Raw genomic sequence first — 57671 nt, 5'->3', positions numbered from 1 at the left:
TTGAGCATAGGAAGTTAAATTAAAACTGAGTAGCAATATGAGAGTCCATTTTTTCATATGAGGTTAAGGGGCTGTTTAGTAACACTCTGACTCTTTGATTTCAGATATAATTCTTAAAAGTGATAATCTAAGATAACGGTTTTCCAAATGTCCTTTTTAGAATGTTCTAGATTCACTTTTAAGTTGCCAAAAACTCTCGAAACAACCAATTGAATTGTTTGCTAAGCACAATTTTCACTTCATTCACTGAAGTTACTCATTCACTGAATGAAGTGAAACTGCTTTGACTTAAATAAATGTGGTCGTCAGAAAGAAACAGGGAATACCCCATCTGTCAATTGAAATGGAAGATGGGGATTAAAAATCAATAAGTTTGTAAGGGCTACGCTACCAAGCCACAGAACCGTAATTATCCTTCTTTTCTGGTTGAGAAGAAATACTTTTGGTTTTATCTTGGCTAGAAGAACGAGAAGGGGATGAAGTATTGAGCTCTGGAATTTCTATTTCCTTACCTACGTTCACTTTTCCATTCAGTTCGGCACCTTTTTCTATTGAGATTTCTTTGGCGTAGATTTTACCAAAAATTTTGGCACTTTTAGTAACATGTAAAAAACCCTTACACATTACATCTCCATTCACAAAGCCTTCAACAGTAATATCAATACCTCTAAGGTTTCCACCAATTTCACCATTAATACCAATGATGATTTTTTCATCAGAGAGCAAATCTCCGGTAATATTACCATCTACGCGTATACTCTGACTAGACTTTAAGTTTCCAGTAATTATAGAACCTTGCTTAATTTGAGTGATATGCGTAGATGGAGTAATAGCAGCCATTTATAATGCTTTATTAATATTCAGAAGGAATTGAAGTTTCAGATATGGTATTGTTGTCGTCAAAAATTGAAACGACTGTTGTTGCATTTCCAATATCTAAACCTACTGCAGTGCTTTTTACACCACCGTTGAGCTGTGCAGAGTTGATGCAATAACCACGGCTCGCCAAAGATTGTGGTTCATGGGCGATTTCAAGGTCAAGTACATCACGGAATTCTTCCTTAAAACAATCTACAAGTGCGGTGTATATAGCGCCACCCCCAGCTAAATACATGATCTGACTTGCCATAAAGTCATTATCATTAAATGCTTTGCGCATGGCTGGTGATATTACATCCTCATAATATTGCTTCAGCACTCTATCGCGCATGCTTCTGATGTCAATTCTTTTTCTGTTCAAGAAAATCACTCCTTTTTGGAAAGCAGCATCAATTTGATGTTCCGTTTTCAATTCTAAGTAGTGTTCCTTGGCTAATTCTTTCTCAAGCAAGTTTACAGCGTAACGAAGGCCGTAAGTTGAAAGTGAAGTTCTTTGTACAATTCCGCCCTCAGTGCTCAAAAGTCCTTCGAGTGTTCCGTAACCCAAACTCATTACAAAGAAGTTGCCTTGTGCTTTTGTAATGCCTTTTCTCAAAGCAATCGTACAGCCAATAACTTCAGGTATTACCTGTGCACCCGCTACTTCAACTTGAACATTCTTTTTGATGCCACCCCCGTAGGTTGCCGCATCATATTCAACAGTATGTTGCCCATCAATAAGTTGGGTGGCCTTTTCTTTATTCAATTGAAAAGTTGAAAAAGGAAATCCTGTGGTGATTGTAATTGGATTGCCTAACTTTTGGTTGGCAATAAGTAGTGCCGCTTTCAATAGAATTTGGTAATCCAGTTCGTCTGGAGCACTGTTGATATTTTTATGTGGGGAAACTCCTTCAGTTAAGGCTAGGTTGCCTATCACATAACCTTCACCATTATGAAAAATTTTCAGTCCGTTGATCAGGTCAGGTGATACGTTTTTGAGGTCAGTATTATTTCCTTCAAAGACACTTGGGAAAGTATAGGTTTTGAACATAGTTAATGATTTGGTATGCAAATATTTTTGAGCGGTTTGAACGAAAGACAATAATACGATTTAATCGCTTTTTTTTGGCTGTATCATTGAAAAATCGCTGGAATTTCTGAAAAACTTTTTGATTTAAAAACTGAAAATCTGCTATTGGTTAATTACTATCGCAATTTTTGTGTTGTTTTCATTTACAGCCATTCGGGTGATTCCCGAAAGCCCCATAGAACTCAAGTCTGTAACCTCGTTCCAGTCTTTGTCATATTTCGGGTTGAAGGTCAGTATTTTAGAGCCCACACTGGTTACGTAAGTGCCTTCATTTGTGATGGTCCAATCACTTGAATTATCAGGTTTTTTTACGGTTACATCAAACCTTGCGGTTTTTGAGTTTAGTCGGTAAATGTTTTTATCACCATTCTCTTCCGTTCTTTCAAAGGCAAAGTCGGCTGAACCTGGTATAAGTTTTATAGTTCTGCCTATGTTGTCAGTAATCTTTTTTTCACCAGGTTGTCGGGCATCGGCCATTAATAAAGTTATGGGTGTACCTAAAATAAACATGGCTACATTAGAACCGCTCCATGCATGATAGCCAACAGGAGCGATGTCTTCAAATACAAGTTGCGGAGCTTTTTTTGTGTTTAAATGAAACAACCAAAGCCTTTGTGTACCATCTTCTTCCACCCTTACCGCTGCAAACGACTCGAAGCCCGGAACCATTGCGGCAGAGTATTCGCTTTCTTTAGAGTTGGTCAGGTTGGTTTTCTTTCCTTCAAGTAAGTCTAACATAATAATGTCTGTTTGACCATTCTCGTAGGCAGTGTAGAGCATATAATCTTCCCCATAAAAATAAGGTTGATTATCATAGCCTTTTCGGTTGGTTACATTCTTACCTTTTTCGATCGACACACTGCCTTTTTTTTCTTTTAGGTCGAAAACGAAGATTTCTGTGTCGGCAGGTGGTGTTTGTGCAAAGCTTGTGAAGATTAAAAAACTAAAAGCCATGCAAAACAGAAGTTGTTTTTTCATAAAGAGAGTACAAAGTGTTTATCGAAAATATTAAAGTTTAACGACAACGAAAAATTTAATTGAAGCTTTAAAGGTGGTTTTACATTAAAGGAATATACTATACGGTAATAGGTTTGTCTGTATGAACATGTATGCTCATTTGGAATGATGTCGCGTACATTAATTTAGAATCAATCTAGTTTGTTAAAACAATTGAAAGTCAGTGTTTTGTTGACTCCTAAATTTACCTTTCATAAAAACTTCTTTGGCGAAAGGCCTTCGTTACAGTTGAATTCCTTAAATTTTAAGCTGAAATCAACCGTACCTTATGCAAGTTATAGAATCCTCAAAAGTTTATGATGTTGTCATTGTCGGCTCAGGAGCCGGTGGGGGAATGGCAACTAAGATATTGTCAGAGGCGGGTTTTGATGTAGCAGTACTCGAAGCCGGTCCATTTTTTGACCCCGCACAAGACGAATATAGAACCCAATTGCGTTGGCCTTGGGAGTCTCCTAGGCGTGGTGCCAGCTCAGACCGAAGGTCTTTTGGTGATTATGATGCCGCCTATGGAGGCTGGAATTTGGCCGGAGAACCTTATACCGAAGCCCCAGGGACTCGCTTTGCTTGGTTCCGCTCCAGAATGTTGGGCGGAAGAACCAACCACTGGGGTAGAATTTCACTTCGTTTTGGGCCTTTAGATTTTAAGCGAAAAAGCGTTGATGGCCTTGGCGATAACTGGCCGATTGGCTATGATGATGTAAAACCTTATTACGATAAGGTGGATAAGCTTATTGGTGTTTTCGGTAGTAAAGAAAATATTCACAATGAACCAGATGGCTTCTTCTTGCCTCCGCCAAAACCAAGGCTTCACGAGCTATACTATATTAATGGAGCCAGAAAAGCAGGAATTCCTGTAATTCCTTCAAGACTTTCAATTCTTACTAAACGAATTAATAATCAGCGAGGAAGCTGCTTCTATTGTGGTCAGTGTAATCGTGCTTGCTCAGCCTATGCCGATTTTTCTTCTGGAACTTGTTTGATTTTTCCAGCCCAAAAAAATGGTGGGAAAATTGAATTGTTTACCAATTCTATGGTGCGCGAAGTAACCACAGACAAGGAAGGAAAAGCCACAGGGGTAAACTATGTTAATAAACTAGATAGAAAAGAATATCACCTAAAGGCCAAAGTAGTAGTAATGGCGGCTTCGGCTTGTTCTTCGGCTCGAATTTTATTGAATTCAAAAAGCAGTGTTCACCAAGATGGCTTAGGCAACAGCAGTGGCTTGGTAGGTAGATATCTGCACGATTCTACAGGAGCTAGTCGTTCCGTATTCCTTCCAAAACTGATGGATCGTAAGATTTATAATGAAGATGGAGTAGGTGGAATGCATGTTTACACGCCTTGGTGGTTAAATGATAAGAAATTAGATTTTCCTAGAGGCTACCATATTGAGGTTTGGGGTGGAATGGGAATGCCAAGTTATGGCTTTGGTTTCAACCCAAATAATTTGAATAAGATAATGGGAGGCGAAGTAGGAGGCTATGGCGAATCCCTCAGGGCTGATGTTAAGAAGTACTATGGTGCAGTATTGGGCGTGTCAGGTCGAGGAGAGAGTATTCCGCAACGCAATAATTATTGCGAGATTGATAATAATGTAGTTGATGAGTGGGGAATACCTGTGCTCAAGTTCAATTATCAATGGACAGAGCATGAAGTGAACCAAGCCAAACATATGCAAGATACTTTCGAGCAAATTTTGGATGCTACAGGTGGTATTCTATTAGGAGATAAACCTGGAAAAGACCGAAATTATGGATTAACCGCTCCTGGCGAAATTATTCACGAAGTAGGAACTACCAGAATGGGTAATGACAAAAAAGAGTCGGTAACCAATAAATACAATCAGCTTCATGATTGTCCGAATGTATTTGTTATGGATGCAGGCCCGTTTGTGTCGCAAGCCGATAAAAACCCAACTTGGACCATATTGGCCTTGGCTTGGAGAGCATCAGATTATTTAGTTGAACAAGTAAAACAAAGAAATATTTAAGTCATGGATAGACGCGAATCATTAAAATCTTTATTGGTCGGTTCTGTAGCAGGTGGCCTGCTCGTGACTGGTTGTGCGCCAGAAAGCACAGTTGAAACACCTGAAAAGCCGCAACTTCCAGGTTATGGAAGAAATGAAGCAGAAAAGGAGCACGATGCCAAAGTACTTTCAGAAACATTCTTCACCGAACATGAACTGGAAACCATTGCGGTATTGTGCGATATCATTCTTCCTGCAAATGCAGAATTTGGGTCGGCAAGTGATGCAGGTGTTCCTGAGTTTATTGAATTTATTGCCAAAGATATGCCGAATAACCAACTGCCTATTCGTGGTGGTTTGGCTTGGCTGGATTCTCATTCTAATAAATTATATGGAATGGAATTCAAAAAGCTGAATGATGAACAACACAAAACCATTTGCGATAGCATTGCTTACCCAGGCAAAACCGCTCCTGAATTAAAGCATGGTGAAAGGTTCTTTACCAACATGAGAAACCTTACTATGACGGGTTACTTTACTTCCGAAATGGGAGTGAAGGACTTGGGCTATAAAGGCAATATGCCAGGAGTTTGGGATGGTATTCCGGAAGATGTGTTGAAACAACAAGGCATGGCTTACGAAGAAGAATGGCTGGCCAAGTGTGTTGACCAAACCAAGCGTACAGATATTGCCACTTGGGATGATGACGGAAATTTACTGACATGATGAAAAGAACCATATTATTGATATTAGGAGTAGCATTTATCACTTTAGGCTGTGAAGAAAATGTAGCCAAGCAAGTAGATGCCAATGAGTTTGAGGCCTTAATGGCAGATGATGCTTCCGTACAGGTTATTGATGTAAGAACGCCAGATGAATACGCGCAAGGCTTTATTAAGAATTCTACCTTGATGAATTTTAATGACCCTAGTTTTAAATCTCAACTGGAAAGTTTGAATAAGAACAAAGCTGTTGCAGTATACTGCCATTCAGGAGCTCGAAGCAATCAAGCCTTTGAAATGATGAAGGAAATGGGTTTCAAGAAAATCTATGAACTTGAAGGGGGCATTGTCGCTTGGCAAGCTGGGGGTAAACAAATCCAGAGATAAATCAATCAGAAAGCCCGAAAGGGCTTTTTTCTTTTGCAGTCCGCTTTAGGTTTTCAATCACATATTTAAACTTTCAATAGTTTTCACAAACAAGTCAGGGCTTCAAATGGTATGTTTGTATAAAGCTTAATTTCAATTATGTTATTTGTACTTTCTCCTGCCAAAACCCTCGATTTCGAAACTCCATGTAATGCCGAAAAATCTTATCCTCGTTTTCAGAAAGAAACGTTGGAATTGATTGGTGTATTGAAAAAGAAAACGCCTGAAGAGATTCAAGAATTGATGGACATCAGTGAGAATTTAGCAGAACTGAATGTAGACCGCTATAATAAATTCAGGAAATCTAAAGACCCAAAAGTAGCGAAGCAAGCAGTGTATGCCTTTAAAGGTGATGTGTATGTAGGCTTAGAGGCCGAAGAACTTTCGAATGAAGATATTCTGTATGCTCAAGATCATTTACGCATTCTTTCTGGCCTTTATGGTTTACTTAGACCACTCGATTTGATTCAACCATATCGTTTAGAAATGGGTACTCGTTTGGCTTTTGATGATTATACCACATTGTATAATTATTGGGCAGACACCATTGCCAATCAGGTCAATCGTGATTTAAAAAAGCAAGGTGATAAAGTACTCATCAATTTGGCTTCTCAAGAATATTTCAAAGCCATCGACAGGCCCGCACTTAAAGCCAAGGTGATTAACGTTGAGTTTAAGGATTTCAAAAATGGGCAATACAAAATCATATCCTTCTTTGCCAAAAAGGCTAGGGGTTTAATGGCGCAGTACATTATTAAAAATAGAATCAACGAAGTAGAGCTATTAAAAGGCTTTGATTACGAAGGTTATTATTTTGATGAAGCTGGTTCTGATGAAAGTAACTTGCTGTTTAAAAGAGATTAGTTTTAAAAATTGTGAAAGACCCAAAAACCATAGCCTCACGAGATTTTTTGCCTGAACTTCAGTTTCAGACTTCGCGCAGCTCTGGGCCAGGTGGTCAAAATGTAAATAAGCTTGAAACCCGAGTAACCTTGCGCTTCAATATTGAAAGCTCCAATGTTTTTTCAGAAGAAGAAAAGGAGACTTTACTTAAGAAGTGGGCAAAGCAATTGACCAATGAAGGTGATTTACTGATCAGTACGGAAGCACATAGAACCCAGTTGCGGAACAAAGATGAAGTAATTGCTAAGTTTAGAAAGACGGTGGAGCAGGCTTTTACCAAACCTAAGCCGCGTAAGAAAACCAAGTCTTCTAAAGGCGCTATTGAAAAACGGCTAACAAGCAAAAAGAGTCATTCCGAAAAAAAAGAAATGCGTAAGCCCCCTAAGTATTAAAAAAGGCCTCGAATTATCGAGGCCTTTCAATTTTTATGGATTCAGAAGCAAATTATTCGCCACCTTTTCTATTTGGGTTTCTTGGGCTTGGCCACTCCATTGGCTGACCGTTTCTTGGGTTAACAGGCAACACACTTTTATCTCTTGGGAAGAATTTATCATCCTCAGAAGCCATGTATGTCATGATAGCCGTAAGAATAGCATTGTTTCTTACATCTTCGAATACGATTTTATCATAAGTATCCTTGTTGGTGTGCCAAGTGTAAGCGCCATAATCCCAGCTAGTAGAGCTTAAGCTAAAACCAGGAGCACCGGCAGCTACGAAAGATGCGTAGTCAGAACCACCTCCTCCAGGAGTACCAGGGAAGTTAGTGTCAATTTCTCTTCTAATAGCGCTAGGTACTGGAGCTAACCATCTGTTGATGAATTCATAAGCGTGAAGGAAACCTTGTCCGCTAATGTTTACTACTCTACCTGTACCGTTGTCTTGGTTGAAAAGAGCCTGTAAGCCTTTTATTACTTCTGGATGATCTTGAACAAAAGCAGAAGAACCATTTAATCCTTGCTCTTCACTACCCCAATGTCCTACAAGAATAGTTCTTTTTGGGTTTGGATAAACCTTTTTCAAGATTCTCATAGCTTCCATCATAACTAAAGTACCAGTACCGTTATCAGTAGCACCAGTTCCACCATCCCAAGAATCGAAGTGTGCAGAAAGCACAACATATTCATTAGGTAGCTCAGAACCTTTAATTTCAGCTATAGTATTAAAGGTTGGCATCATGCCAAGGTCTTTCGCAGTAGTTTTTACGGTAATTTTTGGAGCGTCACCATACTCAGCCATTCTGAAAAGTGTTCCGTAATCCTCTAACCCGATATCGATGGTAGGGATTTTTTTAGTAGAGGCACCAAAAATTTTGTTAGCACCGAAACCTCTTGACCAGTTAGAAATCAAAATACCAGCCGCACCAGCTTCTTCTAAAGCAGCAGGTAAGCTACGTGAGGTTAAACCTGTGTTTCTAACTCTTTGAGACCATGCTCTAGATAGTTCGGCCCTGTCTTTTTTCATGTTTTCAACAGAAAGTTCAGTACCGTTTTTCTCCCAGTTATAATCCGGACGACCAGTTGGCTGTGCCATGTCGATCATTACGAATTTTCCTTTAATGCCTTTTAACCAAGTTTTGAACTCAGCTTCATTAGCTACGTCAGGAATAACTACAACCTCACCTGTTACATCTTTACCATTAGTAGATGGGCTCCATGCCAACTGCATAGCCTCTAATGTTTTTACACGAGGAGAAATCATATCTACGTGAGTAATTCCACGTTCCCATCCTTTCCACTCGCCCCATTTCTCGTTTCGGGCATCAATTCCCCAGCTTTTGTATTTGGCCACAGCCCAATCGTTGGCAGAATTCATTTGTGGTGTACCCACCAAACGCGGTCCGTTTTTATCTAACAACTCGTAAGCAAGCTTTTCTAATTGAGAGTTGTCGTTAGCTTCTGCTACAATTTTGTCTACAACGGCTTTAGTGTCCTGAGCATAAGTATTGATACTCAGACAGAACGCCAAAATCATAAATAATTTAAGTGTTTTTTTCATCTTGATAAATTTGGATTGTGGTCGAAGATATCAATCTATGTTAAACTCAGACATACCGATGATGTAAAAGGTGTGCTCACACTTATTCCTGAGAACCAGCTTTTCTAGCAGTATTATTACGTTTTTAGAATTTTTTAAGAGATCAACTAGATCAGTTAAACCGCTTAAAACGAAAACTATCTGCTTCTAATTGTATTACAAAACCGAAATTTCATCCACCAAAAATATTTAGTTAATTCTGAAATTTTCATTCCAACGGAAATCAAAATATGTGAGTCAAAGGGGCATAAACAACATGTTACACATATTTAAACAAATGAAAATGATCAACAAAAAGACCAGCGTATTGAAAATGATTTCATTCGCTTTATTGCTTACAGTATTGTTCAGTGTTAACGCTTGCAAAGACGATGACGACCCAGCGCCAAGTGTAGCTAGCCCCACAGTTAATGCAGCCACTGAAATTGCAGCCACTACTTTTAAGGTGAGCTGGACGGAGGTTACGGGAGCCGATAAGTATTTACTGGATGTTTCTAAAGAAGCGCACTTTGGCACGAAAGTGACCGGTTTCGACAAAAAGGAAATCACCACAACAAGTGCTACAGTTACTGGTTTGACTGCTAAAACCAAATACTATTACCGAGTGTATGCTAAAAAAGGAACAGACACTTCAACCCCATCAACGGTTAAAAGTGCTACAACAATTGAGTAGGCAATTACATAAGGTTAACTATAAAAATGAAGAGACTGCCATTTACAGCAGTCTCTTCATTTTTATAAGTCTATTATTAGCTAGAGTTACATCGGAACCGTTACGGTAGAGTATTATTAGTTAACCTAACCGTTTTAATAACATTTCTGCTACTAACTCGGAAGAAGCTGGATTTTGGCCTGTAATCAAAAGCCCGTCTTCAACAGCATATGGTGCCCAATCATTACTTTTTGAATAGATGGCTCCATTTGCCGTTAGCATATCTTCTACTAAAAATGGAACTACATTGGTTAACGCTACCGCATCTTCTTCGGTATTAGAAAAACCAGTTGCTTTTCTTCCCTTAACCAAGGGCTGGCCTTCAGTATTTTTGGTGTGTTTAAAAATTGCAGGTGCATGGCAAACAGCACTTACAGGTTTGTTGCTGCTATAGAATGACTCTATCAAGGCAATGGACTCTTTATCTTCCGCCAAATCCCAAAGTGGACCATGTCCTCCAGAGTAAAATACTGCATCATAATCGGCTGAGCTTACTTTGCTTAATACCACAGTATTGGCAATTAATGACTGAGTATCCTCGTCCTTATTGTAGCGATCTGTGGCAGGCGTTTGAAAATCGGCCAATTCGCTTTTAGGATCGATAGGAGGTTGACCACCTTTTGGCGAGGCCAATGTAATGTCAACACCTTTGTCTTTTAAAAAGTAATAAGGGGCTGCAAATTCTTCAATCCAGAAACCGGTTTTTTCACCTGTGTTCCCTAATTCTGAATGACTGGTAAGTACAAAAAGTACTTTTTTCTGATTTGTATTTTCGTTTATCATCGTTTGTTTTTTAATTCTGAAATGGCATAAACCGATTTGATTTATGCGTTAATGCTTGACATCTAGTAAGCCATTTTTACGATGTTTTCTGCATCGGTAGGTGATAACGACTTATGTTCGCCTAGGCCCGTCATGCCTCGTTCTTCAAACCTGCGTGCAATCTCTTCTGCTGTACCTTCATGGTTATCTATGTAATCAGAAAGCTTAGTGTCAATGCCAATAGATTGATAGAATTCAGTGGTTTTACGTATTCCTGCTAAAGCTTTTGCTTCCAGATTACCTTCTGTGATATTCCATACACGTTCTGCATATTGCGCCAACTTCTTCTTTTTAGCTTCGAAATTGTAGGTATAGTGACTTTCTGCAATTATAGCCAAGGTACGTGCGTGATCGATTCCGTAAAGTGCGGTCAATTCATGTCCTATCATGTGAATAGCCCAGTCGGTTGGAACTCCCTTTTGAATCAATCCATTTAGCGCCATAGTACAGCTCCACATAAAGTTAGAGGCTGCTTTGTAATCAGAGGGATCTTTGAGAATTGCAGGAGCTACTTCAATCAGTGTTTGCATAATACTTTCCGCAAATCGATCTTGCAATAGAGCATTAATAGGGTAGGTCATGTATTGTTCTAATACATGCGTGAACGCATCTGCCAGTCCGTTTGCAATTTGTCTTTCGGGAATTGAAGCTACCACACATGGGTCTAAAATAGAGAACACTGGGAATAAGCCAGAACCTCCCATGGTGAGTTTTTCTTTGGTTTCAGCACGGGTAATTACCGCCCCAGAATTCATTTCTGAACCTGTAGCTGGCAAGGTGAGTACTGTTCCAAAAGGCATTCCTTTTACCGTTGGAATTCTCTTTGAAAGAATCTCCCAAGGCTCGTTTCCTTCATAAAGTGCAGCGGACGATAAGAATTTCACTCCATCAATAACAGAGCCACCACCTACGGCCAATAAGAATGTTATTTTTTTATTTTTAATAACATTCAGCGCATCTAGTAGAATGGAATATTCTGGGTTGGCAGGAATACCGCCAAACTCTTCGAACTCAAAACCAGAGAGAGCCTGAGTTACCTGCTGGTAGATTCCATTTTTCTTAATGCTTCCTCCGCCATAGAGCAAAAGTATTTTTGCGTCATTAGGAAGTTCTGTAGCTATTTTTTGTATTTGATCTTTTCCAAAAATGATTTTGGTTGGATTCTTAAATTCGAAATTATTCATGTCTTACGTTTTATCAATTAGGGTCCTCTACTGAGGATGATACGATGACAAAGGTAAAACGGAGGCTGCGCCAGAAAAATGATGTAAGATAAGAAACGCTAATGCATTGCAATTTCTTTACGAATTCTGCTTAGACTTTCAGAAGTGACTCCAAGGTATGAGGCGATGTGATAATTCTTAACTAATGATTCAATATTAGGGTAGTCGTGAACAAAGTCTGTATAGCGTTCAGTGGCCGACTTGGCTAAATCGCCAATAATTCTTTTTTGAAACGAACTGATAAAAGATTCTGTTTTCAACCTGAAAAAACGTTCTACGCTGGGGATTTGGTTGAAGATTTCTTCCATGTCTGTTCTGGAGAAACGGTATAATGTAGCGTTCTGAATACATTCGATACTCAAAATAGCAGCTGATTCTTTATAGAAGGCCGTATAGTCGCTAATCCACCAATCTTTTATGGCAAATTGAATGGTGTGCTCTTTTGCCGAATGGTCCACGAAAAAGGAACGTAAACAGCCATTGGCCACATAGTATTGGTAATGCACGGTTTGCCCAGGTTCTAAAAGTAATTCGCCTTTTTTAGCCTCTACGGAATGTATTCGATCTTGAATTAGTCGTTTCTCTGACTCTGTTAGAGTAAGTCCTTTAAATATGTCTTCAATGTGCATTTTTAAACCTGAATCAATAATTGCCTTAAAATAGGCACAATGAAGTTCAATGGCCTTGTTTTTTCTTAATAGTGATACTTAACGAAAAACTATTTTAAAGTTTTGAATTTCTCTTGTACTACCTCTTGTACTGGTCGGTTTTCAATTTTGCTTTTGAGCCACGAAAGAATGTCCAAATAAAGGAAAGGACGCCTTTCATAAAGGTTGTTGTTAAGTATCTCCAGTCTATCATAAAGTAGCTGAAACTCTTGTTTCAGTTGGTTAGGCTTAATTTTTCCTGTTTTTCTTAAGAAGTTGAAAATCTCTTTTTGAACAGCCTGTTGGTCGTTCATTTTTCCAATAAACTGGAAAGTAGACTTAATTTGATACTCCAAATGAAAATCTTGCCCATCCTCGAAATGAGCAATTAGGTTAAGGATTCTAGCAAAACAATGAATATCTTCTCTTAAGCTAATGTCCTTAAAGTAGATAATCTTATTCAGGTAGAAAATTGCTTTTCGGTTATTTCCTGAACCAAAATAAAGCGTGGCTATTTTATAATAAAAGAGCAATACACGCTCTGGGTCGATCTTATCTTCATATTCATTGAGTTTTTTCAAAAGCTTTGGCACCATGTGCGTTCCTTCCTCAAAATTACCTTCCATAAAGGCTTTGTTGATTTTTGAAACCCACATAAACTTAAAAATCAACACCTCGGTATTTAGGTCTTTTACTATGTCTTTGTTTTTCGAAAGTTCCTCTACTTCGTTCAACACTTTACAAAAAACAGAATAATACTGAAGCTGGAATAGGGCAGTGAGCAAATTGCTATAACTCTTGATAAACAATACGGGCTGTTTGGTGGCCATGTCTTGGTTTTGCTTGAACAAGTCAACCAAAGCCTTGGCATGTTTGTAGGAGTTAGGGAAGTTCTGAACAATGTTATTATACCAAATCTGGCACTGATGAAAATACATTTGCTCATAGAAACTGAGGTTTGACATATCCAGCTTAGGAAAATTGGCCTTAAAGTAGGTTGTTACTTCAATAAAGTCGTCCTCATTTTTAGCATAACCTTTTTGAAGGAAAAGGCTGTAAAGGTTGAGTGTCAAGTTGGACAATTGGTGTGTAGAAACGAGTAAGTCGGAAGTTTCATTCACCTCATTGGTCAACTGCTCTGCACGGGTTTCAATACTTCTAGTAATGTACTGCGACTCTATCATTTTTTCGAACTCTAATATTTCCAAAACCAAAGCATGATGCTTTGTGTCTTTGGCTTGATTTTTCGCTTTGTCGAGTAGTTTTAAGGCTTGTTTGTAAAAGCCTTTGTTGTATAAAAGTTTAGCATGATCTAGACTTTCGCGCAACTGCATGTCTACATGATGCCCAATATGAAATTGCTTTAAACTGGCTAGTATCTGCTTAAAAAGGTTGGCCTTTTGGTTAGACAGTTGTTCTTTTTTAATGCTCTTTACTTTGTCTAAGATTAGCTTGTCATCGTAGTGTTTAATGCTATCCATTACATCGAAAAGCTTGACAAACTTTACACCTTCTGAGTTGCCACTGCGGTTAACGAACATTCTAAAATGTCGCTTCTCTGATTTTGTTAGCGATTTTATTAGCTCAAATAATGAATCCTGCTTGGGGTTAGCCATTGTATTTTATTCTTTTCAATTAATTGATATACAGTAATATAGAAATACAGAGTTCGCTATAAAAATAGTAGAATCTCTAGCATCAGTTTTGGCCTCGCAGTAGGCGCCCACTAATTTCAATTAAGAATAAAAATGTGTTTAAAGAATAAAGTACAGAGCCCAAATAAACGATGGATAGACAGAAAATACAAATCTTTGATACGACATTACGCGATGGCGAGCAGGTGCCTGGCTGTAAGTTGAATACCAAGGAGAAATTGGAAGTAGCAGAAAGGCTAGAGCTTCTTGGTGTTGACGTAATTGAAGCTGGCTTCCCTATTTCAAGCCCAGGAGATTTCGAGTCAGTTGAGGCGATTTCAAAATTGGTAAAAAACGCCACCGTTTGTGCATTAAGTCGCGCGGTTGAAAAGGATATAATTACAGCTGCAGAGGCTGTTAAGTATGCCAAACGACCAAGAATTCATACTGGAATTGGAACCTCCGAATCACACATCAAATACAAGCTCAATACCACCAGAGAGAAAATTGTTGAACGCGCAGTAGCAGCAGTGTCTTTGGCTAAAAAGTATGTAGAAGATGTGGAGTTTTATGCAGAAGATGCAGGAAGAACCGACAATGAATTTTTAGCTTATATATGCGAGCAGGCCATAAAAGCTGGCGCAACAGTGTTGAACATTCCAGACACTACAGGCTATTGTTTGCCGAGTGAATATGGAGAGAAGATTGCCTACCTCAAGTTCAATGTAAGAGGTATCGAAAATGTAACCATTTCTACCCATTGTCATAATGACTTGGGCATGGCTACGGCCAACTCAATTGCAGGCGTAATTAATGGCGCAACTCAAATTGAATGTACCATTAACGGTATTGGCGAAAGGGCAGGAAATACTGCTTTAGAGGAAGTAGTGATGGTTTTACAACAACACCCTTACCTTAGAAAAACCACAGGAATTGATACCAAACAATTGACAGCCTTGTCGAAGTATGTGTCGGAAACTATGCGGGTTCCAGTACAGCCTAACAAGGCCATTGTAGGGGCAAATGCTTTTGCTCATTCTTCTGGAATTCACCAAGATGGTGTGATTAAGCGAAGAGATACCTATGAAATTATCGACCCAAAAGATGTTGGGGTAGATCACTCTTCCATCGTGCTTACTGCCCGTAGCGGAAGGGCTGCATTGGCTTACCGAATGAAAAATATTGGTTATGAACTTACCCGCGATGAACTGGATGTGGTTTACGCTAATTTCCTTCAGGTAGCCGACAGTAAAAAAGAGGTTTTTGATGAGGACTTACATCAATTGTCAGATCTGAAATATCAAATGGCAGTTTAATATGGGAAAGACACTTTTTGATAAAGTTTGGGACGCCCATGTGGTGAAACAAATTGATGGCGGAACGGATGTATTATACATCGATCGCCACTTGATCCATGAGGTAACCAGCCCTCAGGCATTTTCGGAACTGGAAACAAGGAATTTGCCACTTTTCCGTAAGGAGAAAATGGTGGCCACGCCCGACCATAACATTCCTACAAAAGACCAGCATTTGCCTATTAAAGATGCGCTCTCTAAACATCAGGTAGATCGCTTGTTAGAAAACTGCGCCAAGTTTGATGTTGAACTGTATGGCTTAGGGCATCCCTTTCAAGGTATTGTGCACGTAATCGGGCCAGAGCTGGGAATTACTCTACCAGGAAGAACTATGGTTTGTGGCGATTCGCACACTTCGACCCACGGAGCTTTTGGAGCCATTGCTTTTGGTATTGGCACCAGCCAAGTAGCCCAAGTAATGGCTTCGCAGTGCCTGTTGCAATCTAAGCCTAAAACCATGCGCATTACTGTGGATGGCGAATTGAATAAAGGCGTTTTGGCCAAGGACATCATTCTTCACATTATTGCTGAATTGACGGCCGCTGGAGGTACAGGTTACTTTATTGAGTATGGAGGCTCTGCTATTCGTTCGCTTTCTATGGAAGCCCGAATGACCATTTGCAATATGAGTATTGAAATGGGAGCGAGGGGCGGAATGATTGCGCCTGACCAAACTACTTTCAATTACATTGAAGGAAGAGAGTTTGCACCGAAAAGCGAAGCATTCGAACAAGCTGTGGCTTATTGGAAAACCCTTTATTCTGACGCTGATGCAATTTTTGACAAAGAATACCATTTTGACGCAGCCGACATTGAGCCAATGATTACCTATGGTACCAATCCAGGCATGGGCATTAAAATCAAGGGTAATATTCCTGAAAAACTAGTAGCTTCTAGCCAAGATAGCTACCGTAAATCTCTTGATTATATGGGCTTTCTTCCGGGCGAATCGTTACTGGGTAAAGAAATTAACCATGTGTTTATCGGCAGTTGTACCAATTCCAGAATTGAAGATTTGAGGATTGTAGCTGACTATGTGAAAGGCAAGAAAAAAGCAGCACACGTTCAGGCCATGATTGTTCCTGGCTCTAAACAAGTAGAAAAACAAGCCATTGCCGAAGGTTTGGATATTGTATTGAAAGAAGCAGGTTTTGAGCTTCGCGAACCGGGTTGTTCTGCCTGTTTGGGAATGAACGATGACAAGGTGCCTGCTGGGGCTTACTGTGTTTCTACTTCCAACCGAAACTTTGAAGGCCGACAAGGTCCTGGTTCTAGAACCTTATTGGCAAGTCCGTTGGTGGCTGCGGTTACGGCCGTGCAAGGTAAAATTGTTGACATCACTGAATTTTTGAATTGAGATGGAGAAAGTTGTAAAAGTACTTAGCAGGGCAGTTCCATTGCCTCATGAAGATATTGACACGGATCAAATCATACCCGCCCGTTTTCTAAAAGCCACATCCCGAGAAGGTTTTGGAGAGAACCTTTTCAGGGATTGGCGATATAATTCAGACAATAGTCCTAAAGCAAATTTTGTATTAAATGATACAGCTTATGAGGGAAGTATTCTTGTGGCGGGCAAAAATTTTGGTTGTGGGTCATCTCGTGAACATGCCGCTTGGGCGCTCTATGATTACGGTTTTAGAGTAGTCGTATCTAGCTTCTTTGCCGATATTTTCAAAGGCAATGCCTTGAATAATGGCTTATTACCTGTTCAAGTTTCTGAAGGTTTTCTGGAGGAGTTAATGGAAACAATAATATTGATTCCAGGTACTAAGGTAGAAGTAGACTTGGTAAATCAGTCCATTTCTTTCAATGGATTTATAGAATCGTTTGAAGTGAATCCTTACAAGAAAGAATGTCTGATTAACGGCTATGACGACATTGATTATTTAGTAAGTATTAAAAATGAAATAGAAGCCTTTGAAAAACAGGCGATAACAATATAATGGGAGTGAAGAAGAAAATAGGAGTGTTGCCAGGAGATGGCATAGGCCCAGAAGTGGTAGCGGAAGGAATCAAAGTGCTCGATGCAATTGCTTCCCGATTCAACCACCAATTTGATTATGAATACGCCTTGGTAGGCGCAGCGGCCATTGACGAAACGGGAAATCCATTACCCGATGAAACTTTGGCGGTTTGTAAACAATCAGATGCCTTTTTGTTTGGTGCCATTGGTCACCCAAAATATGACAATGATCCTTCGGCTAAAGTGAGGCCAGAGCAGGGTTTGCTTAAACTAAGAAAGGAACTTGGGCTTTTTGCCAATATTCGTCCTGTAACGGCTTATGATAGCCTTTTGCACATGTCACCACTTAAAGTTGATCGAATTACAGGGGTTGACTTTGTGGTGTACCGAGAACTGACTGGCGGGATTTACTTTGGTGAAAAAGGCAGAACGGAAGATGCTGCTTACGATCATTGCACATATTCCTATGCCGAAATTGAGCGTATTGCGCATTTGGCGTTTAAAGCTGCCCAAAACAGAAAGAAAAAACTGACTTTGATCGACAAGGCCAATGTATTGGAAACTTCCCGCTTATGGAGGGAAAGAGTAACTTCTATGGCCAAGGAATATCCAGATGTAACGCTCGATTGCATGTTTGTGGACAATGCCGCCATGCAAATGATCCAGAATCCAAAGCAGTTTGATGTGGTACTTACTGAAAATATGTTTGGCGACATTATTTCTGATGAAGCTTCGGTAATTGGTGGCTCCATGGGCTTATTGCCTTCTGCTTCGGTAGGAAATAAAACTGCGATGTTTGAGCCTATTCATGGTTCATATCCACAGGCAACAGGCCAGAATATCGCCAATCCAATTGCCACAATTTTATCCGTAGCCATGTTATTGGATCATTTAGATTTAATAGATGAAGCCATAGAAGTGAGACAAGCGGTAAATGCTTCGCTGCGCAATGGAATGGTCACACAAGATTTATCAAAAGGCCAAGGCTTTGGCACCGACAGGGTGGGCGACTTTATTGTCAATCATATTTTGGACGGTGAAGCCTCTGGCTCTCAAAATAACATTCAGATTGGTCTCAGCACGATTATCTGAGTTTGTTAGTGGTTTGTTAATTAGCGAAAGCCCCAATGCGAGAGTTTTGGGGCTTTAGTTTTATGAGCTAATTTGTTTATGCTTAAAAAAAGCACCCTTGTGTAAAGCCTAATTCCCAAGTCTTCTTATTTTTGCCGTTGTTAAAACCCCGAGCTGCTTTCGATATCAATTTTTAGGCTTTGGGTAGAATTAAGCATTTGAAATTATGGGAAGAGCATTTGAATTTCGTAAGGGTAGAAAAATGAAAAGATGGGGCATGATGTCTCGTGTGTTTCCGAAACTAGCCAAAGCCATTACTATGGCCGCTAAAGAAGGCGGTGGCGATCCCAATATGAACTCCGCTTTGCGTACGGCCATCCAAAATGCCAAGGCGCAAAATATGCCTAAAGACAACATCGACTCGGCCATTAAAAGGGCTACAAGCAAAGATGTTGAGGCCTATATCGAAATGAACTACGAAGGCAAAGGCCCACACGGTGTGTTGGTTTTTGTTGAATGTGCAACCGACAATCAAAACCGTACGGTGGCCAATGTGAAATCGTATTTCAATAAAGCAGGTGGGGCAGTAGTGCCTAATGGTTCTTTAGAATTCATGTTCAATAGAAAGTCGGTTTTTGAATTTTTGAAAACTGAAGACATGGATTTGGAAGAGCTGGAATTCGAATTTATTGATGCGGGTCTTGAAGAAATTGAGGAATACCCAACTGAAGAAGACGAAGATCAAATGATGGTAGCTATATATGGCGACTATACCAACTTTGGTCAGTTACAAAAGGCTTTGGAAGAAAAAGGGATAGAGATTAAAAGCGCCAGCTTAAAGCGTTTCCCAACTACTCCGGTAGAATTTACGGAAGAGCAAATGGAAGAAATCGAAAAGTTGATTGACAAAATTGACGAAGACGATGATGTACAAGCGGTGTATACTAATATAGCTGAGTAAAAAACATCTCTGATTTTATAACAAAAGCTCCAATTACTGAAAAGTGGTTGGAGTTTCTGGTTTGTATAACCTTGGTAAAAGTAGCGTTTTTACGAAATCATGATGTGGACCTTAGGTAAGTCAGTTTCACTGTAACTGTTGATGTAATATTCTATAGTAGTACCTGAGGGGTGTGTGTATTTAATGTTTTGGCCTGCAGTTATGTTTTTGCTGATTTTCTCTACACCATTTTGAAATATAGCAAAGTGGGCAGTTCCTGTTGCCGATTCGGAGAGCCTCATGTTGATACTTTTAAGCCCCTCAAATTTACCTGTGAAGAGCGATTTCTTTGTCGAAGTACTTTTAGCCAATCGTGCATAAAGTTCAAGTATTCTCATAAAAATTTACTTGGTTAGTTTACTACTTGTTAGGCTTTTCAGATGTACTTCTGTTTTTACCATTGTCGTAGTCAGACGCTAAACTTGAGTTGTCTAGTTTTAAAGTCAATTCAAATTTGGATAACCTTAATAGTAAAGCGTTACCCTAAAAGGGTGGTTCTCGTCAATACCTATAAAGAGGTATAGTGTTGAAGAATGTTTGTATCAAAAAGACTCTAACTACTGAAACCCACTGTCGCAGGTTTTCCAAACCTGTGACTCATTATGGGCTCTTGAGGACTCTGTCCGTATCATTTAAGCCTTCAACTCATTACCTACTTAGCGTAACTCAGCGCCCTCCGCGGTTAAATAACTTGTGAGATGGCTTCACGTTGGCGCTTTCCTTTCAATTGACATAGATAGGTTCGCCATGACGAAATATTTGGCTTTGGTGTTGTATTGAAGAATCGATTTAGGTCACTTTCAGAGGTTCTCACTGTCGCAGGTTTTCCAAACCTGTGACTCATTATGGGCTCTTGAGGACTCTGTCCGTATCATTTAAGCCTTTAGCTAATTACCTACTTAGCGTAACTCAGCGCCCTGCACGGTTAAATAACCTGTGAGATGGATTGGTTCGCCATGACGATGTAGTAGATGTTGGGAGTACAAATGTTTGTTTTTTGAGTAGCTATCGGTCACCGCCATTGCGTGGCACGAAGCAATCTCTTCTGAAATAGTGGCGAGCAAATGTTTAATAAACTCATCCTATTAACAGGACTTTGCGCCCCTCTGCGCTCTTTGCGGTTAGAGCTCCATTTTCATGGTTATTTTCACTTTGGCACGCTTTTGGGAAAGTACCTAGTACAACCAAATAAAACTCAAAATGAAAAAAGCATTACTCGGTCTAAGCCTACTCTTTCTAATATCCAGTTGCGATATTGTTTATGTAGAAGAAGCTCCCATTGATTCAAGAAACCTTTTTACTGGTCGGTATGAGGTAGAAGAATACAGCGAGACTTATGATGAATTAACACTATACGATATGCGTGTAGTAAAAAATAGTGATCCGTATAGCAGCGTGGTGTACTTAAGAAATTTCTATGGAGCAGATATTGAAATATATGCCAACGTTTATGGTGACGAATTAAGAATCCCTCGTCAAACAGTAAACGGCTACCTGATTAAAGGTGTTGGCCATATAGAATATAGCGATATTGTGCTTACCTATTCTGTAGAAGATTTAACAAGTAACAGCTACATCGATTTTTGTAATACTGTAGCCTATCGAAGATAAATTGTTGTTTTGAGATTGACCGGGGCCGGCTTTCCGTTTGGGAGCTGGCTCTTTTTTTTGCAAAATATTAAGATCGAGTTCATTTTACCAGTAGCTAGTCGTTTGTAATTCAAGGCTTTCAGTAAAATTAGTTGCATTAAACTTAAAAAAAGGGGCTTTGTTAGATTCTCAGTAGCCAACTACCAAATAACCCGTCAATTACACCGCTAATCCAAAATGATCTAGCTACCTTTGCGGCTCATTTAACAAAGAATTATTGAATAATTTTAGCAAACTAGGACTTTCTCAATCCATTATTGAAGTTCTTGATCAACTGGGGTTCGATACTCCAACCCCTGTACAAGAAAAGGCCATTCCAATGTTGTTGCAAAACGACCCAACAGATTTTATTGGATTGGCTCAAACGGGTACAGGTAAGACAGCTGCATTTGGACTCCCATTGATTGACTTAATCGATCTGGATGATCCTACAACTCAAGCCATTGTAATGGCTCCAACACGTGAACTAGGGCAACAAACAGCGCAACAACTGGTAAGTTTTGCGAAAAATAATAGAGCCCTTAATATTGAAGTGGTTTATGGTGGTGCGGCCATCATGGGCCAAATTAAGGCGCTAAAGAGACCAACGCAGATTATTGTAGCAACTCCAGGCCGTTTGATTGATTTGATCAAAAGGAAAGCGGTGAATTTAGAAAATGTAAAATATGTCGTGCTCGATGAAGCAGATGAAATGCTCAATATGGGCTTTAAAGAAGACATAGATGAAATTCTATCTTATACGCAGGAAAATAGAGTGACATGGCTTTTCTCGGCTACTATGCCGAAGGAGATCAGAAGGATTGTTAGTAAGTACATGGACAACCCATTAGAGGTTGCGGTAAACACTGAGCAGAAAAGTAATGTAGACATTACGCATAAGTATGTAATCACTAAAGCGGCCAATAAGATACCTTCGCTTAAACGTTTCTTAGACATTCAGCCCGACATGCGCGGTATTATGTTTTGTCGAACCAAACGCGAAACACAAGAGATTGCAGACGAACTAGGCCAAATGGGCTACGGGGTAGAGGCACTTCACGGTGATCTTTCCCAAGCACAAAGAGATGCCGTGATGAAACGTTTCAAAACACGTTCAATGCAATTGTTAATTGCCACTGATGTAGCAGCAAGAGGTATTGATGTAAACGATTTAACACACGTTTTACACCATTCTATTCCCGATCAATTGGAAAGCTATACGCACCGAAGTGGTAGAACAGGTAGAGCGGGTAATAAAGGAACTTCATTGGTGTTTATTAACCCAAGAGAAAGCCGTAAAATCACTGAGCTTGAAAGACGAATCAAAGTAAAATTTGAACGTATTGAAGTGCCTACTTTAGAAGAAATGAAGTCGAGCAGAATTAACAGCTGGGCAAATCTAATCATCAATACTAAAGTAGACGACCAAGCAGACAGTATTCTAAAAACCGTAAGTGAGCGCTTTAGCGATTTAAGTAAAGAAGATTTACTTAAACGTTTAATTACAACTCAACTGGATCACATTATGACTCCAGACGAGGATGTAAACTTGAACGAAACGCACGGTGGATCGCCTGCCAATCGCGATAAGAGCGGCTTTAATCGTTACTTCATTAATGTAGGCGAGATTGATGGTATGACCAATGCCGATATCATTCACTTCTTGTCAGATGTGTCTGGAGTAGATAGAAAATTCTTTGGCGATTTATCGCTACAGAAAAACTGCTCTTACTTTGATGTAGACAGTACTAAAGACAAAGGTTTTGGTGAAAGTTTTGAAGGTACTGAAATTCAAGGTAGAAGTATTCGTGTAAACAGAGACGAAGACGGAAGACCTCGCAAAAGACGTAGCGATTCTTTCAACAAAGGAGGTAGTTACGGTGGTGGTAGCAGTTATGGAGGCGGAGGCCGAAGTAAACGCCCAGATCGTGACAAGCGTCCTGATCGAGATAAAGGAAGACCAAAAAGAAGAAGAAGATTATAGGATCTTGAATTACATATCTAAAACCTGCCATTTTGTGGCGGGTTTTTTTATGCTTTGAAATTTGTTTTGCTACTTAATAGTAGGAGATGAGCCTGAAAATCAGAGTATTCTCAAAGCCAATTCACCGTTTAAACAAGCTAAACTTAATTAATTGACTATTTCTTTGCCAATTAATTAAAAAGACATGAAAGACCAACTAATTCCGTATCTTTGCCATTGTAAAAGTTAATAACCCACCTCGATTGTCTCTTTGTTCTCATCTAGATTAATTTAATTCGGTTTTTTTACTTCACATTTATGACCTTTTCGGCTTAAGGCCGTTACAAGATAAAAAATAGGATTTGGCCCTATAAAAACATGGATTTGAGTGCCACTTTAGTTTACGCTAACTCAGAGCCGCTTTAATAACAATGATTAATTAATAATGCAAGGAACAGTAAAATTCTTCAATGAAACCAAAGGTTTTGGATTCATTACTCCATCAGACTCAAGCAGCGATATTTTCGTACACGTTTCAGGTCTAGTTGACGAAATTCGTGAAAACGATAAAGTTGAATATGAAGTAGAAAGAGGCAAAAAAGGATTGAACGCAGTTAACGTAACTGTAATCGATTAATCTCTTTTATACCTAATTAAGAAAGACAAATTATATACTTAGAACGGTTTTGGTGTTATGCCAAACCACTGAAAAACCCAAGGGTAATTCAATCTCTAGTATGTGATTTGTTTTTTTATGCCCTTTTGTGGCTAATCACAACATGGTTTGAAGTCACGCCCAATCTCAAAATCTAATGTGAGGAGGTTCCCACCCTCAACTGAAACCCACTGCTTCATCTGCTAAAGTTGGAGTATATTTTGCGTAAATTGCCATCGGTTAAAAAGTACTTTACCTAAAGGCTTTATTCCAAGTGGGCTTAGCTCATCTACAACTACAATACTTATGAAATTCGAAGAATACCGCATTGCCGAAGGCATTAAAACCAGTATTGAAAAACTGGGCTATAAAAAACCAACCGATATTCAGTACAAATCTATTCCACCCATCTTAAAGGGGGAAGATGTATTGGCCATTGCCCAAACGGGTACGGGTAAAACTGCGGCTTTTGCCATTCCAATTCTACATATTCTTCAGGAAAGAAAGCTGGGAAGTCGGCCCGATGGCGTAAAATGCTTGGTAATGGCGCCTACCCACGAGCTGGCATTACAAATTGAGCAGACTTTTAAAACTTTGGGCAAGCACACCCGAGTGGTGACTTATTGTATTCACGGTGGGGTAGACCAAGAGCCACAGATCAAGCAATTGGAAAAAGGAGTGGATGTGTTGATTGCCACACCAGGCCGCATGTTCGATTTGGTGAGCCAAGGCGCACTGAGTTTAAAACGAGTAGAGATTTTGGTCTTAGATGAGGCCGATCATATGCTCGATTTGGGTTTTATCAAAGACATTCGTGATTTGATGAAGCACTTGCCGAAGAAGCGCCAAACGCTTTTCTTCTCGGCCACCATTAATGAAGAAATTAAGGACTTGGCCTATTCGCTTGTTACTCGGGCTATTCGTATTCAAATTTCCCCCAAAGACCCTGTTGCCAAGAATATTGAGCATGCAATTGCCTTTATTGAAATGGATGATAAGCGTTTCTTCTTAGAGCGATTTATCAAGCAACATGAGGACCAAAAGATTCTCGTTTTTGTGCGCACTAAAGTAAGGGCAGAAAGGGTGAAGAAAGCCATGGAGCGTGTGCAGTTGGAAACGGATACCATTCACAGTGATAGAGAACAGAAGGAAAGAAAATCAGTCATGCAACGCTTTAGGTCTGGCGACTTAAAAGTGCTGATAGCCACGGATGTAAGTGCTAGGGGAATTGACATTCCCAATGTGGAATATGTAATCAATTATGACATGCCAGAGTCGGCCGAGAATTATGTTCACCGCGTGGGAAGAACAGGGCGAGGCTCCCAAAAAGGGCAGGCGCTTTCTTTTTGTGCCGAAGAAGAAAAACCAGTGTTGGCCGAAATCGAAGAGAACTTGGGCAAGCCTATTCAGCGCATGGAAGTGACGAATGACGATTACCAATACACCTTGGATATATCGGATGCAAAGGCCAATAACTGGCAGCAGTTGATCAAGGAAGCCGACAAAGAAAAAGCAGAATTTGAAGCCAAGAGATCGAAACGAAGAAAAAAGAAACGCTAAAAATCATTAATTGAATTAGTACAAAAAATTGAAGAACGTTTAAGCTCATGCAGAACAATAATCAGATCAAATGTCCTAATTGTGGAACCAGTATCGATGTGCAAGATATTCTCGCTCATCAGTTAGAAGATGAGATCAAACAGAAGTATCAGGCGCAGTTGGCGCAAGAAAAGCAGAGGTATCAATCTGAAGTTGAAACACTGAACAAAGCGAAAGAGGAGTTTGAACAGAAGAAGAAGGAGGCCAATGAACTTTTCAAAGAGCGACTCGATAAGCAGCTACGCGAAGAACGTAAGGCCATGGAAGAGAAGTTGAAGCATCAACTTCAGGCTGAGCAATTGGATCAATTTGAAACACTTCAAAAAGAGCTTAACGAAAAATCAGAGCAGATTAAAGAGCTGAACCGCACCAAAGCAGAGATAGAAAAGCTAAAACGCGAGAAATCGGAATTGAAGGAAATTGCAGAAGCCGAAGCCCAGAAAAACCTCAATGCCACATTAATTGCCGAAAGGGAGAAAATTAGGAAAGTTGAGGAAGAAAAGAATGAAATGCGTTTTAAAGAAATGCAGAAGCAGCTGGAAGACCAAAAGAAGCTTACCGAAGAAATGAAGCGTAAGCAGGAGCAGGGCTCTATGCAGCTGCAAGGCGAAGTGCAAGAACTGGCCATTGAAGAATGGCTGATGGGGCAATTTCCTTTAGACAGCATTGAAGAAATTAAGAAAGGCGCCAGAGGTGGCGATTGTATTCAAATCGTAAATACCCGTGCCCGCCAGAATTGCGGCACCATTTACTACGAAAGTAAACGCACCAAAGACTTTCAGCCCAGCTGGATTGAAAAATTTAAAGCAGACATCCGCGAAAGAGGTGCCAATATTGGCGTTTTAGTTACTGAGGTAATGCCTGCAGGAATGGACCGGATGGGCTTAAGAGACGGCATTTGGATTTGTAATTATGACGAATTCAAAGGGCTTTGTGCGGTGCTGCGTGAATCCATTGTACAACTCAGTATGGCGGTAAGTTCACAGGAAAACAAAGGCGATAAAATGCATATGCTTTATGATTTCCTCACCAGCAATACCTTCCGCATGCAGGTAGAAGCCATTGTTGAAGGCTTCACCTCTATGAAAAATGGTTTGGACAGTGAGAAAAGGGCCATGCAACGCATTTGGAAAGAACGCGAAAAACAAATTGATAAAGTGGTAACCAATACCATCGACATGTACGGCTCCATCAAAGGCATTGCTGGCAACGCCATTCAATCTGTGAAAGCTTTAGAGTTGCCTGGAGAGTTTGAAGAACAGGATCAATAAAAGGCGATTCTTTCTTAATATTATAACCATGTACAATGAAACCTATATAGAGAATGCTGGCTTGGTCATCCTGTCAAGCTTTATTCCAGTGCTTTTTGAAAGACTGGGGCTGGTCATGGATTCAGCTTTTAATTCGGTAGAAGATCAAGAGAAAGCAGCTTTGTTGCTTCAGTATATTTTGTTAGATAACCCTCCAAAAGAAGAACACCGTTTGGTTTTAAATAAACTGTTTGCTGGATTGCCACTAGACCATGAAATCAAAAATGACTTTTCAGTTACACCTGATGAACTCAATACGATTCATAGTTTAATTGAAGCCGTTATTGCTCATTGGTCGGCAATTGGGAAAAGCTCAATTGAGGGTTTTCGTGGTTCATGGTTGTGGAGAAAAGGGAAGCTCGAAGAAATGGAAGAAAATTGGGTATTGTCCGTTGAAAGAAATGTCTACGATATGTTAATAGATCGACTTCCTCTTAGTATAACTCCAATTAAATTTTTCTGGATGCCGAAACCCATTATGGTAAATTGGCAATAGATCTGTCTTGATTTTTTTTCAACATAAAGTTATTTTTCATAGGTTTTATTGTCCAATAAGAGCTAACTTTCATCAATTTCACTACCAGGTGGCTGGCCGTTTTAGTATTATTGTTTGTGGTCAATCCATCTGCTTAATTTTTTACCATGACTGACCCTAGATCTAGAAAAACCCCTGGCGTTTATATAAACGAAGTAAATGCCTTTCCAAACTCAGTAGTACAAGTTCCAACGGCTGTTCCTGCCTTTATTGGCTATACGCCTCAGGCAGAATTCCAAGGCAAGAATTATTTAAACAAACCCGTTAAAGTGAATTCGTTTTTTGAGTTCGCACAATACTTTATGCTACCAAATGCTGCGCAGCAATACAGTCCGCAATACTACATTAAGGAGCAGAGCGCAGCACCAGCAAGCGGAGATTACCTCACTTTAGGAAAGAACATATACACACTCGACCCTGACCCAAACACCATTTACTATTTATACAACAGTGTAAGGCTCTTTTATCAGAATGGAGGGGGAACAGCCTACATTGTGTCGGTTGGCGGTTATGGAAGCCCCTCTGGAGCTGCAATGGCACATGGTGAAAATATATTCAACCCCAATGTTAAACTTTCGGAATTGAAGGCAGGCTTACAAACCCTTATTAAAGAAACAGAACCCACTATGTACGTAGTGCCCGAAGCCACTTTGCTCAGTAAGGACGACAATGCCAGTCTAATGCAGGCCATGCTAGGTCAGAGTGAAGAAATGCAAACCGCAGTTTCAATTTTAGATGTTTTGGGAGGTCACTCACCCGACCCTGTGCTTTATACCCAAGGTATTGATGATTTTAGAGAAGGCGTTGGCAACATAGGACTGAGTTATGGAGCGGCTTATTATCCGTTTCTGAAAACTACCATCACCCAAGCAAGCGAGTTAGATTATACCAATTTTAATGGCGGAAATACGGATGCATTATTTGCGCTATTACAAAAATTAGAAGGAGCCAATCCTGCATTAGAAGAGGCCATAGCGCTAATTAAAAATGCATCAACAGATGCAAATATTGGAGATATGAATCAGGCTTTGATGATTGCGAGTAAAGTATATAATCAACTGTTTAATAGCTTGTTGTCTGAAGTGAATGTACTTCCGCCCAGTGGTGCCATGGCAGGTATATACACTGTAGTTGATAATAATGAAGGCGTATGGGTCGCTCCAGCAAATGTGTCGATAAATGTTGTAATTAAGCCTACACTGGATATAAATAATAGAATGCAAGAAGACTTGAATGTTCCTTTAGATGGTAAGGCGGTCAATGCGCTTCGCTCATTTGTTGGTCGAGGTGTTTTAGTTTGGGGAGCAAGAACGCTTGAGGGCAACAGTAACGATTGGCGCTATATTAATGTGCGTAGAACGATGATTATGATTGAACAGTCCATTAAAGCGGCAACTATGGCTTATGTATTCGAACCGAATGACGCCAATACTTGGGTGAGTGTTCAATCGATGATCAGTAGTTTTTTAAACAGTGTTTGGAAACAGGGTGGACTTGTGGGGGCAAAACCTGCAGACGCTTTTAGTGTATCGGTAGGTTTGGGTAGTACAATGACAGGCGAGGATATTTTGAACGGCATTATGAGGGTTACCGTGAGTGTAGCTGTTGCCCGTCCGGCTGAGTTTATTGTAATAACGTTTCAACAGCAAATGCAAAAAGGGTAAAAAAGAAAAGCCAGTTTAAACATCGTCTAAACTGGCTTTATCACTCTACTCTACTTTTTAATTATGCTTTGGTTAACTGCACGTTGAGCAACAATTTTACATTATCACCAACCACAACTCCACCAGCTTCGGTTACCATGCTCCAGGTTAAGCCAAAATCTTTACGGTTGATACTGCCAGTAATCTCGAAACCAGCCTTGGTTTGTCCGTAGCCATCTTTCATAATACCACCATGCTCTACAGCCAATTCCACAGGTTTAGTAGTTTCTTTGATGGTTAAGTCACCTACTAATTTGTAATCGTCTCCTGAAACTTGCTTTAAAACACCTTTAAAAATCATGTTTGGATAATTTTCTGAATCGAAAAACTCAGGGCTTTTCAAGTGTGCATCACGATCTGCTACATTGGTGTCTACGCTAGATGTGCCAATGCTGAAGGTGGCATTTGCTCCATCAAAATTGTCTCCATTAGTTGCTAATCCACCTTCAAAACTTTTGAAGGAGCCCGTTACAGTTGAGATTACTAAGTGTTTTACTTTGAATTGAACCTCGCTATGTGTAGGGTCAATTTTCCATGTGGTTTTTGTTAAAGTTTCCATATGCTAATTTGTTTTTATGTTCACGTTCAATATGTCAAACTGTATGTACGTACATATAGTTCAAAATATTTCAAATATTTTTACTTGAAATCAATTGTCCTTTCTATTCATTACTGGGTGTCGCTAAATTTTAAGAGTCAAATCAGTCTGCTTATTGTTGCAGAAAAAGATTCATTGGAAAAACTGATTGCTGAGGTAAAGGATTTGTAATACTTTGCAGCTTATGGTATTTAGTATTATCCTTGGTCTGATTATTATTTTGATTTTAGCACTCAAGAAGTCCAACAAGAGTGATAAAGAGGTAACTCAACTTATGGCTACTCCGTCTAAATGGAAAGCCGTTCTCACCGAGCATGTCCACTTTTACCGTAATCTAAATGCCCATCAGCAGCGTCAATTCGAATCGGATATTCAACGGTTTTTAGCCGAAACACGGGCTACAGGAGTCCAAACCGAAGTGGATTTGGTAGATCGGCTTTTGGTGGCCAGTAGTGCCGTTATTCCCTTGTTCGGCTTTCCGGCTTGGAATTACAAATACTTAGATGAAGTGCTGCTCTACCCAAGCTCCTTCGACCGGAATTATAATATTGGAAGTAAAACCGAAATCATTACCGGAATGGTGGGCACAGGTGCTATGGAAGGTAAAATGATCCTATCCAAACCAGCTTTGCTTGCGGGGTTTGACATTAACAACGACAAGAAGAATGTGGGCATTCATGAGTTTGCACATCTATTCGATAAAGAAAACGGTGAAGTAGACGGTATTCCTCCCGGTTTTGAAGACAAAGCCTACGCATTACCTTGGTTGGACTTTGTGAAAAAGAAAACAGACGAAATACTGGCCAGTCACTCCGATATTGATGGTTATGGCACCACCAACCGACAAGAGTTTTTTGCCGTAGCCAGTGAATACTTTTTTGAAAGACCCCATTTGCTCAAAGAGAAGCATCCTCAATTGTATGAAACCCTCAGCAAAGTCTTTCATCAAGATTTAACCGCAGTTATTGACAAGGATTCTTACACCAAACCCAAGGCCATTGGCCGCAATTCACCTTGTCCCTGCGGCAGCGGAAAGAAGTACAAGCATTGCTGCGGAAAGGAGTGAGGATCGAAGGATAATTCCATTGTTCTAGTCTTGATCTCGCTAAGACTAAAAGGGATAAGATAAGGCGGTAAGGTCGCAGCAAGACGCTACGACCAGAGTGAGCAAGTACCTAAGACTATCTTGGTCTTTTACTGAAAAAGCGTTTTCCACAAGTCAACAATAACCGTATTCGGTAACCAAGAGGTAATGTCTGTAAATGAGTTGTTAAAGCCAGTAGCGGCTACTTTTCCAGTGCCTATTTCACCAAGGAAAGCCTTTTCGCTTAATGGTTTTAGGTTGCCGTTTTCATCAAGTCGAATAGGGATGATTTCGTCAAAGTATTTCAAGGTGAATGCTTCAGATTTAGCAAATTCATGTCCTTGGCCGGGTTCTTCTGCAAAAATCCATTTAGCGCCAAACCTGCGGTTGACAGAGTAAATACCTTTCACAATATTGTTGCGATATGGATTATCAATTTCACCTGTGAGGAAAACGCCTGGCACTGCCCGTGTGGCCTCAGAAGCCAAGGCCGTATAGTAAACGCCTCCTTTATTCACGATAAACGTAATTACCCTTTCTGGCTTCCAGCAAGCAAACTCATAGTTAAATTCACCACCAGCCGACATGCCCCATAAAGCAAATGGAACAGTATTCAGTTCAGGGTGTCCACTTTTTGTTGCCAATCGGCTCAGTACGTCTAACATGGCCTGACCCGTTCCGTTTTTCACATCAGCATATTGCTCAATGGCCATATTCGGGCTGCGTTTGTCTTTAATGTCTGCCGCCAAAATTGCCATGTTGTGTTTATTGGCCAAAGCTTGCCACTCTGGCTGGTATACCATATCACGGCCATTGCCATTCGAGCCGGGAACCATCACAATTACACCTCTTACTCTTTGAATGTCCTTTCCAATCCATAAGCGAAAAGCTGCTTTTTGGAAGTTGTTTCCATTCATTACACTGTCTTCAAGAATGGTTTGTCCATTGGCGAATGAGAAATTAAGAAGCAATAAGCTGAAAATGATAAAGTTTTGAGTGATCTTCCTTTTGGTCATATTGTTTTGTTTACCCCTAATTTAGTGAGCTACACGGATTTTAAAAATTGAAACCACTAAACAAAGATCATTTTTGTCTGTCGTGTTTCGCAGTTATATTGTGCTTTATTAAGTAATTTATTATCTCATTTTTTATAAAAACTCAAACAATGATCAAACGCCTGTTTACCTTTCTTATGCTGATCACTACTACAGTAGTGATGGCGCAGAATCCGCTACCACTCAGGAAGTCGGTGGAAACTTCAAAGCGTGCTATCCGAATGGATGTACCGCTTCCCAACCCTATTATGAATGCTTTCGAGGCTAAAACGAGAGATTTCTCAGGGAAACCCGGGCCAAATTATTGGCAATTAGAAACTGACTATACCATTAAAGCCACTTTAAACCCGCAAACTCAGACCATTTGGGGTAGCGAAGTGATTAAGATTCATAATAATAGCAATCAGCCGATGGACAGAATTGTGTTGAGGTTGGATCATAATATTTTCCGTGCCGATGTACCTAGAGGTTCTTCTGTTCCGGCAGAAACTACTGAGGGAATGGTCGTTACACGTATAGTGGTGAATGGCGACCAAGTAGATTTAGGCGCTCGTACTAGCTTTAGAAGAAGAGGTGGGGAGCCGAAATTTCAGGTAATGGGTCTGCAACAAACCGTTGCTACCATTTTTCTGGCTGAGCCAATTCCAGCAAAAAGCACTGGTACGTTAGAAATTGATTGGAATACAAAATTGCCAGGTGGCGAAAACGGTAGAGGACATAGAATGACCCAGCGTTGGGGAAGCAATGTTTTTCAGCCTACACAGTGGTTTCCGCGTTTGGCTAAATTTGACGATATGCGTGGTTGGGAAACGAATGTTTATTTAGGCCCAACTGAGTTCTTCAATAACTTCGGTCGTTTTGATGTAAGTATTGACGTACCTGCAGGTTGGATCGTAAGCGGAACAGGAGTTTTGCAAAACCCTGAAGAAGTGCTTTCAGCCCAAACACGAGAGCGTTTAACCAAAGTGCTTGATTCTGATGATGAAATTGTAATTGTAGGCGAAGATGAAAGAGGTGCTGGAAAAGCTACTGCAGAAGGAGAAAGCCTGGTTTGGCGTTTTGTAGCCGATAAAGTGAATGATTTTGCTTGGGCTGCTTCACCAGACTTTATGTGGACGGCCACAAGAGCTACTATTCCTGAAAAAGGACCAATTCCAATTCACATGGTATACTTGCCAGAAAGAGCAAGACTTTTCGAAAGAGCCGGAGAGATTACAAGACATGCTTTGGAATTCTATTCTGATCTTTGGGCGCCTTATCCTTTCCCCCAAATGACCATGCAAGATGGGCCAAGTGCTGGAATGGAATACCCGATGGTGGTAAACTCTAACCAAGGAGCTGCCGATCATGAAGTGGCGCACCAATGGTGGCCAATGATGGTGGGTACCAACGAAACCCGTTATGGCTGGATGGACGAGGGCTTTAATACCTACATGAACATTCTTTCTGCTGCCGATAGTAGAGGCCAACCTGCTAATTTGAATGGAAGAGGAGCGAGCTACGGTCGTAGAAGTGGAGATGATGATGAAGCGACAATGATGTGGTTGTCAAACTACGCTGGAGACGGATATAGCTTCCAAACTTACAGTAAAGCGCCTTTAATGCTATCAATGTTAGGAGGAATAGTGGGAGATGAAGCTGTAATCAACGCCATGAAGAAATACACCAAAACTTGGGCTTTTAAACACCCTTCGCCTTGGGATTATGTGTTCTTTATGAATAATGAATTAGGACAAAATCTTGAGTGGTTTTGGTACTATTGGTTATGGACTACCGAGTCGGTGGATGGTTCAATACAGAAAGTGAGTACAGGATCAACTACCAATGTTACGGTACATCAAGCAGGTCAAATGCCTTCACCAGTGGTCCTTAAGGTTGAATTTGAAACGAGTGGTCCGGGCATCAAGTCAATGAGCAATGCAAAAATGATTGACGCCAATACAGCCGTTGTTACTTGGCCAGCCAGCGTTTGGTTTAATGGCGATCGTACTTTCAATGCTGAATTGAAATTTGGTGGAAGAAAGATTAAGAAGATCACGCTTGACCCTGACGGCAGATTCCCAGACAACAATGCTGCGGATAACGTTTGGGAGAATAAATAGGAGGTAATATTTAGTGTTCCGTGCACAGTAGATTGTAAAAAGGCTTGCTAATTGATTTAGTAAGCCTTTTTTTGTTGTCATTGCGAGAAATAGGCTTCGCGATAGCGAAAGACTATGACGCGGTAATCTGTTCTCTATACGATAACCAGTTTTTTGCTGAAAATCGAAAGTAAGACTGCTTCGTTCTAGCCCATTACTATCGCATGGCCTGCGTCTCGCAGTGACGTAACTAAACACTGAGCACCAGCCACTAACTCTTACGTTCCACTTCTCTTAAATTCTCAAGTTTCTTATTTCTTAAGAAGCCTGTAACATCTTCGAAGTGTTCTTTAATGCGTTGATTTCCGAACTCGAATACTTTGGTAGCTAAACCGTCTAAGAAATCACGGTCGTGAGAAACTAGAATTAATGTACCTTCGAATGCTTTAAGCGCATCTTTTAAAATGTCTTTGGTGCGAATGTCCAAGTGATTGGTAGGCTCATCCAGAATCAAAACATTTACCGGTTGAAGCAGTAATTTGATCATTGCCAAACGGGTACGTTCACCACCTGAAAGTACTTTCACTTTCTTTTCAATGGCATCGCCAGAGAACATAAAAGCGCCAAGAAGGTCTTTGATTTTTGTACGCACATCGCCATGCGCAATTTCATCTATGGTTTGAAAAACGGTGAGGTTTTCGTCTAAGAGCGAAGCCTGATTTTGCGCAAAATAGCCAATCATAGAATTGTGCCCAATCTGTAAGCTGCCATCAAAATCAATTTCGCCCATCATGGCTTTTACAAAAGTGGATTTTCCTTCACCATTTTTACCAATAAACGCTACTTTTTCGCCACGTGCGATGGTGAGTGATACATCTTTGAAAACCGTATGCTCACCATATTTTTTAGTTAAGCCATCTGCAATTACTGGGTAATTACCAGAGCGGGGGGCAGGAGGGAACTTCAAATTTAAAGCAGAAGAATCTACTTCATCTACTTCCACAATTTCCATTTTCTCAAGCATTTTTACCCTAGATTGAACTTGTAAAGTTTTAGAATAAGTGCCCTTAAAACGATCTATAAACTGCTGAATTTCTGCAATTTGTTTGGCTTGATCGTCAAATTGCTTTTGCTGCTGTTCGCGCCTTTCTTTGCGTAACTCTAAATAATGTGAATAATTGGTTTTGTAATCGTAAATACGGCCTCTCGTAATTTCTATGGTTCTGTTAGTGAGATTATCGACAAAGGCCTTGTCGTGGCTGATTACGATTACCGCCTTAGCACTGGTTTTTAAGAAATCCTCTAGCCATTGTACCGATTCAATATCCAAGTGGTTTGTAGGCTCATCGAGAAGAATAAGATCAGGTTTCTGCAAAAGGATTTTAGCCAATTCAATACGCATTCTCCATCCACCACTGAACTCGCTGGTAGAGCGGTTTAAATCGGAACGAACAAAACCCAATCCCATTAAGGTTTTTTCTACCTCAGCATCAAAATTGATTTCTTCAATGCTATAGTATTTTTCGCTGAGTTCAGAAACTTGCTCTATGATTTTACTATAAGCATCAGATTCGTAATCGGTACGTGTTTCTAGCTGATGAGTCAAATCATCCATCTGCTTTTTCATGTTGATGATTTTTGAGAAGGCTTTAGAAGCTTCTTCAAAAACAGTACACTCGTCTTTAGTCAGTAAATGTTGCGGTAAGTAGGCCACAACAGCATCTTTAGGAGCCGAAATTTTGCCTTGGGTAGGTTTACTTTCTCCAGCAATAATTTTTAACAAAGTGGATTTTCCTGCCCCGTTCTTCCCCATGAGGGCAATACGGTCATTGTCGTTCACATTAAAAGTAACATTGCTAAATAGGGTGGTGCTACTAAACTCAACACCAACGGCATCTACTGAAATCATAAGGGATTAATTTGGCCGCAAAGATATAGATTTGAAGTAGGTAAGTGCTATTTGAAGAAAAGATATCTAATAGGTGAAATCTATTTGATACGGTTATTGTAGGTGATCATTATGTTAGAGTTTTAGTGGTTACTGTTTTTATTAAATCAGTAATACAGTGAACCTAAACAAGAATATCGGTTTTTGGTATTTTTAATCGTCTACAAATTGTACTTTTGTATTCCTCTTAATCAGAACGACTAATAACTATTCATTGCTCCATCGAGTTACGTACACATTAACCGCGTGTAAATATGAATATAGTTAACACCATTATTTTTCAAGCTTCATCTTTTTTTAAAAAGGTGTACGAATGAGCTTAGACGTAAAAAATACTGAAATGAAGCCCATTGAAGGCTTTAAGTACTTACATATTGTAAGTATGTTTTTTGTTACCACACTTTTAATATCCAGCATATTATCGATGAAAGTAATTACGCTCGGCTTTTTAGATGCACCAGCCGGTATCATTACTTTCCCAATTGCATTTATATCTGGCGATATACTGGCAGAAGTTTATGGGTTTAAGATTACACGCAGAGTGATATGGACAGGTCTTTTTTGTCAATTACTGATGAGTGTTATGTTTTTAATCGGTGATGCACTGCCTTACCCTGAATACTGGGAGCTTCAGAGTGAATTTTCAGCAATTGTAGGCTTTGTACCTAGGGTTGTGGCCGGAGGAATGATAGCCTATTTTATTGGTGAATACCTTAATGCAATGGTAATGTCGAAAATGAAAATATGGGATCGAGGAAAGAGATTTTGGCTAAGAGCGCTTAGTTCTTCACTTGTAGGTCAGGGGCTTAATTCTATAGTATTTACTATAGTTGCATTTTATGGAGTTTATTCTTTTAATCAACTTCTTATTATGATTGGTTCGGGAATATTGACAAAAATGGTGTATGAAATTATTGCCTTGCCACTCACAAATTATGCTACCAAATGGTTAAAGCGAAACGAAGGGGTTGATGTATTTGATTATGGTGAAAAGTATAGGCTGTTAGAGGTTAAAAAAGTCGATTAAATGCGCTTAAACGTACTAAGTCAATAATTCATTAATTCTAGGAATCACTTTTTCAATAAGGTGAGCTTTGTCAAACACTTCAACTTTCAAGTCTGGGTTCAAGCTTATATCCTTAGCATCGGCACCAGTAATTATTAGAAATTTATCGGTTTTAAATTTGCCAGATTTGCTAAGTATTGAAGCCAATTCAGTACCTGATAATTTTGGCATGTTTTGATCGGATATAATCAAATCATACTTTTTCTTTTCTATTAATAACAGCGCATGGTCTCCATCTTGGGCTTCGTCAATTTCGACTTCACCATCGACCAACATACTCACAAAGTCGGCTGTTGTTTTACGCATGTCTTCATGGTCATCAATGATCAAAACGCTTTTCATAAATTTAAATATATGATATTTTAAAGTAACAAGATGAAAGTTAAACGCGGAGAAAGATCCCTGAATTCTAATCTCAGATATACTCACGTATATGATTATACTCAGGCCTGTGTTAGTTGATGGTTGGAAAGATACAATCAATCCTTGATAAATCAAGAAGGTAAAGTTTAAAGATTTACGGGCAGCTACCGTCTTTGCCTGTTATAAGAAAATGGTTTCAACTTTAATTTTTTTCTGTTTCTGGCACGAATAGTTGGTTGATAACTACTGAATGAAGTAAGTATATAACACATACTCAGCACAAAAGGCTTTAAACAAAAAAGAAGAGGTGGGACTAATCCACCTCTCCAAACCTCTCATCTCCACACATTCTTACCACTTTGGGTGTGAAGGTGCCCAAAACTTCAACTAACTCGGTTTGGTGCGCCATTACCTCGTGAATATTCTTATATACTTGAGGGGCTTCATCTAAACCTGAGCCGATCAGCGTTACTCCAGCTTTTTTAATGTGCTTTTTGACTTCCTTTTTAGAAAGCGTTTGCTTGGCTCTGGTTCTAGAAAGTACCCTTCCAGCTCCATGCGAAGCTGAATTGATGGATTCTAGATTCCCTTTGCCTTTTACAATAAAACCAGGAGAAGTCATTGAACCCGGGATAATTCCTAAAACTCCTTCACCCGCTGGAGTGGCTCCCTTTCTATGCACAATGACTTCATTTCCATCTAAATCTTGCTCTTTCCAAGCAAAGTTGTGGTGGTTCTCAATCAATGCTAGAGGCTTTTCTCCCAAGGCAGCAGCCAATCTTTCGTGAATTTGATGGTGACAAGCCGAAGCATAATCGCCTGCTAAATTCATGGCCAACCAGTATTCTTGTCCTGCTTCAGTGTCTAAATCCAACCAAGCCAAATGTTTGGCTTCTCCCGGTAATTTGGTCATATCCATGGCCAGCTTGGTGTAATGTCTCGCGATATTCGCACCAAGTCCCCTCGATCCCGAGTGAGAAAGTACCGACAGGTATTTGCCAATTGGCAGGTTGAATTCATTGTCACCATTCAGAATTTCAGCAATACCAAATTCCACAAAGTGATTACCACCACCAGAAGAACCAATTTGCATCCAAGCTTTGTCTTTCAATGATTTCAAAATATTGATTTCATTGAAAAGAGAACTTTCAAGCACTGCATGATCCTTCGGTCTTTTGAAAACCGCCTGACCAAATTTGGTGTTTTCCAAGAGCAAGTCCTTCAAAGTTTCAGTACTTTGATGGGCAAAAGCAGGTGGAATGTCATAAATAGTCATACACATTCTACAACCTATATCAACACCGACAGCATAAGGAATTACCGCATTGTTTGTGGCCAATACGCCTCCAATTGGTAAACCATAGCCTTGGTGCGCATCGGGCATTAGTGCTCCATGCTTGGATACTGGCAGTTTCATTGCAATCTCCATTTGGTTGATTGCGCCTTGCTCAATACCTTCCGCTCCATATATACTATATGGTATCCGCTTTTCCCTCAAAGCCAAAGTTTCATTATGCTCTGTTTTAATGATCAAAGCCATCGCCACTGGGCCTAATACTTCGTGCTTTAAGTAAAGGCCTGGGTTTTCAACCACTTTCTTCAATGCGGCTTTCTTATGCAGAATGGATTTTCCTTTGAAATGCTCTTCCAATACCTTCATGGCTTCGCCAATGGCTCTGCCTTCAGGAAATCCGAGCTTTCTTAAGTCTTTTCCAGTTAATTTTCTCGTTGCCATAATTTCCAACGGTTTTTAATTCTCTTGTACTTATTCCTCTTAATATGCTTTTTTAGTTCATCCACATTGTCATTGTCGAATGAAGCAAAAAGGCCTTTTCGGTAGTGTTGAATGGCTTCTTTATAGTTACCAAGTGCCTCTTCAACCATTCCGAGTTTTTCGTGAACAAAGGTTTTGTCAATGCAATCAACCTTAATGGCTTTCTTCATTAATGCTTTAATCCCTTCGTACTTTTTATGATCCAGATAGAGTGTAGTGAGTTCTTCATATACCTCCTTATAATCTGGTTTAAAACGTAAGGCCAATTGATAATGCCTTTCGGCCAATGCCAGATTAATATGGTGATAATGATACATGTCACCTAATTTAGCGTGTAATTTTGGGTAACCTGGTTCTTCCATCAGCCCGTTTTCAAACAGTCTTTTGGCTTCCTCATAGCGCCCATCATACATGGCATCTTCTGCCAACTGAATCACATTTTCGATGTATTCTTCGTAAATGTCCATTGTATTTAAATTCAGAGGGCAGGGGATACCTGCCCTCAGGTTTTTAGTTTATTCATAATCAAATTCTAATTGCGAATCTATTACAATCCGCCCCCTAACCACCCCCGCCATGCTTGCGCTCTATCTTCGGCATACGCGCAGCGGGGGACAACTACCTAGAGAAAATCTCTTTCAATTGGTCTACTACTTGGTTACCACCAGATAGTGAGATGTTGTTGATCTTATCCGCGATCTTTTCAACATATTCCATCTCTTTTAACTTGAACAACATTTCGTTGTCTTCCATCAATTTAGCGGTGTTCAACAAGCTTCTTGTAGAAGCTGTTTCTTCCCTTCTGGTGATTACGTTGGCTTGTGCTTGCTTTTGAGCTACCAATACTTGGTTCATGATGTCTTTGATTTCACCAGGCAAAATGATGTCCTTGACACCACAGTCCTTGATCTCAATCCCCAAGTCTTTCGCCTTGTCTTTAAGGGTACTTTTTACGTAATCAGCAATAGCAGTTTTCTGCTCAAGCAATTCATCTAAAGTAAACATGCCAATGAACTCTCTTAAGGCCAGTTGCATTAATACATACAATTGCTTTTCGGCATCCTTATTCTCCACCAAGGTTTTAACAATATCAACCACCTTGTATTGGCTGTAAAAGTTGATCCTTAATGGGGCTTTGTCTTTGGTCAAAATTTCTTGACCAGATACCTCCATTTGCAATTGTCTCATGTCGGCTTTTAGCAAGCTTAAAGCCACTTCGTTTTTCCAGAAGTAGAATTCGCCTGCATTTAATTGCTTGTAGAACTCACCGTTTACGAATAGGATGGCTTTTTCGTAAGTCTCCACTTTACAGACCCTGATGTAAGGCACCAATTCCTTTCTCTTCATTACCGTAAGGTCAACTGGCTCAGTAATTTCAATTTTACTTAAGTCAGCTTTCACAAACTTGTAATCGATAAGCCCTTTCCAGAAAGCATACTTTCCTGGAGACAATACAGTTTTGAAATTTCCATCTTCATACTGCATTGCAACCTCATTATCCTTCACATCGACAACCTCTAGCAATGCTGCCAACTTGTTATCTTTCAAAAGAATATTCAATTCTTTTGGTGCAATGAAAGGTTTGGCCAAGTCATATTCGATTACTTGATCGAAAACGGATACCCAGTAGGTACCTGCGGTGATTACAGTTCTGTAATCGCCTTTTCTGAAAACCAAACCCACTTTTCCTGTGTTGATTCGTATCCTTTTCATTTTTCAATTGTTTGTGAGGCTTTCTTTAAAGGCCTGAATGATAACCGGTTATTCTGAATTTATTTCAGAATCCGTCCGTCAAAATCAACTGAGAAAGATCCTGAAACAAGTTCAGGATGACTTCCAAAAACATTCAATCCTTTTGTCAAACCTCGGTTTAACGTTATCTATCACTATTGGCCAAATAATGTCATTCAAAATAGAAAGGGGAGAGGGCAAACCTTTTGTCGAAAACGGGAGCTTCATTGAGTCTGAATTCACAATGAGTTTTTGAAAGTTTGAATCATGAGTGGAGAAATTATTCTCTTTTCAATCATCTCTTTTTCAGAAAGTCATCAGCTGCATCAGGCGGTATCCTGTTGCTCTGGTCTTTTTCAAAATGCTCCATAGTTCTCCCTCAGGATTACTATGGGGTCTGCCCGACACCCCTTTCAGGTGTCACCGTTTTTTAAGAAGTCGGTACTTCTGAAATCAATAGAAACAAAATCTATCGCGTTTAACCACTCCGCCATCCCTTATTCAGGGAGTGGGATTCGAACCCACATGATTGATGTGTCACTCTAACCACTGAGTTATCTCGAATGTATCGAGAGAGGGATTCGAACCCTCGTCCTACACGTTATGGTGGGATTTCACCAAATAATAAGCAGCATACCGTGGCCTACTGGCTCGGTACTATGAGGGCTCTACTGAAACCCACATCAGGTCTTATACCCGATGGTCATCCCGTGGAAATGGTAGGATTCGAACCTACTCAGCCTTACGCATCGGTTTTACAGACCGACATAACTCTCCAGCTTTATCGCATTTCCATGTAGGTTATCCATTCATCGTTCTGGCGATCAACCAGTTCTTTTTCAGGATAACCTGCTAATTTCAAAAGAGCTTTTTCACACATCACAACCCGAACGAAGAGTTGCTTAGGGGCTTTAACCCTTCTCTTTGTTTAGGAGACACTCGTTCTGCCTCTCCTTTAGCGCGGTACCGGAGGGGTTCGAACCCTCGACCTGATCATAGACAGTGATCTATTCTACCCCTGAACTACGGTACCGTATGTTTAATCCAATTTGGCTGAAACTTAGTCTGTCGCTGACAAACTTGACTCACAACCCCTCCTCTAGGAAAGGCCATAAAAAAAGCCCGACCTTATGCAGATCGGGCTTTACAATGCCGTGAGTACGGTATTGTCAAGTCATAATTCCCCGATCTTTTTGCAAAAGACGTATTTCACCGGCTCCAGAATCATAATGACTCAGGTTATCCATAGGTGAAATCCACATGTTTAATCGTTCTATTTTCTTCTGCATACTCAAATCTTTTTTAAAACAAAAAACCCGAACCAAATGGCCCGGGTTTCGATATTTCGTTATGTTGAAATCAACGTATATTCCCAAGCCTAATTACACCACAATCATCACTAAACAATGTTTCCATTGGCTGTGCTATAAGGATATGTGAGTAATTGCTTTTCATTTTCTTTTCTGTGCTGCAAATGTACTGAAATTGATTTCTGATATCCAAATAAAATTTTTAAGTAATTAGTCCTTATGGCTTAAATTAATTATTGAAATATCTGTATATCAGTATTTTGAAATTAGAATAAAAAATAAAAATTGACTTGAAATATGTCTGCTTTCGTATATAAAATTGAATAAACGGTTTTACGGGTTTATGAAATATTCATTGAATTTTTCGGCTGAACTCATTATTACTTGGTCATATCTAATAGCACCTTTCCGCTTCTTCCTGGAGCTTCCATATGCTCAATGGCTTTGGCGATATCATCAATTCCATAATAAGCTTCAACGTCTGCTTTTAATTCTTGCTTGGTGAGCATGGTCAATACTTCAGGAATAATAGTAGAACGCTGTTCTCTGGTCAGGTTGGCCATCCATGTGCTGAGCCAAAACCCTTTGATGGTCAGGTTTTTGAAAATCAGGAGTCCGGAATTCAACGGAATAGGTTGAAGGCTCAATAGTCCATAAACAAACATTTTTCCATTGACTTGCATCGCATTCAACACCTTGTCGCCAAGCTCTCCACCTACAGCATCAAAAGCGGCTCTTACCATTACACCGTCAGTTGCAGTTTTTACAGCGTTATAGATGTTTTCTGTTTTTTCATTGATAATGGCTTTGGCACCCAAATCGAGTAAAGCTTGCTTTTGCTCATCGCTACGTACTGTGCCTACTACATTGATTCTGCGTTGTGAAGCCAACTGGATGACAAATTTGCTGAAAGCTGAGTTGGCCGCTGTTAACATTAGCCAATCTCCTGCTTGTAAATCGGCTTCCATTAACATACCGTAGGCGGTAAACGGATTTACAAAGGCCTGACAAGCTACATCATCGCTCATGGCCTGAGGTTTTGGAATGGCAGTTTTGGCTGGAATGCAAACATATTCTGCCCAAACACCTGAGCCTGTGAAAATGACCCCTGTACCTAATGGCATTTCTACGCCAGCACCACATGCATCTACGGTTCCGGTACCTTCAAAACCGCCAATTTGAGGTAATTCTGGCCTGATACCATACTTGCCTTGAATAAACATTATGTCGGCAGGAATGATATTGGCTTTGGTAACTTTTACTCGAATCTCGCCTTCAGCAGGTTCTGGTTTTGGAAGTTCAACGACTTTAAGTACTTCGGTGGGTAGGCCTAGGGAGGTAAATTGGACTGCTTTCATGATTTTGTTCTATTTATTTGAAAAGACTGCTTCGTTCCTCGCAGTGACGAAAGGTGAATACTCGTCATGCATAACAAATTAAATTATTTATCTTGGCTAAGCATAACAATAGCTGAAAAACCCATGCAGATATCTGAGAAATTTGAATTAAAAGGAAAAGTAGCCATCATCACAGGTGCTAGTAAGGGCATTGGAAAATACATTGCAATGGCTTTGGCACAACAAGGTGCAACGGTTGTGGTGTCGAGCAGAAAGTTAGAAGCGGTGGCCGAAGTAGCTGAAGAATTTAAGTCGAAAGGCTTGGAAGCTGTGGCTTTTCCTTGTCATATGGGTGATGATGAACAAATCAAGGCTTTGGTGGATAGCACCATCAAAAACCTAGGCGGTATCGACATTATTGTGAACAATGCGGCTGCCAATCCAGTATTTGGGCCTGTGCAAGAAGCTGGTGATGACGCTTTTGATAAAATCATGGACGTGAATGTAAAAGGGCCACTCAATTTGGCCAAATACGCTTACGAAAGTATGAAGAGTCGCGGGGGCGGTTCTGTCATCAATATTTCTAGTATCGAAGGAATTACCCCTGGGCATGGTTTGGGACTGTACTCTGTCAGTAAAGCAGCTTTGATTCAACTGACCAAGGTTTTGGCCAGAGAATGGGGGCGTGATAACATTCGTGCGAATGCGATTTGTCCGGGACTTATTGATACCAAGTTCAGCGAAGCCCTCACGAGTAATGAAAAGATTATGAAAGTGGTGATGATGAAACAAGCCTTGCCTATGCTCGCCCAACCAGAAGATATCGCAGGATTAGCGCTGTTTTTGGCTTCAGATGCTTCTAAATTTGTTACGGGCGCTGTTATTTCTGCGGATGGGGGATATACGGTTTAGTTGATTTGGGTATTGGGTATTGGGTATTGGGTATTGGGTATTTAGTCCTCCTTCGTTAATTCAATTGCATTTTTGATAATCGCGCAACCTCGTTTGATATCTGCTTCTGAAATGGTGAGGGGTGGGGCTAAGCGGAAACTTTCTGGGCAAGAGAGAAACCAAAAAGTGATCAATCCATCTTCCAAACATTGATTTACGATTCTGGCTACGCGTTCTGCGCTTTTAAATTCCACTGCGAACATCAAACCAATTCTTCTGATTTCGATAATATCAGGGTGACCGATCAGTGACTCAATCAGCTGACCTTTCTTTTCTACTCCTTCAATCAGATTTTCATTTTCAATCACTTCTAGGTTGGCCACTGCGGCTGCGCAGTTTACTGGATGTCCGCCAAAAGTAGTGATATGGCCTAATACTGGATTGAAGGTGAGCTGCTCCATATTCTTCTTAGAAGAAATAAAAGCGCCCATCGGCATGCCTCCGCCCATGGCTTTGGCTATTGTCAATATATCGGGAATCACATCAAACTGCTGAAAAGCAAAGAGCGAACCCGTACGTCCGTAACCCGTTTGAATTTCGTCAAAAATTAAAAGCGCACCAGTTTCTGTGCATTTTTGGCGCAATGCTTTTAAATAAGCTTTGGAAGGAATGCGAACTCCCGCATCACCTTGAATGGGTTCAATAATAACACAGGCCGTATCTTCTGTAATCTGTGCTAAATTTTCAATATTATTGAATTCAATAAAGTACACATCGGGCAATAGAGGCCTGAAAGCGTATTTTTTCATTTCGTTGCCCGAAACGCTCAGTGCGCCATGTGTGCCACCATGATACGATTTCTTACAAGAAATAATCTGAGTTCTGCCTGTAACTCGCTTGGCCAGTTTCAACGCGCCTTCATTGGCTTCGGCTCCAGAATTTACAAAATAGCTGGTGCTAAGCTGTTCAGGAAGGAGTGAGGCAAGCTTTTCGGCCAATCGGTTTTGTGCACTTTGGATAAACTCACCATAAGCCATTACGTGCATGTATTTGTCCAGTTGATCCTTGATGGCTTTTACCACATGTGGGTGACGGTGACCAATATTAGAGACGGCAATTCCAGAAATGAAATCGAGGTATTCCTTTCCATTAGTATCGAAAATACTCGTGCCTTCAGCTCGTGCCACTTCAATTTTAAGTGGGTAGGGCGTAGTTTGTGCCACGTGATCAAGGAATATGCGCTCAGAATTCATGTGCGAAAGTAAGCAGGAATCGCTTAAACTAAAACAGTGAACCCACGTATCCGCGTACTCTGAAAGTAAATTGATTAGTTGATTCTACTTCCGTTTGAACGGATTATCGCAGAAAGCACTAATTTTGAGCGATGTTAATTAAGGAGGGCGATTTTAACCGTAATGAGCGATGGGTGCTGGCTGGTATGCTGGTGTTGTTGCTTTGTGCCCTGTTTGTTAACCTTGGTATTTATCCGCTTTATTTAGAAGAACCCAGGCGCGGTTTGATTGCCTTGGAAATGATGTTTCAAGATAACCTTTGGGTGCCTACCCAAACGGGCGATTTATACTACCGAAAACCACCATTTTATAATTGGCTGATCATTCTTTCTTATCAAATTTTTGGTGGTTATTCAGAGTTTGCCACTCGCCTTGTTTCTGTGCTGTCAGCTTTGGTTACGGGAGTAGTGATTTACAGATTCTTCAAGTTTAGGTTGGGAAGGCGACTGGCGGTTTACTCCGCTATAAGTTATATATCATGTGTAGATATACTCTTCTATTTCAGCATGATAGGAGAGATAGATTTATTTTATGCTTTAGTTACTTTTTTAGTTTTTGTTTCGATATATCATTTTGGAAAACTAGAACAATATTGGCCTTTGTTCTTATTTGCTTACCTGCTTACGGCAATAGGTTTCTTGACCAAAGGACTTACTTCCTTACCTTTTTTGGTCATTTCCCTTTTGGTCTTTTTTCTTTTTGAGAAGAAGTTTAAGGTACTGTTTTCTATACAGCATATCGTATCAATCTTGGTATTCTTTGCTGTCTTGACTGGTTATTTCTATACCTACTCGCTTCATGAAGATCCAAGTGGTTGGTACACCACACTTTTCTCAGAGTCAGCAGATAAGGCAGTTGGAGGTGGTTTTTCAGCTTTATTAAAACACATTGCTCTTTTTCCGTTGACCACAATGGCCAACCTTCTACCGGTTACCTTATTCATTCCAGTTCTTTTTATTAAGAAGGTGAGAGGAATGCTGATGTCAAATCGGTTGATTGTATTTTTGGTGTTATTGTTTGTAGCCAATTTTGTGGTGTATTGGTTTTCGGCCGAAGCAAAATCAAGGTATTTATACCCTTTATTCCCTCTATTAATAGCGATTTTGTTGTATGGCATTCAAAAAACAGATGCCATATGGCTGCGAAAATACGCTAAAGTGATCACTGTTTTTTTGGTGTCGGTGGCTACTTTAACTTTCCCGGCCATGCTTTTTGTGAAGGAACTCGAAGTAGTGGATCACTTGCTATTCATTGTTATTGGCTTGGAGTTGTTGGTGGTTCTGCTGTGGTGGTTATACCTTAAAAAGGGAATTGAGGCCTATATGATCATTTTAGGAGTACTGTTGGTACTTCGTCTCGGTTATTCGTTTACCGTGCCTGTAACCCGGCAAAAAACCACGGGAGCTGCCGAAGACAAAGCCTTAGGATTAAGAATTGCTGAAATTACTAAAGGAGAGCCTTTGTACCGATTGGGCGATGTGCGAATGTCGCTTACGATTGTTTATTACTTGGAAGCAGAACGAGAAGCCGTTTTATACCAAACAGATGAACTGAAAGACGGCTACTATTTTGTGTATACTGATGATTTGCCTGAGACAGGTTATTCCCTAATTGAAGAGTTTCACTATCACAACGAACCGATTTATTTGATTCGAATGGACAAATGATAAATCTATGCTGCCATTTCTTTCAATTTCAGCATGTTGATTTTTTCTTTCAGCACCATAGGATCGTAAGGCTTCAAAAGCACATCCATTTCTGTGTCTTTCATGTTGTCCATACCTGTAAGGTAAATTACGTGGCTCTGACTGCCTGTTGATTTAATCATTTCTACCACTTCAACACCACACATATCGGGCAACTGAACATCCATAAGAATTAGTTCATAGTTGGTTTTTTTAGCCAAAAGAAGTGCTTCTTTACCATTGGTAGAAAGGTCGAAATCTAGATTCCACTTTTTAGCAAAAACAGAAAGTAACTTTAAGTTCAACGGGTTGTCGTCAACAATAAGAACTTTGAAATCGGAGTGTTTAGGCGAAGTATTCATGTACCAAAACTCCATATTAATCGACATGTTTTTAGAAGGTTTCGATGAATGGTAAATATCAATCGATGAAAATAGTACCAGAAAAGATAAAGGCGACTGGGGCGATTAAATGCCCACAAGTCGCCTAAACAACACAGCCTATGCTTTTTTATTCTTGTTTAGTACTTTACCCAATACAAGGTCTTTATCGAGCTTTTTAGTACAGAAGAACCAATCTTTACAATCGATTTCGCTGTCTTCCATTCTATCTTTTGCTGTTCCGCACGAACCAGCAGGGCCAATAATTACATCGTCACCAGGCTGCCAATCTGCTGGTGTTGCCACTCCAAATTCATCTGCGGTTTGTAAAGCGATAATCACCCTGTACAGCTCTTCAAAGTTTCTTCCCAAGCTAAGCGGGTAATAAATGATTGTTCTAATGATTCCTTTTGGATCGATAAAGAATACGGCCCTAACTGCTTTTGTCGAGTCTTCATTGGGTTGAATCATTCCATATTTCTTAGCAACATTCATTGTGATGTCTTCTATCAAAGGGAAATTTACTTCTACGTTCTTCATTCCCTTGTATTCAATCTTTTCTTTGATGGTTCTTAACCAAGCAATATGGCTGTATAAACCATCAATAGATAAGCCCACTAGTTTACAATTGGCTTCTGCAAACTTATCTTCCATAGTAGCGAAGGTCATAAACTCCGAAGTACATACGGGGGTAAAGTCTGCTGGGTGGCTGAATAAGATCACCCAATTTCCTGCATAATCCGCAGGGAAATTGATTTCGCCTTGCGTTGTGATAGCCTTAAATTCTGGTGCGGCATCGCCAATTCTTGGCATGTTAATTATTTCTTGTTCTTGAATCTGTTCCATAACTTTTTTCTTTAAGATTATGGAATAAAGGTATTTAGGAAGGCCAGTGTTTTTTGTGACTATTGTTACATAGGAGCGAGGCAATTTATTTGATCTACTCACAACTTACGATTAGCAGAATGAGATGTACTCGTGCATAGCTCTCTTATCCCAGTTGTTTGAAACCTCAACTAGTCTTAGTGTAGTCTCGCTAAGACTATAAGTCAAAGCTGATTAGATATTTCAGTAGTGGCGGTTACTTAGATTGAAGGGCTAATTACATTTCTGCTTTTAAATATTAAGGGTCTCAGCGAGACCTAAGAACAGAGAGGCGCACCGTGGGCTTATGGCTCACGGCCGTCTACTCGATTGTAGCCAGTTACTTTTATTCTTTCAATTTGGTCTTCTTGTTCAACTCTTTCAGAGGACAATGCATTCTGGTCAAGTCCGTTGAATATCGAGAAGTAAGTAGTAACATCATTCTCTTTTTTCAATTCAAATTCAATTCCGTGCATCATAAACCCAGTTTCATGGGGTTCTCCTGTCTCAACATTTTTGCTTTTGAAGTTGTAGGTCAAAACGTTTATGGCCGAAATCGGTTGGTTCAAGCTTTCACGTAATTCCTGTTTTCCGTTTTCCTTCCAGCTTAAAGGCAATTCGTCCCCCATTCCATACCAGTCAAGTTTTCCTGTCAAGTCGATTTTATTTAAGGTGAAGCTGAAATCATCAAGTTGATAAGCACAAAATTCATAATTGTCCCCGTCAATTTCGAGAATCACAGGTCCATCGGGATACCATTCATTTTCGTTTTCATCCCACATGACCCAGAATCTAGCAATTGGCTTTCCAATCAATTTTTCAAACTTGTCTTTTTGTGTTTTCAAGAACAAGTCCGCATCATTGAAGAAGTTGGGTTCATATGTTGGTATTCCTAGCATTTGTTTTTTTCTAATTGGCTACAACGTCTCGGGTATGAAACGTAGGGCATGTCGAAGCACTCATCTGTCCGCACAGAACTGAGCTTGCTAAGAAACCGAAACTTGCGGCAAGTTATGTCTGCCCTATGTTTTATACCCATTGTGTGTGCCCAGCATGGGCATCTGGTATCGAAGATACCAAATTATTCCAGAGGGTGAGAGTCCCTTGCAGGCAAGTTGGTGAAGCCTGTTAGTAAGTCGCAAGCTGGTTTTCCGTGAGGCATGCAGTGAAGGAAGCGAGACTACAAATTCCGGTACTGACGAACAGGAACGGCATACGGAGGCCATTTAGGGAGGGTGAGCAAGCACATCTTTGCGAAGCCCTTGGCCAACAATCCCTATTTGGTAGATGTCGCAGGAATTGGAAGAAGGAATATGTCCTTACCTGGGGAGATCTCGGACTTCACGAGTTGGAGACTGAGAAGTCAGCCGAGGTCATAGTAGTTAACAGGACATGAGCCGACACCTAAATGGATAAAGTCGGAGTTCTCACGAGTTAGCGAAGGACTGAACATTGAATTGCGTCTCAATTCGCAAAGGAATCTACGGATAGCCTTTGCTTAAGCGGACAGAGAAAGAGTAATGATAGGAAAAGTACTACATCCACGCAACCTGACAAGATCATACTACCAAGTAGTAAGAAATAAAGGGAGCGCAGGGGTTGACAAGATGAGTGTTTACGAGTTAGCTTCTTTCAGAGAAGCGAACGTCCAATCACTCGCCAACTCAATTTTGAACAGGAAGTATGTGCCACAGGCTATCAAAGGAGTAGAAATACCCAAAGGGAACGGTAAAACCCGACTTTTGGGAGTGCCCACCGTAGTAGACAGGTGGTTGCAACAAGCGGTAGGCCGTCAGCTAGCTACAAAATTCGAGTTAGAATTTGAAGAGCAGAGCTACGGATTTCGTCCGCAGAGAAACATCCATAAGGCAGTCCAGCAAAGCTTGAAATACATCAATGATGGGTATCAGGATATTGTAGACATTGACCTAAAGAGCTTCTTTGATGAAGTGCAACACTACAAGCTACTACAGTTGATTTACAACAAGGTAAAATGTCCGACTACACTATGGCTCATCCGCAAATGGTTGCAAGCACCAATCCTTGTAAAAGGGAAGTTGCAGCAACGCAGAAAAGGCGTGCCACAAGGAAGTCCTTTGAGCCCATTATTATCGAACATATTGCTCGATGTACTGGACAAAGAACTCCAAAGGAAGGGATTGCGTTTTGTGCGCTATGCAGATGATTTTAGTATTTATGCTAAATCAAAAGCCGAGGCAAAGAAGTTGGGGAATGAAGTGTATTTGTTCTTGAAAGAGAAACTAGACTTACCCATCAACCGAGCAAAAAGCGGCATCCGTAGACCAAATACTTTTGAGTTGTTAGGTCATGGATTTACACCAACCTACAAAAAGGGCGAGAAAGGCAAATATCAATTAGTTGTAAAACAAGGGAGCTGGCAGAATCTGAAACGTAAGCTTAAAGCAATTACCAAGAAAACATTGCCCTACAGTTTCGAAGAACGATTAGAGAGGCTCAAGCAAGTGTGGCAAGGCTGGGTGAACAACTACCGCTTGGCAAGTATTCAAGCCAAACTTAAAACGCTCGATGAGTGGATACGAAATCGACTTCGTTACTGCATCTGGCACGACTGGAAAAAGCTAGAGCGGAAACGCAAGAACCTAATCCGTTTGGGGATAGAACAAGGGCAAGCTTATGCTTGGAGTAGAACAAGAATGGGGGGCTGGGCTGTAGCCCAAAGTCCAATTTTGAGAACTACGATTACCTTATCAAGACTAAGACGAAAAGGTTATAAATCAATGCTAGACTACTACTTAAAAACGCAACCTCAAATTCAATGAACCGCCCAGTACGAGAACCGTACGCTGGGTGGTGTGAGAGGCGCACCGTGGGCTTATGGCTCACGGCCGTCTACTCGATTGGGGTGCGTTTTTTCTTTTTTCCATTGTTTTAAATAGAAACTGTCCGTAGATTTGTCCGTGTCCGTAAAATAGTCCGTAAATATTTAAGGTATGGCAACAGTTAATTTCTATTTAGATAAAGTTGATAAACAAGGATTAGCTCCAATTCATTTGAGAATCAATTGTGATGGAACTCAAGTCAAAATATCAACAGGGAAGAAGGTTGTCAAATCGGATTTTGACAAAGCTAATCAAGCTGTAAAAAGTAACAATAAAGAAGCTCAATCCATTAACAATTACTTGACTTATTTAAAAGATAGAGCAGAAGAATTACTTAACGGTAGTTATAAAAAGAGGTATACTACTAATGAGTTAAAAGAATTGTTGCTAGAACAAGTAAATGCCTATAAGCAAGATTCTAATGTTAGTGTTGTTAAGGAGCAAATGGCTTTATACGGAAAGCCAATTACTTTCATTGACTTATTTGCTGGGGCGGGAGGCTTTAGTGAGGGGTTTTTGCAAGCAGAAGAGAATAATAAGTTTTTCGATTTTCTAGTAGCAAATGATATCAATGAAAATTCAGAGTTAACACATGTTGTACGATATAATGAACAGTTAGGACTTGATGCAAAGTTTTTATGTCAAGACATCACGGAACCTGATTTTATCGACAACCTTTTAACTAAGGTGAATGGAAAGACTGTTGATGTTGTTTGCGGAGGCCCTCCTTGTCAAAGTTTCAGTTTGGCAGGTAAGCGTAAAAAGTTTGATAAAAAGGATGACTTGTTTTCTCATTATTTAGAGGTAATTAAAATACTTCGTCCGAAGTATTTCGTGATGGAGAATGTGAAAGGTATTCTGACTAAAGAACAAGGGAAGATTAAGGATGTAATTCTTCAAGAGATTAATTCGATTGTTGATATTCAAGAAATCCCTAAACTGACTTCATTCCTTAAAACACTTAAGAAATCAGCATCGATCAATCAATTCTTGCTTGACTGTTTCGTGAAGAGAATTGAATTTGAATCGGTAACTGATGTTCAAATAGAGTCTCTTAAAGAATCCTATATTAAGTCTGTAGATGCCAAGTTTCGTCAAATCATACCTAAAATGGTTGATTACAGAACTAGTAAGACCGATGAAAAAGTAAGTACTATTCGACATGGCTTTAATATGTTGATTAGAAACAAACAATGGGAGAAGCTTAAGAGAGATATTATCAAAGAGAAAGACTTCTGTAATATTGATAATGATTTTTTTGTTGGTGCTTTTACAGATTTCTTGACTGAGCTAGACAACCAAAGTATTATTAATAAAATAGAGTCCGCATTTTCATCTATTGGTATTTCTCAAGAATATAAAGGGATACGTGCTGAGATTTTAACAGCATTGAAAGTTTATGATTACAGTTTTGAGGAATGTATCAATGCAATAGCTGAATTATGTAGCGATTCTCAAAAAGTAGCTCTTTCTGAGATTATTGATTCTATCAAGTTATATAAAATAGAAGCACCATTTGTCGCAAATGCTTCAAATTATGGTGTACCTCAGAATCGTGAAAGAGTCCTTTTTATTGGTTGTAGAAAGGATCAACCTTTTATTTCACAGATACCACATACAGTTTCTGATGAAGAAAAAGTGTCTGTTTTTGAAGCATTATATGATTTGGATTTTATAGGGAATAATGAGGAAGCAAGATATTACCAAGAGGTCGATTTAAAGTCAAAATATAATGGCTCAACATCCAAAATGATGTCCTTAATTAAACAACGAGGAATTGATGGAAAATTGAAATCAGGTAAAAAAATGACTTTTGCGGAATGGAGTAAAACAGGGCGTTTAATTGACAGGTATAAAAATGCAAGTGCTCCTTTTTATGTGAGAAATTTTGAGTCTTTAGAAAGAGGCGAAAAATCATTTGATCCTTTACATAATCACAAGACAAGTAATCAAAGTGAAGATGTTGTTAATCGACTTGAGATTATTCTAAATGAAGGTGATTACAAACAAGCTCAGGAAAAACTTGAAAAGGAAGGTCTATCTTCTAATAAAAGGAATTATAATGTCTTGAAACCAGATAAGCAGAGTCCAACTGTTATGACAATTCCAGACGATTATGTTCACTATAACTCTCCAAGAGCGTTAACTGTTCGTGAAATGGCTCGCCTTCAGTCCTTTGATGATTCTTTCGTTTTTCAAGGCAAAAGATCAACAGGGGGTAACAATAGAAAAACCGAATTGCCTCAATTTACACTTGTAGGGAATGCAGTTCCTCCATTATTGGCTAGGGCTGTAGCTTCTGAAATTTTAAAGAATATTAAATGAGAAGCTTAACAGCAATTGAGGAATTAAGGTTAAAAGTTTTAACCAAAAATTCTGTTGAATTGACATTGATTGAACCTACAGAGACAGGGTTGAAAAAGTCCATAATGGATGCTACAGGGATTGTTCGTAACTATTTAAAAGAAAAAAGCGTTCACGACTATTCTGTTCAAAATCAAGGACCTCAAGATAAAGTAATTATTGAGGGGAGTTTTATCGGTGAATTCAAACTGATTTCTTCTAAAGTTTCTCTATATCGTCCGAACACAAAAAAAGGTGATCCTAGGATATGGTTTTCTGGATTAGGTAAGTATGCAAATGCGAATGATATACTGGCATTGGTTTGGTATTCTGATCTTTTGTATATCATGAACCTTTCGCAACTACCGATAGAAGATTTGATAAATAGTTCAGTTGTTAATCCACTAAAGGATGTGGTGGAAGATATTCAACGAGATGAACTCTCTATTTCAAATGAGTTGTTAGTTATGTTGAGGAAAGTAGCTCAGAAGCCTGTGTTATCAATGGTCGATGCAGATACTTCAGTTGGAAGAACATTAGAAACAGCTCTTGGAATTGATATTAATTCTTCAAAGAAGCCTGATTATAAAGGTATCGAGTTAAAATCTTTTAGAGAGAAGAGAGGGAATAGAAAAACATTATTTGCACAAGTTCCTGATTGGAAGTTAAGTCAATTTAAAAGTTCAGCTGAAATTTTAGATGAATTTGGTTATTGGCGTGAAGAAGATTTTAAGTTGTACTGTACTGTTTCTGCAATTAATAGAAACTCACAAGGTTTATCTCTTAAAGTTAATTCAGATATCAATCATTTAATCGAGAATTCTGACAAACCAAAAGTTGGAGATTTTGTCGTCTGGGAATTAGAACAATTACACAGTCGACTGCTTGAAAAACATAAAGAAACGTTTTGGGTAAGTGCTGAAAGTAAATTTGAAGATGGTAAAGAATATTTTCAATACAAGGAAGTTGAGCATACAAAAAAGCCTATTGTTTCTCAGTTTGATATATTATTAGAGCAAGGTGTAATTACATTAGACCATCTAATTAAAAGAAATTCTAAAGATAAGGTAGTTGAGAAAGGTCCTTTGTTTAAGATTAAACCAAACAGCTTGGATTTGTTATTTCCGCCAAGTGAAAAACATATGCTGATCTGATGCACCCCAACGTTATGTATGCGTCACAAATGTGGCGTATAGCCGTGAATATATTCATTTTTATGACGTATATAAATGATATGTTATGTGTATACGTCACTTTTTAATTAACCATTCAAAATCCAATTCATCCAAAGGAGACTTAATTTTCTTCCAGCCAGTGGGTGTTATAAGTGTGTACCCCGAAGTTTAATATCTGTCTTTATTGCCTTTAGCATTTTTTATATGAATTTGCATGCGATCTGAGTCTATCGCCTTTATAGGTAGATTAATAACTTCACTGATTCTTAAGCCAGCCGAATAAATGGTACTTAAAATGGCCTTGTGTTTTATGTTTTTCACGTTTGACAAGATTAACTGTATTTCTTCTACGCTACATACCGTAGGCAGTGATTGCTCCTGTCTCGGACGCTCTACGAAATACAACTTTCTTTTTCCGCCTAATACTTTCTCAAAGTAAAATTTTATTGAATTAGGGCGATTTGGTTTTCGCCTTAAATGGTTAATTTTTACATTTAAAATTCAGGAGCATCTTTTCCCTTCAAACCCTTTCTCGCAATTCATCTTTGTTTAGTTTTGTCGCCTTTAAAAACCCAAATACATGCAAGCACATTTTCAGCGAATCGCCACAGAGCTTTCTATCAACCCAAAGCAAGTAGCCACCACTGTAGAACTTTTGGACCAAGGAGGTACAGTGCCTTTTATTTCCCGCTACAGAAAGGAACTGACGGGCAGTTTAGATGAAGTTGAAATTGCTGCCATTCGTGATCGAGTGCTGCAATTGCGCGAACTGGACAAAAGAAAAGAGGCGGTTTTAAAGTCGCTAAAAGAGCAAGAAAAACTTACAAACGAGCTTGAAAAACAAGTAAACGAGGCCGAAACCATGGCCCGCTTAGAAGATATTTACCTGCCTTATAAACCAAAGCGCAGAACCAAGGCTACCATTGCCCGCGAAAAAGGACTAGAACCTTTAGCCAAACTTATTTTTGAACAAACCAATGCCGACCCGTACACCAAAGCCGCTGACTTTGTAGATGCTGAAAAGCAGGTGGAAGATATTGAGCAAGCCTTACAAGGTGCGCGTGATATTATGGCCGAATGGATCAATGAAGACCAAGAGGTAAGGGCCAAAATGCGTAGGTTCTTTCAAGAAAAAGCCGTTTTCAAAGCCCGTGTGTATCCAGGCAAGGAAGAAGAAGCGCAGAAATACAGAGATTATTTCGACTGGGAAGAAAGTGTAGCCAAGGCACCTTCGCACCGCGTGTTGGCCATGCGCAGGGGTGAAAGTGAAATGTTTCTGATGTTGGATACCGTTCCGCCAGAAGATGATGCAATTGAACTGCTCGATCGACACTTTATCCAAGGAAATTCGCAAAGTGCAGAACAGGTGAAACTGGCCATTAGAGATGGTTATAAACGTTTGCTTCAGCCGAGTATGGAAACCGAACTGCGCATGATTTCTAAGAAGAAAGCAGATGAAGAAGCCATCGAGGTATTTGCTAAAAACATGAAAGAACTGCTGATGGCCGCTCCTTTGGGTAGTAAAAATGTAATGGCCATCGACCCGGGTTTTAGAACAGGCTGTAAATTGGTGTGTTTAGACAAACAAGGGCAATTGCTTCATTTTGAAGCCATTTACCCCCACGAACCACAAAGGCAAACCGCAAAAGCGGGCGCTACCATTAAATATTTGGCCGAGAAATTTAATATTGAAGCCATTGCCATTGGCAACGGAACAGCGGGCCGTGAATCAGAAACTTTTGTAAATAGCTTAGGGCTGCCAAAATCCATTACCGTGGTGATGGTGAATGAAAGTGGCGCCTCTATTTATTCTGCTTCGCAAATCGCCAGAGATGAATTTCCGAATGAAGATATTACCGTGCGTGGAGCGGTATCTATTGGCCGTAGGCTGATGGATCCTTTGGCGGAATTGGTAAAAATTGACCCGAAATCCATAGGAGTGGGGCAGTACCAACACGATGTAGACCAAGGTGCATTAAAGCATTCGTTGGACGATGTGGTGATGAGTTGCGTAAATGCCGTTGGTGTGGAAGTCAATACGGCTTCTGAGCAATTGCTAACTTATGTGGCGGGTTTGGGGCCACAGCTGGCCAAAAATATTGTAGAATATAGAAATACTAATGGTCCGTTTAAGGACAGGGCGTCTATAAAAAATGTAACGCGTTTGGGTGAAAAAGCCTTTGAGCAAGCGGCTGGTTTCTTGCGCATTCGTGGGGCTGCCAACCCATTGGACGAGAGTGCGGTACACCCTGAATCTTATGCCATCGTCAACCAAATGGCGAAGGATTTGAAATGCTCGGTTACAGATCTTATTCAGAAAGAAGAACTGAGAAAGCAAATCGACCTGAAAAAGTACATCACCGATCAAATTGGTTTACCCACTTTAAAGGATATTCTAAGCGAACTGGCCAAGCCCGGTCGTGACCCTAGGGAACAGTTTGAAGCCTTCAGTTTTATGGAGGGCGTGAATAGTATAGAAGACTTAAGGGCAGGTATGAAACTGCCGGGCATTGTGACCAACGTAACCAATTTTGGTGCTTTTGTAGACATTGGAGTGCATCAGGATGGTTTGGTCCACATCAGCCATTTGTCCGATACATTTGTGAGCAATCCTGCCGACATTGTCAGTGTTCAGCAAAGGGTAGAGGTTACGGTTCTGGAAGTAGATGCCAGTCGAAAGCGAATTTCACTTTCAATGAAGGGTGAAGCAAAACCTCAGGTAAAGAAAAGCGAAAGAGCTAAGCCAAAAGCCAAAGTTCAAAAAGAATCAGAAGGCGATATGGCCAGTAAGTTGGCTGCTTTGAGGGGGAAATTTGGGGGGTAGCGTTCAGTTGATCAGTATAACAGGAAATCAGGAAAACAGAAGTCAGTATGACAGTTGATCAGGAAAATAGAAAACAGGAGAACAGTAAAGCGGAAATCAGGAAACTGGTAAAGGATAAAGAAAAAAAAAGGTATTTAAGGAACTCAAATTGCTGGAAAAAACTCAG

50 protein-coding genes and 3 tRNA genes are annotated in these 57671 nt (G+C 39.9%); 28 read left to right on the top strand and 25 right to left on the bottom strand.

Features of this window, described 5'->3' with window-relative positions:
- Nucleotides 1-387 precede the first annotated feature (387 nt).
- The 3 genes from AWW67_RS10320 to AWW67_RS10310 form a co-directional block, all read right to left on the bottom strand.
- On the bottom strand, nucleotides 388-840 hold the full coding sequence (locus AWW67_RS10320; protein WP_053224120.1) for a bactofilin family protein: 453 nt from the start codon (nucleotides 838-840) through the stop codon (nucleotides 388-390).
- Nucleotides 841-853: 13 nt separating this feature from the next.
- On the bottom strand, nucleotides 854-1909 hold the full coding sequence (locus tag AWW67_RS10315; RefSeq protein ID WP_062301626.1) for a ParM/StbA family protein: 1056 nt from the start codon (nucleotides 1907-1909) through the stop codon (nucleotides 854-856).
- 141 nt (nucleotides 1910-2050) lie between these two features.
- Nucleotides 2051-2926, bottom strand: coding sequence for a TolB-like translocation protein (locus AWW67_RS10310; protein WP_053224118.1), 876 nt, complete (start codon nucleotides 2924-2926; stop codon nucleotides 2051-2053).
- Nucleotides 2927-3233: 307 nt separating this feature from the next.
- Between AWW67_RS10310 and AWW67_RS10305 the strand changes: the two genes are divergently transcribed.
- From AWW67_RS10305 to arfB, 5 genes are all read left to right on the top strand, one after another.
- A complete protein-coding gene (locus tag AWW67_RS10305) occupies nucleotides 3234-4955 on the top strand; it encodes a GMC family oxidoreductase (protein ID WP_053224117.1) in 1722 nt (573 codons plus the stop codon).
- A 3-nt stretch (nucleotides 4956-4958) separates the two neighbouring features.
- Nucleotides 4959-5660: a gluconate 2-dehydrogenase subunit 3 family protein gene (locus AWW67_RS10300; RefSeq protein WP_062301623.1), complete on the top strand. Its 702-nt coding sequence runs from the start codon at nucleotides 4959-4961 to the stop codon at nucleotides 5658-5660.
- The gene (locus tag AWW67_RS10295; protein WP_062301622.1) at nucleotides 5657-6043 is read left to right on the top strand and encodes a rhodanese-like domain-containing protein; all 387 of its coding nucleotides are present in this window, start codon (nucleotides 5657-5659) and stop codon (nucleotides 6041-6043) included. Before AWW67_RS10300 ends, AWW67_RS10295 begins: the two co-directional genes overlap by 4 nt.
- A gap of 138 nt (nucleotides 6044-6181) precedes the next feature.
- The gene (yaaA, locus tag AWW67_RS10290) at nucleotides 6182-6946 is read left to right on the top strand and encodes a peroxide stress protein YaaA (protein WP_053224114.1); all 765 of its coding nucleotides are present in this window, start codon (nucleotides 6182-6184) and stop codon (nucleotides 6944-6946) included.
- An 11-nt stretch (nucleotides 6947-6957) separates the two neighbouring features.
- On the top strand, nucleotides 6958-7377 hold the full coding sequence (gene arfB / locus AWW67_RS10285) for an alternative ribosome rescue aminoacyl-tRNA hydrolase ArfB (RefSeq protein WP_062301621.1): 420 nt from the start codon (nucleotides 6958-6960) through the stop codon (nucleotides 7375-7377).
- A gap of 52 nt (nucleotides 7378-7429) precedes the next feature.
- Here arfB and AWW67_RS10280 read toward each other — a convergent pair whose 3' ends face one another.
- Complete coding sequence (locus tag AWW67_RS10280; protein WP_062301619.1) at nucleotides 7430-8980, bottom strand: M20/M25/M40 family metallo-hydrolase; 1551 nt, start codon at nucleotides 8978-8980, stop codon at nucleotides 7430-7432.
- Between the two features lie 322 nt (nucleotides 8981-9302).
- Here AWW67_RS10280 and AWW67_RS10275 point away from each other — a divergent pair, with 322 nt between their 5' ends.
- A complete protein-coding gene (locus AWW67_RS10275; protein WP_176700038.1) occupies nucleotides 9303-9692 on the top strand; it encodes a fibronectin type III domain-containing protein in 390 nt (129 codons plus the stop codon).
- 120 nt (nucleotides 9693-9812) lie between these two features.
- Here the strand turns inward: AWW67_RS10275 and AWW67_RS10270 are convergent, their stop codons facing one another.
- The 4 genes from AWW67_RS10270 to AWW67_RS10255 all read right to left on the bottom strand — a co-directional run bounded on the left by AWW67_RS10270 (nucleotide 9813) and on the right by AWW67_RS10255 (nucleotide 14039).
- A complete protein-coding gene (locus AWW67_RS10270; protein WP_062301617.1) occupies nucleotides 9813-10514 on the bottom strand; it encodes a type 1 glutamine amidotransferase domain-containing protein in 702 nt (233 codons plus the stop codon).
- 62 nt (nucleotides 10515-10576) lie between these two features.
- Nucleotides 10577-11737, bottom strand: a complete 1161-nt coding sequence (locus tag AWW67_RS10265) for an iron-containing alcohol dehydrogenase (RefSeq protein ID WP_062301615.1) — start codon at nucleotides 11735-11737, stop codon at nucleotides 10577-10579.
- A gap of 98 nt (nucleotides 11738-11835) precedes the next feature.
- On the bottom strand, nucleotides 11836-12405 hold the full coding sequence (locus AWW67_RS10260; protein ID WP_053224108.1) for a Crp/Fnr family transcriptional regulator: 570 nt from the start codon (nucleotides 12403-12405) through the stop codon (nucleotides 11836-11838).
- A gap of 89 nt (nucleotides 12406-12494) precedes the next feature.
- Entirely contained in the window at nucleotides 12495-14039 is a 1545-nt protein-coding gene (locus AWW67_RS10255) for a hypothetical protein (RefSeq protein ID WP_071387109.1), read from the bottom strand.
- 170 nt (nucleotides 14040-14209) lie between these two features.
- On the opposite strand from AWW67_RS10255, the gene AWW67_RS10250 reads away from it, so the two are divergent.
- The 5 genes from AWW67_RS10250 to AWW67_RS10230 all read left to right on the top strand — a co-directional run bounded on the left by AWW67_RS10250 (nucleotide 14210) and on the right by AWW67_RS10230 (nucleotide 19410).
- Nucleotides 14210-15373, top strand: coding sequence for a 2-isopropylmalate synthase (locus tag AWW67_RS10250; RefSeq protein WP_062301613.1), 1164 nt, complete (start codon nucleotides 14210-14212; stop codon nucleotides 15371-15373).
- 1 nt (nucleotide 15374) lies between these two features.
- Nucleotides 15375-16769: a 3-isopropylmalate dehydratase large subunit gene (gene leuC / locus AWW67_RS10245; protein WP_062301611.1), complete on the top strand. Its 1395-nt coding sequence runs from the start codon at nucleotides 15375-15377 to the stop codon at nucleotides 16767-16769.
- Nucleotide 16770: 1 nt separating this feature from the next.
- On the top strand, nucleotides 16771-17358 hold the full coding sequence (leuD, locus tag AWW67_RS10240) for a 3-isopropylmalate dehydratase small subunit (protein WP_062301610.1): 588 nt from the start codon (nucleotides 16771-16773) through the stop codon (nucleotides 17356-17358).
- 5 nt (nucleotides 17359-17363) lie between these two features.
- Complete coding sequence (gene leuB / locus AWW67_RS10235; RefSeq protein ID WP_062301962.1) at nucleotides 17364-18470, top strand: 3-isopropylmalate dehydrogenase; 1107 nt, start codon at nucleotides 17364-17366, stop codon at nucleotides 18468-18470.
- 205 nt (nucleotides 18471-18675) lie between these two features.
- Nucleotides 18676-19410, top strand: a complete 735-nt coding sequence (locus AWW67_RS10230) for a YebC/PmpR family DNA-binding transcriptional regulator (RefSeq protein WP_062301608.1) — start codon at nucleotides 18676-18678, stop codon at nucleotides 19408-19410.
- An 89-nt stretch (nucleotides 19411-19499) separates the two neighbouring features.
- Here the strand turns inward: AWW67_RS10230 and AWW67_RS10225 are convergent, their stop codons facing one another.
- Complete coding sequence (locus AWW67_RS10225) at nucleotides 19500-19787, bottom strand: hypothetical protein (RefSeq protein WP_062301607.1); 288 nt, start codon at nucleotides 19785-19787, stop codon at nucleotides 19500-19502.
- 862 nt (nucleotides 19788-20649) lie between these two features.
- Here AWW67_RS10225 and AWW67_RS10220 point away from each other — a divergent pair.
- The 7 genes from AWW67_RS10220 (at nucleotide 20650) to AWW67_RS10185 (ending at nucleotide 28804) form a co-directional block, all read left to right on the top strand.
- Nucleotides 20650-21060, top strand: coding sequence for a hypothetical protein (locus AWW67_RS10220; protein WP_062301606.1), 411 nt, complete (start codon nucleotides 20650-20652; stop codon nucleotides 21058-21060).
- Between the two features lie 256 nt (nucleotides 21061-21316).
- On the top strand, nucleotides 21317-23062 hold the full coding sequence (locus tag AWW67_RS10210; RefSeq protein ID WP_053224099.1) for a DEAD/DEAH box helicase: 1746 nt from the start codon (nucleotides 21317-21319) through the stop codon (nucleotides 23060-23062).
- Nucleotides 23063-23483: 421 nt separating this feature from the next.
- Entirely contained in the window at nucleotides 23484-23678 is a 195-nt protein-coding gene (locus tag AWW67_RS10205; protein ID WP_053224098.1) for a cold-shock protein, read from the top strand.
- 324 nt (nucleotides 23679-24002) lie between these two features.
- A complete protein-coding gene (locus AWW67_RS10200; RefSeq protein ID WP_062301601.1) occupies nucleotides 24003-25256 on the top strand; it encodes a DEAD/DEAH box helicase in 1254 nt (417 codons plus the stop codon).
- 47 nt (nucleotides 25257-25303) lie between these two features.
- A complete protein-coding gene (locus AWW67_RS10195) occupies nucleotides 25304-26566 on the top strand; it encodes a DUF2130 domain-containing protein (RefSeq protein WP_062301600.1) in 1263 nt (420 codons plus the stop codon).
- Nucleotides 26567-26594: 28 nt separating this feature from the next.
- Complete coding sequence (locus tag AWW67_RS10190; RefSeq protein WP_062301598.1) at nucleotides 26595-27101, top strand: contractile injection system tape measure protein; 507 nt, start codon at nucleotides 26595-26597, stop codon at nucleotides 27099-27101.
- 146 nt (nucleotides 27102-27247) lie between these two features.
- Nucleotides 27248-28804 (top strand): contractile injection system sheath protein, encoded by a 1557-nt coding sequence (locus tag AWW67_RS10185; RefSeq protein WP_062301597.1) that lies wholly within the window; start codon nucleotides 27248-27250, stop codon nucleotides 28802-28804.
- Between the two features lie 61 nt (nucleotides 28805-28865).
- On the opposite strand, the gene AWW67_RS10180 is transcribed toward AWW67_RS10185, so the two are convergent.
- Nucleotides 28866-29402, bottom strand: coding sequence for a YceI family protein (locus AWW67_RS10180; RefSeq protein ID WP_062301596.1), 537 nt, complete (start codon nucleotides 29400-29402; stop codon nucleotides 28866-28868).
- An 84-nt stretch (nucleotides 29403-29486) separates the two neighbouring features.
- Between AWW67_RS10180 and AWW67_RS19195 the strand changes: the two genes are divergently transcribed.
- On the top strand, nucleotides 29487-29612 hold the full coding sequence (locus AWW67_RS19195) for a hypothetical protein (RefSeq protein WP_260311411.1): 126 nt from the start codon (nucleotides 29487-29489) through the stop codon (nucleotides 29610-29612).
- A 13-nt stretch (nucleotides 29613-29625) separates the two neighbouring features.
- Entirely contained in the window at nucleotides 29626-30507 is an 882-nt protein-coding gene (locus AWW67_RS10170) for a M90 family metallopeptidase (RefSeq protein ID WP_062301593.1), read from the top strand.
- Between the two features lie 128 nt (nucleotides 30508-30635).
- Here AWW67_RS10170 and AWW67_RS10165 read toward each other — a convergent pair whose 3' ends face one another.
- Nucleotides 30636-31541: a hypothetical protein gene (locus AWW67_RS10165; protein WP_062301592.1), complete on the bottom strand. Its 906-nt coding sequence runs from the start codon at nucleotides 31539-31541 to the stop codon at nucleotides 30636-30638.
- 149 nt (nucleotides 31542-31690) lie between these two features.
- On the opposite strand from AWW67_RS10165, the gene AWW67_RS10160 reads away from it, so the two are divergent.
- Nucleotides 31691-33682: a M1 family metallopeptidase gene (locus AWW67_RS10160; protein ID WP_062301590.1), complete on the top strand. Its 1992-nt coding sequence runs from the start codon at nucleotides 31691-31693 to the stop codon at nucleotides 33680-33682.
- 250 nt (nucleotides 33683-33932) lie between these two features.
- Here AWW67_RS10160 and AWW67_RS10155 read toward each other — a convergent pair whose 3' ends face one another.
- Nucleotides 33933-35570: an ABC-F family ATP-binding cassette domain-containing protein gene (locus tag AWW67_RS10155; RefSeq protein WP_062301589.1), complete on the bottom strand. Its 1638-nt coding sequence runs from the start codon at nucleotides 35568-35570 to the stop codon at nucleotides 33933-33935.
- A gap of 352 nt (nucleotides 35571-35922) precedes the next feature.
- Here AWW67_RS10155 and AWW67_RS10150 point away from each other — a divergent pair, with 352 nt between their 5' ends.
- Nucleotides 35923-36636 carry a queuosine precursor transporter gene (locus AWW67_RS10150; protein WP_053224088.1) on the top strand — a complete coding sequence of 238 codons (714 nt, stop codon included), beginning with the start codon at nucleotides 35923-35925 and terminating at the stop codon, nucleotides 36634-36636.
- Between the two features lie 15 nt (nucleotides 36637-36651).
- Here the strand turns inward: AWW67_RS10150 and AWW67_RS10145 are convergent, their stop codons facing one another.
- The 8 genes from AWW67_RS10145 to AWW67_RS10115 form a co-directional block, all read right to left on the bottom strand.
- Nucleotides 36652-37017: a response regulator gene (locus tag AWW67_RS10145; protein ID WP_062301587.1), complete on the bottom strand. Its 366-nt coding sequence runs from the start codon at nucleotides 37015-37017 to the stop codon at nucleotides 36652-36654.
- A gap of 334 nt (nucleotides 37018-37351) precedes the next feature.
- Complete coding sequence (locus tag AWW67_RS10140) at nucleotides 37352-38773, bottom strand: RtcB family protein (protein WP_062301586.1); 1422 nt, start codon at nucleotides 38771-38773, stop codon at nucleotides 37352-37354.
- The gene (locus AWW67_RS10135; protein WP_062301584.1) at nucleotides 38755-39279 is read right to left on the bottom strand and encodes a tetratricopeptide repeat protein; all 525 of its coding nucleotides are present in this window, start codon (nucleotides 39277-39279) and stop codon (nucleotides 38755-38757) included. The genes AWW67_RS10140 and AWW67_RS10135 overlap by 19 nt, the downstream gene beginning before the upstream one ends.
- 151 nt (nucleotides 39280-39430) lie before the next feature.
- Nucleotides 39431-40525: a slipin family protein gene (locus AWW67_RS10130; RefSeq protein WP_062301583.1), complete on the bottom strand. Its 1095-nt coding sequence runs from the start codon at nucleotides 40523-40525 to the stop codon at nucleotides 39431-39433.
- Nucleotides 40526-41043: 518 nt separating this feature from the next.
- A tRNA-OTHER gene (locus tag AWW67_RS19055) sits at nucleotides 41044-41106 on the bottom strand.
- 148 nt (nucleotides 41107-41254) lie between these two features.
- Nucleotides 41255-41337 (bottom strand) — tRNA-Tyr (locus AWW67_RS19050).
- A 167-nt stretch (nucleotides 41338-41504) separates the two neighbouring features.
- Nucleotides 41505-41576: transfer RNA gene (locus AWW67_RS10120), tRNA-Asp, on the bottom strand.
- Nucleotides 41577-42233: 657 nt separating this feature from the next.
- Nucleotides 42234-43211: a zinc-dependent alcohol dehydrogenase family protein gene (locus AWW67_RS10115; protein WP_062301579.1), complete on the bottom strand. Its 978-nt coding sequence runs from the start codon at nucleotides 43209-43211 to the stop codon at nucleotides 42234-42236.
- Between the two features lie 66 nt (nucleotides 43212-43277).
- Here AWW67_RS10115 and AWW67_RS10110 point away from each other — a divergent pair, with 66 nt between their 5' ends.
- Nucleotides 43278-44102 (top strand): glucose 1-dehydrogenase, encoded by an 825-nt coding sequence (locus AWW67_RS10110; protein WP_311316223.1) that lies wholly within the window; start codon nucleotides 43278-43280, stop codon nucleotides 44100-44102.
- A 41-nt stretch (nucleotides 44103-44143) separates the two neighbouring features.
- On the opposite strand, the gene AWW67_RS10105 is transcribed toward AWW67_RS10110, so the two are convergent.
- The gene (locus tag AWW67_RS10105; protein WP_053224080.1) at nucleotides 44144-45334 is read right to left on the bottom strand and encodes an aspartate aminotransferase family protein; all 1191 of its coding nucleotides are present in this window, start codon (nucleotides 45332-45334) and stop codon (nucleotides 44144-44146) included.
- 131 nt (nucleotides 45335-45465) lie between these two features.
- Here AWW67_RS10105 and AWW67_RS10100 point away from each other — a divergent pair, with 131 nt between their 5' ends.
- A complete protein-coding gene (locus AWW67_RS10100) occupies nucleotides 45466-47040 on the top strand; it encodes an ArnT family glycosyltransferase (RefSeq protein ID WP_062301578.1) in 1575 nt (524 codons plus the stop codon).
- A 5-nt stretch (nucleotides 47041-47045) separates the two neighbouring features.
- Here AWW67_RS10100 and AWW67_RS10095 read toward each other — a convergent pair whose 3' ends face one another.
- The 3 genes from AWW67_RS10095 to AWW67_RS10085 all read right to left on the bottom strand — a co-directional run bounded on the left by AWW67_RS10095 (nucleotide 47046) and on the right by AWW67_RS10085 (nucleotide 49201).
- Nucleotides 47046-47447: a response regulator gene (locus AWW67_RS10095; RefSeq protein WP_062301576.1), complete on the bottom strand. Its 402-nt coding sequence runs from the start codon at nucleotides 47445-47447 to the stop codon at nucleotides 47046-47048.
- A 111-nt stretch (nucleotides 47448-47558) separates the two neighbouring features.
- Nucleotides 47559-48284 (bottom strand): peroxiredoxin, encoded by a 726-nt coding sequence (locus tag AWW67_RS10090; RefSeq protein ID WP_062301575.1) that lies wholly within the window; start codon nucleotides 48282-48284, stop codon nucleotides 47559-47561.
- A gap of 323 nt (nucleotides 48285-48607) precedes the next feature.
- Nucleotides 48608-49201: a hypothetical protein gene (locus AWW67_RS10085; protein WP_062301573.1), complete on the bottom strand. Its 594-nt coding sequence runs from the start codon at nucleotides 49199-49201 to the stop codon at nucleotides 48608-48610.
- A gap of 621 nt (nucleotides 49202-49822) precedes the next feature.
- Between AWW67_RS10085 and ltrA the strand changes: the two genes are divergently transcribed.
- From ltrA to AWW67_RS10065, 3 genes are all read left to right on the top strand, one after another.
- On the top strand, nucleotides 49823-51103 hold the full coding sequence (gene ltrA, locus AWW67_RS10075; RefSeq protein WP_062301571.1) for a group II intron reverse transcriptase/maturase: 1281 nt from the start codon (nucleotides 49823-49825) through the stop codon (nucleotides 51101-51103).
- 171 nt (nucleotides 51104-51274) lie between these two features.
- On the top strand, nucleotides 51275-53488 hold the full coding sequence (locus AWW67_RS10070) for a DNA cytosine methyltransferase (protein WP_062301569.1): 2214 nt from the start codon (nucleotides 51275-51277) through the stop codon (nucleotides 53486-53488).
- The gene (locus AWW67_RS10065; protein ID WP_062301568.1) at nucleotides 53485-54660 is read left to right on the top strand and encodes an MvaI/BcnI family restriction endonuclease; all 1176 of its coding nucleotides are present in this window, start codon (nucleotides 53485-53487) and stop codon (nucleotides 54658-54660) included. The genes AWW67_RS10070 and AWW67_RS10065 overlap by 4 nt, the downstream gene beginning before the upstream one ends.
- Nucleotides 54661-54849: 189 nt before the next feature.
- On the opposite strand, the gene AWW67_RS10060 is transcribed toward AWW67_RS10065, so the two are convergent.
- On the bottom strand, nucleotides 54850-55086 hold the full coding sequence (locus tag AWW67_RS10060; protein ID WP_062301566.1) for a phage lytic cycle repressor MrpR family protein: 237 nt from the start codon (nucleotides 55084-55086) through the stop codon (nucleotides 54850-54852).
- A 175-nt stretch (nucleotides 55087-55261) separates the two neighbouring features.
- On the opposite strand from AWW67_RS10060, the gene AWW67_RS10055 reads away from it, so the two are divergent.
- Nucleotides 55262-57505, top strand: a complete 2244-nt coding sequence (locus AWW67_RS10055) for a Tex family protein (protein ID WP_062301565.1) — start codon at nucleotides 55262-55264, stop codon at nucleotides 57503-57505.
- The last annotated feature ends 166 nt before the right edge of the window (nucleotides 57506-57671 follow it).

Source organism: Roseivirga seohaensis (assembly GCF_001592945.1).
GTDB lineage: Bacteria > Bacteroidota > Bacteroidia > Cytophagales > Cyclobacteriaceae > Roseivirga > Roseivirga seohaensis.
This window is presented reverse-complemented; position numbering and strand designations above follow the sequence as displayed.

Coding starts and splice junctions, on each gene's coding strand:
- AWW67_RS10260 (WP_053224108.1), bottom strand. CDS start 12,405: ATGCACATTGAAGACATATTTAAAGGACTTACTCTAACAGAGTCAGAG.
- AWW67_RS10315 (WP_062301626.1), bottom strand. CDS start 1,909: ATGTTCAAAACCTATACTTTCCCAAGTGTCTTTGAAGGAAATAATACT.
- AWW67_RS10275 (WP_176700038.1), top strand. CDS start 9,303: ATGATCAACAAAAAGACCAGCGTATTGAAAATGATTTCATTCGCTTTA.
- AWW67_RS10185 (WP_062301597.1), top strand. CDS start 27,248: ATGACTGACCCTAGATCTAGAAAAACCCCTGGCGTTTATATAAACGAA.
- AWW67_RS10300 (WP_062301623.1), top strand. CDS start 4,959: ATGGATAGACGCGAATCATTAAAATCTTTATTGGTCGGTTCTGTAGCA.
- AWW67_RS10160 (WP_062301590.1), top strand. CDS start 31,691: ATGATCAAACGCCTGTTTACCTTTCTTATGCTGATCACTACTACAGTA.
- AWW67_RS10180 (WP_062301596.1), bottom strand. CDS start 29,402: ATGGAAACTTTAACAAAAACCACATGGAAAATTGACCCTACACATAGC.
- AWW67_RS10190 (WP_062301598.1), top strand. CDS start 26,595: ATGTACAATGAAACCTATATAGAGAATGCTGGCTTGGTCATCCTGTCA.
- AWW67_RS10295 (WP_062301622.1), top strand. CDS start 5,657: ATGATGAAAAGAACCATATTATTGATATTAGGAGTAGCATTTATCACT.
- AWW67_RS10055 (WP_062301565.1), top strand. CDS start 55,262: ATGCAAGCACATTTTCAGCGAATCGCCACAGAGCTTTCTATCAACCCA.
- AWW67_RS10090 (WP_062301575.1), bottom strand. CDS start 48,284: ATGGAACAGATTCAAGAACAAGAAATAATTAACATGCCAAGAATTGGC.
- AWW67_RS10320 (WP_053224120.1), bottom strand. CDS start 840: ATGGCTGCTATTACTCCATCTACGCATATCACTCAAATTAAGCAAGGT.
- AWW67_RS10115 (WP_062301579.1), bottom strand. CDS start 43,211: ATGAAAGCAGTCCAATTTACCTCCCTAGGCCTACCCACCGAAGTACTT.
- AWW67_RS10230 (WP_062301608.1), top strand. CDS start 18,676: ATGGGAAGAGCATTTGAATTTCGTAAGGGTAGAAAAATGAAAAGATGG.
- AWW67_RS10200 (WP_062301601.1), top strand. CDS start 24,003: ATGAAATTCGAAGAATACCGCATTGCCGAAGGCATTAAAACCAGTATT.
- AWW67_RS10280 (WP_062301619.1), bottom strand. CDS start 8,980: ATGAAAAAAACACTTAAATTATTTATGATTTTGGCGTTCTGTCTGAGT.
- AWW67_RS10250 (WP_062301613.1), top strand. CDS start 14,210: ATGGATAGACAGAAAATACAAATCTTTGATACGACATTACGCGATGGC.
- AWW67_RS10255 (WP_071387109.1), bottom strand. CDS start 14,039: ATGGCTAACCCCAAGCAGGATTCATTATTTGAGCTAATAAAATCGCTA.
- AWW67_RS10155 (WP_062301589.1), bottom strand. CDS start 35,570: ATGATTTCAGTAGATGCCGTTGGTGTTGAGTTTAGTAGCACCACCCTA.
- AWW67_RS10195 (WP_062301600.1), top strand. CDS start 25,304: ATGCAGAACAATAATCAGATCAAATGTCCTAATTGTGGAACCAGTATC.
- AWW67_RS10145 (WP_062301587.1), bottom strand. CDS start 37,017: ATGAAAAGCGTTTTGATCATTGATGACCATGAAGACATGCGTAAAACA.
- AWW67_RS10105 (WP_053224080.1), bottom strand. CDS start 45,334: ATGAATTCTGAGCGCATATTCCTTGATCACGTGGCACAAACTACGCCC.
- AWW67_RS10085 (WP_062301573.1), bottom strand. CDS start 49,201: ATGCTAGGAATACCAACATATGAACCCAACTTCTTCAATGATGCGGAC.
- AWW67_RS10170 (WP_062301593.1), top strand. CDS start 29,626: ATGGTATTTAGTATTATCCTTGGTCTGATTATTATTTTGATTTTAGCA.
- AWW67_RS10150 (WP_053224088.1), top strand. CDS start 35,923: ATGAGCTTAGACGTAAAAAATACTGAAATGAAGCCCATTGAAGGCTTT.
- AWW67_RS10270 (WP_062301617.1), bottom strand. CDS start 10,514: ATGATAAACGAAAATACAAATCAGAAAAAAGTACTTTTTGTACTTACC.
- leuC (WP_062301611.1), top strand. CDS start 15,375: ATGGGAAAGACACTTTTTGATAAAGTTTGGGACGCCCATGTGGTGAAA.
- AWW67_RS10100 (WP_062301578.1), top strand. CDS start 45,466: ATGTTAATTAAGGAGGGCGATTTTAACCGTAATGAGCGATGGGTGCTG.
- AWW67_RS10070 (WP_062301569.1), top strand. CDS start 51,275: ATGGCAACAGTTAATTTCTATTTAGATAAAGTTGATAAACAAGGATTA.
- ltrA (WP_062301571.1), top strand. CDS start 49,823: ATGATAGGAAAAGTACTACATCCACGCAACCTGACAAGATCATACTAC.
- AWW67_RS10165 (WP_062301592.1), bottom strand. CDS start 31,541: ATGACCAAAAGGAAGATCACTCAAAACTTTATCATTTTCAGCTTATTG.
- AWW67_RS10140 (WP_062301586.1), bottom strand. CDS start 38,773: ATGGCAACGAGAAAATTAACTGGAAAAGACTTAAGAAAGCTCGGATTT.
- AWW67_RS10135 (WP_062301584.1), bottom strand. CDS start 39,279: ATGGACATTTACGAAGAATACATCGAAAATGTGATTCAGTTGGCAGAA.
- AWW67_RS10095 (WP_062301576.1), bottom strand. CDS start 47,447: ATGTCGATTAATATGGAGTTTTGGTACATGAATACTTCGCCTAAACAC.
- AWW67_RS10110 (WP_311316223.1), top strand. CDS start 43,278: ATGCATAACAAATTAAATTATTTATCTTGGCTAAGCATAACAATAGCT.
- AWW67_RS10305 (WP_053224117.1), top strand. CDS start 3,234: ATGCAAGTTATAGAATCCTCAAAAGTTTATGATGTTGTCATTGTCGGC.
- leuD (WP_062301610.1), top strand. CDS start 16,771: ATGGAGAAAGTTGTAAAAGTACTTAGCAGGGCAGTTCCATTGCCTCAT.
- AWW67_RS10130 (WP_062301583.1), bottom strand. CDS start 40,525: ATGAAAAGGATACGAATCAACACAGGAAAAGTGGGTTTGGTTTTCAGA.
- AWW67_RS10310 (WP_053224118.1), bottom strand. CDS start 2,926: ATGAAAAAACAACTTCTGTTTTGCATGGCTTTTAGTTTTTTAATCTTC.
- AWW67_RS10065 (WP_062301568.1), top strand. CDS start 53,485: ATGAGAAGCTTAACAGCAATTGAGGAATTAAGGTTAAAAGTTTTAACC.
- AWW67_RS10265 (WP_062301615.1), bottom strand. CDS start 11,737: ATGAATAATTTCGAATTTAAGAATCCAACCAAAATCATTTTTGGAAAA.
- AWW67_RS10225 (WP_062301607.1), bottom strand. CDS start 19,787: ATGAGAATACTTGAACTTTATGCACGATTGGCTAAAAGTACTTCGACA.
- yaaA (WP_053224114.1), top strand. CDS start 6,182: ATGTTATTTGTACTTTCTCCTGCCAAAACCCTCGATTTCGAAACTCCA.
- AWW67_RS10220 (WP_062301606.1), top strand. CDS start 20,650: ATGAAAAAAGCATTACTCGGTCTAAGCCTACTCTTTCTAATATCCAGT.